Genomic DNA, 56,741 nt, shown 5'->3' on the forward strand with positions numbered 1-56,741 from the left:
TGAAGCCGTGGTCTTCCCACCAGTTTCCAGGGCCGACGTCCTCGGTCCGCCGCCCCTTGCGCATCGGCACATGCGTCAGCGGCACCTCCTCCTTGGCAGGCTCCTCGTCGGAATGGCGTGAGCGCTCGCGCTGGCGCTCCCGGCTCATATAGGCGCGCATATCCGTTCCCTCAGCGCTTCATCCAAGGATCGTGGCCCGACCACGCATCGCGCCGTGGCACGCGGTCGAGTGCGCCGCAACGCGGCGTGCGCGGGCATGCAAACGCATCGCCGCCCGCCTGTGGAGCACGTAAGGCCGCCGCATTCACCTCGAAGGCTAGGCGCGTGCCCGCACCACCGATATCCGAAACGCGAAAGGGTCTCGATCGATTCCCGACGGCGCTAACGATCTCGAAGACACGCGCCCTACGCCGCACATGATTTCTTGGCATGCTGAGACCGTGACCTGATCAGCGGCCCGGCCGTGTGTGGACACCCTCGCGCAAAGCGCATATCAGCCGCCGCTGATCACCCGACGATGCGCCTCCGTGCTGCCGCCGGCCGCAGGCCGATCGACGACGCACGATCCTCGACCACCCCGTCGCGCTTCGTTCGGCGAGCCGAACCGCGTGAACCTCTTGCTGGAGCTTTCCATGCCTCTGCCCTTCGCCCTGCTCGGCATGCTCGTCAGTCTCGCGTTGCTGATCGGCTTCGCCTATCGCGGCTGGACCGTGCTGATCCTCGCGCCCGTCGCGGCCATGCTCGCCGCGGCCTTCAGCGGCGAACCCGTGCTCGCGCATTGGACGCAGACCTTCATGCTGGCGGCAGCGCGCTTCGTCGCGCAGTTTTTCCCGATCTTCGTGCTCGGCGCCTTGTTCGGCAAACTCATGGAAGACAGCGGATCGGTCCAGGCCGTCGCGCGCTTCATGATGGACACGCTCGGCGCACGACGCGCGCTGCTTGCCGTCGTGCTCGGCGGCGCGCTCATCACCTACGGCGGCGTGAGCCTGTTCGTCTCGTTCTTCGTCATCGCCCCGATGGCGCGCGCGCTCTTCGAAAGCGCCGATATTCCGCGACGCCTGATGCCCGCCGCGATCGCACTCGGCACCTCGACGTTTACGATGTCCGCTCTGCCCGGCACGCCCGCGATCCAGAACGCGATCCCGATGCCGTTCTTCGGCACGACGCCGTTCGCCGCACCCGGCCTCGGTCTGATCGCGAGCGTCATCATGGCGTCCTTCGGACTCTGGTGGCTCGGCCGCCAAGCGAAGCGCGCGCGCAGCCGCGGAGAGCGCTTTCGCGACACGGCGCCGCCGCAAGCGGCCGACGACGCACTCGTACGCGAACGCGCCACCGTCGCGCAAGCGTTCGATCCCGCCGAAATCGACGCGGGCGATCTGAGCCCCGATCTGCCGCCGATCGCCGTTGCGGTGCTACCGCTCGTGCTGGTTGTTGCGACGAATCTCGTCATGAGCGCCGTGGTCTTGCCGCGCATCGACGCGCCCTGGCTCGAACACGCGCGCTGGGGTGGCACGTCGCTGTCGGCGGTCAGCGGCGTCTGGGGCGTATGCGTGGCGCTCGCCCTCGCGATCGTCGTGCTCGCGATCTTGAACCGAAATCGTTTACGCGCACTGCGCGAGAGCGTCGATGCGGGGGCCAACGCGTCGGTGCTGCCCGTCATGAGCGTCGCGAGCCTCGTCGGCTACGGCGCGGTCATCGCGGCGCTGCCCGCATTCGAGCCGGTGCGCGATGCGGTGCTCGGCATCGGCGGCGGCCCGCTCGTCTCGCTCGCGGTCGCGACCAATCTGCTCGCCGGACTCACGGGTTCCGCGTCGGGCGGACTCACGATCGCACTCGATGCACTCGGCAACACGTTCATGACCTTGAGCGCGAGCCACCATATCGACCCCGCGCTCATGCATCGGATCGCCGTCATGTCCTCGGGCACGCTCGACAGCCTGCCGCATAACGGCGCCGTCGTGACGCTGCTCGCCGTCTGCGGCTGCACGCACCGCGACAGCTACCTCGATATCGTCATGGTCGGCATCGTCGGCGCGCTGATCGCCCTCGTGGCCGTCATCGTGCTCGGCACCTTCTTCGGCGCGTTTTGATTCGATCTCCGATGCGGATCCGCACTCCGGTAGAGAGCAGCTCACCTCGGGAGACGCAATATCGCCCTCGCCGATCTGATCGATCACGGAAGACAGAGGATTCCTCAGGTTTAATGGAATACGGATTCGTGCCGATAAAGCAATGAATGTCGACGTCGGCACGCATCGCGCCTCCTATAGGGACGCGCATCGTGTGCTGCTCGACGCACCGCGATGCCCATCACCCCCGGGGTCGACCCCGTTCGACCCGCGCAGCCGTGCGCCGTCCCCACGCGCGCTCAAGGAACGATATGAAACTCTCGCTCAAGCTGCCCCTCGCGTTCGCCGTCGCCCTGCTGCTCATGTTCGTCGGCGCGCTCTACGGCATCCGCTCGCTCAATGGCGCGATCGATCAATACAACACGACGGTGCGCGACAACGTGGCAGACGAACGGCTCGTCTCGGCGATGCTCACGACGTTCAAGCTCCAGGTTCAGGAGTGGAAGGACACCTTGCTGCGCGGCAAGGACCCCGCCAAGCGCGCGACCTATTGGTCCGCGTTCGCCGAGCGCGAAAAAACCGTCGACCAGCAGGCCGGCGAACTGCTCGCGCGTCTGCCGGAAGGCACGAGCCGCAGCCTCGTCGAGCAGTTCGCGAAGGCGCACACGGACATGGGCGCCGGCTACCGCAAGGGGTTCGACGCCTTCACGGCGGCCGGCTTCGATTCGGCAGCAGGCGACAGCGCCGTGGCCGGCGTCGATCGCGAACCCTCGCGCCTGCTCGAACAAGCCGCGCACGAAATCGCCGCGCAAAGCGCGGCCGTCTCGACGCAAGCCGAACAGAACGCGCGGCGCGCATCGACGATCAGCATCGTGCTGATGCTCGTCGCCTGCGGTGCGGGTCTCGTCGGCGCCTGGCGATTCAGCCGCTCGATCACACTGCCGCTCGATCATGCCGTGACGGTCGCGCGCACGATCGCGTCGGGCGATCTGCGCATGACGATCGCGGGCGGCGGAAACGATGAAATCGCGTTACTGCTCGACGCGCTCAAACACATGCAGTCGAGCCTCGCGCAAATCGTCGGCGATGTCCGGCACTACGCGATTGCCGTCTCGTCGGCCAGCGAACAGATCGCCGCGGGCAATCTGAGCCTGTCGGCGCGAACCGAGCAGCAGGCCGCGTCGCTCGAACAGACGGCCGCGAGCATGGAGGAATTGACGGCCACCGTGCGGCACAACTCCGAGAACGCGCAATCGGCCAAAACACTGGCGTCGCAGGCCTCCGATACCGCCTCGCGCGGCGGACAGGTGATGGGCCGCGTCGTCGAGACGATGAGCGGCATCGCGAAAGGCTCGTCTCAGGTCTCCGATATTCTCGGCGTCATCGACGGCATCGCGTTCCAGACGAACATCCTCGCCTTGAACGCCGCCGTCGAGGCCGCGCGCGCCGGCGAACAGGGCCGCGGATTCGCCGTCGTCGCGAGCGAAGTCCGCGCGCTCGCGCAACGCAGCGCGGCGGCCGCCAAGGAAATCAAGGGATTGATCATCGAGTCGAACGCGCGTATCGACGCGGGTACCGAATTCGTCACGGGCGCGGGCCAGATCATCGGCGAGATCGTCGAATCGGTCGGCCGTGTGACCGAGATCGTCCACGAGATTTCGACCGCGTCGATCGAGCAGACGACGGGAATCGAGCAAGTCAACACGGCCGTCACGCAGATGGACGAGGTCACGCAGCACAATGCGGCGCTCGTCGAACAAGCCTCGGCGGCCGCGCAGTCGCTCGCCGAGCAGGCCGCGTCGCTGCGCGACACGGTCGCGGTCTTTGCGATCGATTAGGCCGGACGGCACGGCGGGTCGCGCTCGCGCCGTGCGCGACCCGGCGCATTTGAGCCCGGCCAATCGTCGCCGGCGCAACGCACGCCAATCGAGCGAGCTTCGGTCTGCGTGACCCGATCGACGCAAGCGATTGTTTCAATCGTCCTCGGGCTTCGACGTCGTCTCGACGCGGACTTCGCCTGTCGCGGGATCGCTCTCGAAGCGATACGGATACACATTGATCACGTTGCCGCCCAGCGGGCGCACGCCAAGCTGAAGCGTGAGCGCCTCGCATGCATCGTCGGTCCAGGTCGGTTGCGGCACCGCACCGCCCCAGATCAGCACCCCGTTGCGCAAGGGATCGTCGCACCGCGCGTCGAGCGACATCTCGATCGACATGCCTGAATCGAATTCGACCCGGATCGCGTGCGCGTGAAGCGGGATGCGCGCGCCGTCGGCGTCGATGAGATAGGCCTTGAGGGGTGAAGTCATTTCCATGGCGTGCCTCTGCGAAAAGTCCGTTGGACGAGTCGCAGCATCATGCACGCCACACGCGCCGCCGCCATGCGCGAGCACTCACGCGAAGATATCGTCCGATCCGAGTTCCGATCGGTCTGACGAATGTTTGGCGAATGACGATAGGCTCGGCGCGGGATCAGAGATCGATCACGAGCTCCGGCGTGCACGCGCGCGAACAGCATGGCAGGAACTGATCGTTCGCCTCGCGCTCCTCATCGGTCAGATACATGTCCCGGTGATCGGGCCGGCCGGCGATCACGCGCGTCAGACACGTGCCGCACACGCCCTGCTCGCACGAAGTCGGTACGACGACGCCCGCCGCCGCGAGCGATTCGACGACGGTCTGATGCGCGCCGACCTCGACGATCTGCCCCGTGCTCGCGAGCTTGACGCGGAACGCGCCGCCGTCGAGCGCGGGCGGCGTCGCCGCGGCGAAGTACTCCTTGTGCAGATGCGATTCGGCCCAGCCGAGTGCTCGCGCGGTCGACAGCACCGCGTCGATAAAGCCCGCGGGACCGCAGACGTAGAGATGCCGGGCCGTCTCGGGCGTGCCGATGATCGCGCGCAGGTCGGCGCGCGCTTCGGCCGGCGCCGAGTCGAAGTAGAGACGCGCGTGCGCAGCCAGCGGACCGTCCTCGATGCGCTCGCGAAACGCCGCGCGCGCGGGCTCGCGCACGCAGTAGTGGAGTTCGAAGCGCTGCGCATCGGCGGCGAGCTGTTCGGCCATGCCGAGCAACGGCGTGATGCCGATACCGCCCGCGAGCAACAGGCTCACGTCGGCCCCTTGCACGAGCGCGAAGTGATTGCGCGGCTCGGCGATCGTCAGCCGATCGCCCTCGCCGAGCGCATGGACCGCGACGGAACCGCCGCGCGACGCGGGCTCCTTGAGCACGCCGATCACGTAACGATGCGTTTCCTTCGGATCGTTGCACAGCGAATACTGACGCACGAGCCCGCCGGGCAGATGCACATCGATATGCGCGCCTGCCGTAAAGGCCGGCAACGCCGCGCCGTCGACCGGCACGAGTTCCAATGCGGCGATATCCGTGGCGACAAGCGACTTGCGCGCGACGCGAACCTCGATCAAACGGCCTTCAACCATGTTTCCCCTGCTCTGCGATTCGACAGGTCCGCGAGGACCCGCCGTGAAAATGGCCGTGTCGCGCGATGCGGTGTGACCGACGAACGGCCTCGATCGCGCGACATGGTGGGCGGGGCGTCACGCGCCCGCCCGATCTTCCTGATGCGCTATGCGATGCGTGCGATGCTTGCGGCGCGTCACGCGGGCCGAATCTCGATCGCCGGCCGGCTCGCGTTCCCCGCCGCTGCCGCACCTGCCGCAGCCGGCGCCGCCGCGCGCGACGCCACGAGATCCGCGCGTTGCCGCGCCTCCTGTTCGAGCAGACGCTCGATGACCTTGCGCGACTGCACGCCGCCCGCGTCGATATTGAGCTTGAGCAAACGCCGCTCGGGCTGCGCGAGCAAATTACGCTGCTGCGCTTCGAGCATCTCAAGGTCTTCCGAGAAGATCTTGCCCTGGCCCGTGCGAATCGTATCGGTCAGCGCGGCGTCGTCGGGCTTGAAGTTGCGCGCCATGCCCCAGAAATACCAGATCGAGGTCTCGGTCTCCGGCGTGATGAAGTCGACGACGATCGAGCCGGCCTTGTGTTGCGCGTCGGCCTCGTAGCCGCCGTGCCCCGCATGCGCGACGCCGACTTCGATCAGCACATGGCTCGGCGGCGTGAAACGGCAGATTTGCCAGCGATCGCACGGCACGTCGTCCGCGAGTCCGTTGCCGCGCAACGCGGCCTTCCAGAACGGCGGCGCTTCGATGTTCTCCATGAAGCGGCTCGTGACGACCTCGTCGCCTTCGACGCGCGTCGCGGGCGCGGCTTCCTCGATTTCGGGCTGGCCGATGCTCGACGCATGCACATAGGTCTCGTGCGTGAGATCCATGAGGTTGTCGATCATGAGCCGGTAGTCGCAGGCGATGTGGTAGAGCCCGCCGCCATATGCCCATTGCGGATTCTCGGCCCACTCGAGGTGATGAATCGTCGCCGGGTCGGCCAGCTCGGCATCGCCCGTCCAGACCCAGACGAAGCCGTGCCGCTCGACGACCGGAAAACGCCGGATCGCCGGAATCCCGCCGACGCGTTGACCGGGCATGCTCACGCACTTGCCGTCGACGCCCATCGTCAGCCCGTGGTAACCGCAGACCAGATGCCCGTCACGCATGAATCCGAGCGACAGCGGCGCGCCGCGATGCGGACAGAAATCCTCGACGGCCGCGACCTGGCCGTCCGGGCCTCGAAAAAACACGATCGGTTCGCCGCAAATCCGCCGGCCGAGCGGCTTGCCTTCGATTTCGTCCGGCGTGCACGCGACATACCACGTGTTCTTCAAATACATGTCGTTCTCCGCGGGCGTGGGGCCGCCCTCTTCCTTATGGATGTCATGAGCGCGCGCCGGATTCGTGTCGAATGGGTATCGGACCCGTGCCGGACCCGGTCGCGCCAGTCTTGCTGCTTGCTAAACCGTGTCGCGGCGAATCAGATTGCCGCCGAGCAGGCGCGCGAGCGCCTTTTGATTCTGGAGCGCGAGCCGCAGGTTCCGATGCGCGATGCGCGCGTGCTCGCGCATCAGGGCTTCGGCCCGCGCGCCTTCGCGATTCTCGATCGCCTCGACGACCGCGCGATGCTGCGACTGCGCGATCAACAGCATTTCGCGCGCGCCGTCCTCGATCGACTGGACCATCACGAACGCGCTCGCCGACGCGAACGGCGCATTCATCACGCGCTCGATCTGCTGCTCGGCGACACGGCTGCGCGCGGCCGACGCGAGCAGCTTGTGGAAGCGCGCGTTCATCTCGACATAGATCGAAAACTTCTCTTGCGTGAGATCGCCTTCAAGCGCGACATCGATGTGATCGACGCATTCGCGCAACGCATCGAGCATCTCGGGCGCGACGCCCCGTTCGGCCGCGAGGCGCGCCGCGAACCCTTCGAGCGTGCCGCGCAGCTCGATCGAATCGCCGATTTCGGTTTCGCTGAAGGTGCGGACCGCGAATCCGCCCGACGTGATCGGTTCGAGTAAGCCCTCTTCCTGCAAACGGATCAGCGCGGCGCGCACGGGCGTGCGGGACACGCCGAGCCGGTCGACGACCCAGAGTTCGGATATCCGGCTACCGGGCGTGAGTTCGCCGCCGAGAATCAGTTCGCGAATGCCGAGCAACGCGCGCACGGTCTGCGAGGCCGAGCCGTTGCGGGCGTCCGGGCTTGCTGCGTCTTTGAGATCCATATCGGTCGGGTCCTGGGGAATCCATGGACTCGACTGTATACAGCAAGACTTAAAATTGCATCATTGAATCGTGTTTTTAAGGGTAAACACGAGGCATCAAAAGCACGTGAAATCGACTTCCAGTGTCCTGTATTTTTGTTTAAAAACAGATGGATAAATCGGAATTCAAGGCCAAAAGGTGAACGAATTCAGATATTCCTTGATGCCTGTGCCGTTCGTGTATCGATCGATTTCTCCGCTGACCTGTATACAGCGTATCCAATGATCGAGGCGCCCGACTCCGAATCCGCCCTCACGGCGCGACCGTTTCCGCCTCGGCGCGCGCCGGATCGACCGCGGGTACGTCGGCCGCCTCGGCCGATACGCGCGGCTGCAACAGCAAAGCGACGAGGCCCGTCCAGCCCGTCTGGTGCGATGCGCCGACGCCGCGTCCGTTATCGCCGTGGAAGTACTCGTGAAACAGGATCAGATCGCGGGCGCGCGGATCGGCCTCGAGCAGCGGATAGGCCGCCATCACGGGGCGGCGGCCGGTCTCGTCGAGCAGGAACAATCGCGTGAGCCGGTCGCCGATCGCCTGCGCGATCCCATCGAGCGAACGCGTCTCGCCCGAGTGCGTCGGATATTCGACCTGGAACTCGTCGCCGTAATAGCGATGGAACTCGTAGAGCGACTCGATCAGCAGATAGTTGACCGGCATCCAGATCGGCCCGCGCCAGTTCGAATTGCCGCCGAACACGCGCGAATCCGATTCGGCCGGCAAATATCGAATCCCGAATCGGTTGCCGTTGTGGCGATATTCGAACGGGTTGTCGTGATGCACGCGCGAGAGCGCGCGCACGCCGAACTTCGACAAGAATTCGCTTTCATCGAGCATCCGGCGCAGCAGCGCCTTCATCCGGTGACCACGCAGCAGCGAGAGCAGCATCTGGTCGGCCCGCCCGCCGCCGGGCTCGTACCAGCGCGAGACGAGCTTCGCGAGATCGGGCCGGTGATTGAGGAACCACGACAAGCGCTCGCGCAGATACGGCAAATGACCGTAGAGCTTCTGCGAAAGCGTATGCACGGCGAACATCGGGATCAGCCCGACGATCGAGCGGATGCGCATCGGCACGGTCGTGCCGTCGGGAAGCCGGAGCACGTCATAGAAGAACTGATCGTCTTCGTCCCAGAGTCCGGTCTCGCACGTGTCGCTGCGCCCGACCGCCTCGGCGATGTAAAGGAAATGCTCGAAGAACTTGACGCCGATATCGACAAAGACCGGATCCTCCGACGCGAGCTCGAGCGCGATCCGCATGAGGTCGAGCGCATACGCCGCCATCCAGGCCGTGCCGTCGGCCTGGTCGATCCGTCCGCCCGTCGGCAGCGGCGAGGACCGGTCGAAGATGCCGACGTTGTCGAGCCCGAGAAAGCCGCCCTGGAAGAGGTTGTGCCCGTCGGCGTCCTTGCGGTTGACCCACCACGAGAAATTGAGAAGCAGCTTGTGGAAGATGCGTTCGAGAAAATCGCGATCGCCCTTGCCCGTCAGCACCTTGTCCATTTCGTACACGCGCCATGCGGCCCACGCATGCACGGGCGGATTCGCATCGCCGAAGGCCCATTCATAGGCGGGAATCTGACCGTTCGGATGCAGGTAGCGGTCCTTGACGAGCAGCAATAATTGCTTCTTCGCGAAATCGGGGTCGATCAGCGCGAAGGCGACCGCATGAAACGCGAGGTCCCACGACGCGTACCACGGGTACTCCCATTTGTCGGGCATCGATACGATGTCGCAGTTCGACAGGTGCCGCCAGTCCCGATTGCGGCCGCGCTTGCGTTCGCGCGGCGGTTTGGGTTGCGCCTCGTCGCCGTCGAGCCACATCGCGACGTCGAAGTGGTAGTACTGCTTGGACCAGAGCATGCCCGCGAGCGCCTGCCGCTGGACGAGCCGCGCGTCGTCGCTTGCGAGCTGGAACTGGATGGCCGCGTAGAACTCGTCGGCCTCGGCGCGCCGACGGCGAATGACGGCGTCGTAGTCAAGCGTGGCCGGCCAGCGCGGACCGTCGGCGCGCATGCGCAAATAGACGGTCTGCGTCGCGTGGCCCGCGAGTTCGAGATGCACGCGGGCCGCCACGCGCGTGCCCTGGTCGCGCCGGATCGCATCCTCGCGATGTTCGACGAGATAGTCGTTGAAGCCATCCTTGAACGGCCCCGCGCCGTCCATGCCGAACAGGCGCCGCACGTTCGTCTCGTTCTCGCAGAAGATCCAGTCGATCGGCTGCTCCGCGTGCGCCGTCACGACGAACGGCGGCTGCGACGGATGCCGCGCATAGATGCGCGTCTCGCCGTCGACGTCGGCCCGATGCATCGCGGGTTTCGGCGTCTTGGTATCCCACGACCAGGTATTGCGGGCCCAGACCTGGGGCAGCAGATCGAGCACGGCCGACTCGTCGCTGCGATTTTCGACGCTCACGCGCATGACGATGTCGTCGGTCCCGTGCTTCGCGTATTCGACCATCACGTCGAAGAAGCGCTCGTCGTCGAACACGCCCGTATCGAGAATTTCGTATTCGGGCCGGTCGGGGCCGCGCCGCGCGTTTTCCTGAACGAGGTCCGCATACGGATACGCCGCATGCGGATACTTGTAGAGCATGCGCATATACGAATGCGTCGGCGTGCCGTCGAGGTAGAAATACAGTTCCTTGACGTCCTCGCCGTGGTTGCCCTCGGCGTTCGTGAGCCCGAACAGCCGTTCCTTGAGGATCGGGTCGTGCTGATTCCAGAGCGCGAGCGAGATGCACCAGTCGAGCTTGTCGTCGCCGAAGCCCGCGATGCCGTCCTCGCCCCAGCGATACGCGCGGCTGCGCGCATGATCATGCGGAAACGAATCCCAAGCCGTGCCGTCGGCGCTGTAGTCTTCGCGCACGGTCCCCCATTGCCGCTCGCTCAGGTATGGCCCCCATTGCCGCCAATGGGTGAGGTCGGGGCCGTGCAGACGTTGGCCTTCGACGGTCGCAAGCAACTTCGCGGGACAGAGCGGCGGCATGACATTCCTCGCAGACGAGAGAAAACGAACGCAGACGAGGACTCTAGCGCATCGTGCGCGCAGCGTCTGCGCGCACCGTCAGGCCCAGCGATCGTCGCCCTCGTGCGTGGGCGCCGCGTCGCGCAGCCATTGCTCGATGCGGATCAGCTCGCCGAGCGACCAGGCCTGGAACGGCGCGCCGCGCGGCGTATGCGGCGCATCGCCGTCGGCGATCTCGGACACGTGACCGAGACCCGCGGTCCGCAGATGCGCGCGAAGCGGCGCGAGAAACCGCTCGCGGGCCTCGACGCGCGTCGCGCCCGTCGAACCGTGCACACGCAGCCACGCATCGACGAACGGCCCCATGAGCCACGGCCAGACCGTCCCCTGGTGATACGCGCCGTCGCGCTCGTGCGGCCCGCCTTCGTATCGGCCCCGATAGGCGCGCTCGCGCGGCGATAAGGTGCGCAAGCCCATCGGCGTCAACAGTTCGTCCTCGACCTGCGCGACGACGCGTTGCGCCTCGTCGCGGCCCAGCACGCCGTACGGGAGGCCGCCGACCGCGAAAATCTGGTTCGGACGGATCTTGCGATCGAGCTTGCCGGGCGTGTGGTCTTCGTCGACGACGTCGAACAGTCCGCCTTGCACGGGATCGACGAAGCGCTGATGAAACGATGCGTACGCGCGGTGTTCGAGCGCACGCCATGCATCGGTCCACGCGCCGGCGATCCGCAATGCGTTGATCCAGAGCGCCTGCACTTCGACCGGCTTGCCGATGCGCGGCGTCACGACCCACGCGTCGACCTTTGCGTCCATCCACGTCAGTTGCACGCCCGATGTGCCCGCGCGAATCAGCCCGTCCGCGTCGGCGCCGATCCGGAAGCGCGTGCCGCGCGCGTAGCCGTCGAGAATCGCGTCGACCGCGCGCCGCAGCGTCGCGATCGTCGCCGCGCGCGCATGCCGCGTCAGCAGATAGTCGTGCACGGCGATCACGAACCAGAGCGACGCGTCGACCGCGTTGTACTCGGGCGCGCCGCCGTCGTCGGGAAACCGGTTCGGCATCATGCCCTCGGACACCGCGCCGGCCCAGCTCACGAGGATCGCCTCGGCTTCGTCGAGCCGTCCCGTCGCGATCATGAGTCCGCGCATGGCGATAAACGTATCGCGTCCCCAGTCCGTGAACCATGGAAAGCCCGCGACGAGCGTCTTGCCCGCGGCGCGCCGTACGAGGTAGGCGTCGCTCGCGCGTTCGAGCGGCGCATCGAATGCCTCGCGCCGCGTACGCTCGAGGCGCGCGAGCGCGTTCGCGTGGGCCAGCGCATCGAGGTCGGCCGGCGCGCCCGCGCGCAGCACGACGACCGCGTCACGCGCATGCAGGTCGAACGTCAGGGTGCCCGGCGACGCGAGGTCTTCGCTCGCGTCGAGTCCGCGCTCGCGTTCGAAGCGGTAGAGGAAGTTCCGATACCACTCGGGCGCATGCGCGTACGTACCATTGCTCGCGACCGCGATTTCGGGCAAGCCGTTGTAGGGCCGCCAGCCGATATTGCCGCGGCCGGCCTCCTCGAAATCGAACACCGGGTTCTCGTGATGGAGACTGTGATAGTCGCGCCCCGACAGCAACAGGCGGACCGACAGCACGATCGGCGCGCGTGGCGTGCGCGATCCGTACATGCCCGCGGCCGGCTCGGCGCCCGCGTCGTCGTGCGCGGGCACGGCGCGCCAGCGCAGCACGGTTTCGCACGAAGCTTTCGCGACAAACAATTCGAACTCGACGTCGAGCGCGGCGTCGATCGCGTAGCGCCAGCTCGGCCAGGGCGTGTCGTCGAACCGAACCAGGTGCGCGGTGCCGTCGGGGTAGACGACGTCGGGCAGATAGCGCTGCGTCGACAGCGGGATGCGCTCGTGCTCGGTTTCGACCCAGACCTCGATGCCCTGGACGAGCGCATAACGGCCCGTGGGCGGCGTCGTCGCGCTCAGCAGCAACGCGTGGTAGCGCCGCGTGCGCTCCCCGCCGACCGTCCCCGACGCGAATCCGCCCTCGCCGTCGGGCTCAAGCCATTCCGCATCGAAATCGATCGTGTCGGTCATCGTGTCGCTCATCGAGGGGCTCGCACGTGAGGCGGGCCGCGCGCGGCCTCCGCCGATGCGTGATCTTACGCCGCACCCCGGCTCGACGCGCCGTTCGCCTATCGCACAGATGCAATGCCGCGATGCCGCACTGCGACGATGCCGGGCTGTGAAATGCCGCGCGGTTGCGCATAATCGTCGACAGCCCGCGCGCCGCATCGATCGGACAAGCCGACCCTTCGAGCCCCGATTCAAATTCAATAGCTTGCTACCGAATTAATTAACATCTAAAATGCCGCGATGCCAAATATCCATGACCTCAGACGATCCGTGACGGGCGGCCTCGTGCGCGTTTCGCGCCAGTGGCGGCGCGCGTCGGATCATGTGATTTCGGGTTACGGCGTCTCCGAAGCCTGTGCGACGCCGCTGCTGATGATCGGTCGGCTCGGCGAGGGCGTGCGTCAGGGCACGCTGGCCGAATACGTCGGCATCGAGGGACCGTCGCTCGTGCGGCTGCTCGACCAGCTTTGCGGCGCGAACCTCGCGCGGCGCGAAGAAGACCCGGCCGACGGTCGCGCGAAAACGATCTGGCTGACCGATGCGGGCCGTGCCGTCTGCGCGCAGATCGAAGACGCCCTCGTGCAGTTGCGTGCCGAGAAGTTCAAGGGCATCAGCGCGGCCGATCTCGCCGCGACGCTGCGCGTATTCAAGGCGATCGAACTCGCCGCGGCGTCCGACACGGCCGACGCCCCTTGATCGACGCCCCTTGAAAGACACCCCTTAACCGCACCGCCGCCTTCGTATGCCCCTGCCCTCATCCCGCGACTGGATCTTCTCGGTCAAGACGTTCGTCGCGTCGATGCTCGCGCTTTACCTCGCGCTCAAATTCGAATTGCCGCGCCCGTACTGGGCGATGGCGTCGGTCTATATCGCGTCGAATCCCTTCGTCGGCGCGACCACGTCCAAGGCCCTCTATCGCGCGCTCGGCACGATGCTCGGCGCGGCGGGCGCCGTCGCGCTCGTGCCGCCGCTCGTGCAAACGCCGATCCTGTTCAGCGCGGCGATCGCGGTCTGGATGGGCGTCATGCTCTATCTCGCGATCTCGGACCGGACCGCGAAGTCGTACGTCTTCCTGCTCGCGGGCTATACGCTGCCGCTGATCGCGCTGCCGACCGTCAACAATCCCGCGACCGTGTTCGACGTCGCGCTCGCGCGCTTCGAGGAAATCACGCTCGGCGTGGTCTGCGCCTCGCTCGTCAACGCATCGATCCTGCCGAGCAAGCTCGCGCCGGTCCTCGGCGAGCGCACGCTCGCGTGGTTCAGCGATGCCGCGTTCTACGCGTCCGAAGCGCTCGGCGGCCGCTCGGCCGGCAAGAAACTCGGCGATACGCGCCAACGCATGGCCGCGACGATCAACGCGCTCGAAATGCTGCTGAGCCAGTTGAGCCACGACGGCACGCGCCCCGATATCGTGCGCAAGGCGCGCGCGCTGCACGGCCGCATGAGTGTGCTGCTGCCGATCATCGGCGCGCTCGCGGATCCGCTGCGCGTGTTCCGCGCGAGCGGCCTGCCCGCCGAAGCCGCCGTGACGCGCGTCGTCGACGACGCGCTCGCATGGATCGAAGCGACGCGCCGGCATCCGGGCGAACACGACAGCGCGACGATTGCCGCCGGCGCCGCGCGGCTGCAGGACGCTTTCGCGACGCTCGACCCCGACGCCGACACACTCAGGACATGGGAAGGCGCGATCGTGTCGAGCGTGCTCTGGCGCTTGCGTCTGCTCGTCGAACTCTGGCAGGACTGCATCACGCTCCAGCACGCGATCTCCGGCGACCGGCGCGAAACGTGGGAACCCGCGTTCCGCCACTGGCGGCTCGGCGGCACGGAGCCGTTCTTCGACCGCGGCATCATGCTGTTCTCGACGTTGTCCGCGATCGGCGCGGTCTTCGTCGCGTGCCTGCTCTGGATCTCGACGGGCTGGCAGGACGGCGCGGGCGGCGTGTCGCTCGCGGCCGTCGCGTGCTGTTTCTTCGCGGCGCTCGACGACCCCGCGCCGTCGGTCTTCAAGTTCTTCACGTCGACCGCGGCGAGCGTCGTGCTCGCGGGCCTCTATATCTTCGTCGTGCTGCCTCAGGTCCATGATTTCCCGATGCTCGTGATCCTGTTCGCGGTGCCGTTCATCCTGGTCGGCACGCTGATTCCGCAGCCGCACTTCGCGCTTGCGACGATGCTCGTCGCGGTGAACACCGCGACGTTCATCAGCATTCAAACCGCGTATGACTCGAACTTCGAGATTTTCCTCAACAGCAATCTGTCGGGACTCGTCGGCTTGCTGTTCGCGTATCTGTGGACGCGCGTGACGCGGCCGTTCGGTTCCGAGCTTGCGGCGCGCCGGATCATCGAGTCGTCGTGGCAGGATCTGATCGACGCCGCCTCGCCGCACGAGATCGAAGCCCAGCGCAATATGGCCTCGCGCATGTTCGATCGCCTCATGCAATTGCTGCCGCGTCTGGGCACGTCGGACGCGCACGATCACCCGTCGATCGACAGCCTGCGCGATCTGCGCATCGGACTCAACACGCTCGATCTGCAATTCGAGCGCGCCAAGGTCCGGCCCGGTCTGCGCGCCGCGATCGATCTCGTGCTCCGCGAAGTGCGGCTGCACTTCGAGCGCTGTGTCGCGCGCGGCCGCCGGCTCGCCCCGTCGAGCGCGCTGCTCGCCGCCATCGACGCGGCGCTCGACGATTCGGTCAACGTGCCGCCCGACGCCGTCCAGCGCGACTCGATGCATGCGCTCGTGTCGATGCGGCTCGCCGCGTTTCCGAACACGCCGCCCCCTTTTCATTCCACCGGTTCGATACCATCGTGATCACCACGCCCTTGACCCGCACCGGAGGTAACCGATGATCGGCGAAGTCGATATTCTCGGTGTCTTTATCCCGGCCCTGCTCTGGCTGATGCTGATCGCGTACGCGATCAACCTCGCGATTCGAAAGGTCCTTTCGCATACGCGTTTCTATGAATATGTCTGGCACCGCTCGATTTTCGATCTTGGGCTGTACGTGATCATTCTGGGCGTTGTCGTGTCGCTGACGCGTCGTTGATGAACTGGCAAATAACGTGAAAAAACCTTTCCTTTCCGTCGCATTGATCGCACGGGTCGTCTTTACCCTCATCGTCGTCGCGATCGCCGCCTTCGTGCTCTGGCGGCTCGTCGGCTATTACATGTTCGCGCCATGGACGCGCGACGGCCGCGTCGGCAGCCACGTCATCGAAGTCGCGCCCGATGTGTCGGGTCTGATCGTCGACGTGCGCGTCGCGGACAACCAGGCCGTCGCGAAGGGCCAGGTGCTGTTCGTCATCGACAGCGCGCGTTTCGAACTCGCGCGGAACCAGGCGCAGGCGACGATCGCGCAACGCAAGGCGACGCTCGACGAAGCGCGTCGCGAATATGCGCGCAATCGCGGGCTGGGCGACCTCGTCGCGCGCGAAGTGCTCGAAGAAAGCCAGACGCGCGTCGATACGGCCGCGGCGGCGCTGCAGGACGCCCAGGTCGCACTCGGCGTCGCGCAGCTCAATCTCGAACGCGCGACGATCAAGAGCCCCGTCGACGGCTATCTGAGCGACCGCGCGCCGCGCGTCGGCGAATTCGCGGCGGCCGGCCGGCCGGTGCTCGCCGTCGTCGACGCCAATGCGTTCCACGTCGACGGCTACTTCGAGGAAACGAAGCTGCGCGGCATTCACGTCGGCCAGAAGGTGCTGATCAACGTCATGGGCGAGGACAAGCCGCTGCGCGGACACGTGCAGAGCATCGTCGCCGCGATCGAGGACCGCGACCGTGCGTCGAGCAGCAATCTGCTGCCGAACGTGAACCCCGCGTTCAGTTGGGTGCGTCTCGCTCAGCGGATTCCCGTGCGCGTGATGCTCGACGAAGTGCCGCCCGATTTCCGTCTGATCGCGGGACGCACCGCGACGGTCTCGATCGAAACGCCGCCGCCGACGCTGGGCTTGCATGCCCGGCAACCGGCGTCGGGCGCGTCAGGCGTGCCGGATGCGTCAAGCGCGTCGGCCCCGGCCGCGACATCGGATACGTCGGCCTCGACGCCGGCCGCCCAGCCTGCGAGTGGATCCACGAAATGAACGCCGTACTCCGCCATACCGCCGTCGGCGCGCTGCTGCTCTGCGCGGCGGCGTGCACGCTCGGGCCGAACTATGAAGTCCCCAAGGATGCCGCCGTGCGGAACCCGGCCGCCGCGGGATCGTTGACGACCGCAAGCGGCAAGGAAGTCAGCGATGCCGACGTGCCGTCCGACTGGTGGCATCTGTACGACGACCCGGCGCTCAATCAGCTCGTCGAGGACGCGCTGCGTTCGAACACGAATCTGCGCGTGGCCGCCGCAAACATCGCGCGCGCGAGTTTCGCGACCGAAGCCGCCGAGCAGGCCGGCGGCTTCTCGGGCAAGACCGACGCGGCGGTGCTGCGCGCGCAGGAATCCGGCGAAGCCTATCTGCTGACCGAGAAGGTGCCGGTCGTCAACGAAGGCGATTTCGGCATCGCGGTGTCGTATCAGCTCGATCTGTTCGGCCAGATCCGCCGCGGCGTCGAAGCCTCGGCCGCCGATCAGCAAGCCGCGCAAGCCGCGGCCGACGTCGCGCGCATCACCGTCGTGGCCGACGTCGTGCGGTCCTATGTCGAAAACTGCGCGGCCGGCGATGAACTCAACGTCGCGCAGCACTCGCTCGATCTCCAGAATCAGAGCCTCGCGCTGACCAAGCGGCTGCGCGATGCAGGCCGTGCCAACGAACCCGAAGTCACGCGCTCGCAGACGCAGACCGCCACGTTGAGCGCGGATATCCCGCGCTTCACGGCGCGCAAGCGTGTCGCGCTCTACCGGCTCGCGATGCTGACCGGACGCGCGCCGAACGAATTGCCGCCCGAGATCGGCACCTGCGACAAGCTGCCGCGCCTCAGGCAGGCGATCCCGGTCGGCGACGGCGCCGCGCTGCTGCGCCGCCGTCCCGACATCCGCGAATCGGAACGCAAGCTCGCCGCGGCAACCGCGCGGATCGGCGTCGCCACGGCCTCGCTCTATCCGAACATCAGCATCGGCGCGTCGGCCGGCTTCACGGGCGTGCTCGAGGACATTCCGCAAAGCGCGACCGCGCGCTGGAACTTCGGTCCCTTGATCTCGTGGAATTTCCCGATCAACGGGCAACGCGAACGCGTGCATGAAGCGGAAGCCTCGGCATCGGGCGCGCTCGCCTCGTTCGACGGCGTTGTGCTCAATGCGCTGCGCGAAACCGAAAGCGAGCTCGCGACGTATTCGAGCGATCTCGCGCGCGAGGACGCGCTCAAGACCGCGCGCGCATCGGCGTCGAAGACGGCCGATCAGACGCATCGGCTCTATCTGGCCGGCCGTCAATCGTCGCTGGCCGATCTCGATGCGATGCGCACGCTTGCGTCGGTCGATGGTCAAGTCGCCGGGGCCGAAGCCGCCGTCTCGATCGACCAGGTCGATCTGTTCCTCGCGCTCGGCGGCGGATGGGAACAGACCCCGCCCGCGACGGCGAGCAGCGAAGCGCCGCCGCAGCCGGCCTCGGCACCGGCGCCTTGATCGGGACGCCGGGCGTCGCGCGGACCGTTATCGCGGCGTTAGGCGATCATCAAGCGACCATGAAATGATCACTAAGCGACCGTTAAGTGACCGTTAAGCGGCTGACAAGCCACTCATAGGCCACTCATAAGCGCCCGGCACCCGATCGATACGGCCGCGTCATCGAATTCGAATCGTCGATTTCAGCCGCCGATCGTCGGGTTCGACGCGCTCTCGTCTTTGAGCGCGAGACCGGTCGCGCCGAGCGCACGCGCACGGCCGAGCAGGAACGCGAGTTTGCGCGCGGCGCTTGGATAATCGAGCCCTTCGGGCCGCACATTCGAAATGCAGTTGCGCTCGGCGTCCGTACGGCCGACGCGCGGCGCCCACGTGAGATAGAGGCCGAGACTGTCGGGCGAGCTCAAACCCGGCCGCTCGCCGATCAGCATGACCACGACGTCGGCGCCGAGCCGCTCCCCGATGCCGTCGCCGAGCGCGACCCGCGATTGCGTCGCGATCACGATCGGGCCCACATGCCAGTCGCGAAGCTGCGGCAGCACCTCGCCGAGCAACGGCAACGCATGACGCTGGGGCGCGAACGCGGACAAGCCGTCGGCGATCACGAAGACGATCGAGGGCGCGGCGACTCCGCCGCCGCCCGAGGCGACGGCGGCTTCCGCCGCGTGGCGGCGATACGTATCGAGCGTCGTGCCGCTGGCCGCATCGAGGCGTCGGCCGAGGTCAGGCCGCAATAGATATTGCGCGCGGTCGCGGGCTTCGCTCTTCACGGCAAGCGAACGCAGTCCGACGGCCGACAGCGCCGCATCGAGCGCCGCGACATCGAGCGGCTCGTGCACGGCGTCGCGCGCACGCGCATGCGCCAGCCCGAACTCGAGCACGGCGTCCGTCGGCAGACTGTCTCCGGCGCGTCCGAGCGCAATGCGCGCGCGCGTAAACGTCCGGAGTTCGCGCCATGGATTGGCGATCACGTCTTGGGTCATCGCACCCCCTCGTCGATTGCCGCACGCCCCATGCCTCGTCGAACCCGTCGCACGGTGCGTCTCGCGGCGCTGGATCGCCACCCTCAATTGCGTGCCTTATTGCGGCCTTTTGTTGAAGCTCTTCATTGAAGCCCGTTGTTGAAGCACCTTCTGGAAGCGCTTTATTCAAGCCCTTTATCGCGGGCCCGTCCGTGCGCCTCTCATCGCCGCTCATCAAGCAACGCGTGCGCCGCGGGCAACAAGCGCTGCGCCGACGGCACGCGTTCGAGATGCCCATCGGCATCCGTCACGCCCATCTTGACGAGCCATTGCTCGAACTCCGGCGCGCGCCCGAGCCCAAGCACGCGTCGCGCGTAGAGCGCGTCGTGAAACGAGGTGCTCTGGTAATTGAGCATGATGTCGTCCGCGCCGGGCACGCCCATGACGAAGTTGACGCCCGCGACGCACAGCAGCGTCAACAGCGTATCCATATCGTCCTGGTCCGCATCCGCGTGGTTCGTGTAGCAGATATCGCAGCCCATCGGCACGCCCAGCAGCTTGCCGCAGAAGTGATCTTCGAGCCCCGCGCGGATGATCTGCTTGCCGTTGTAGAGGTACTCGGGGCCGATGAAGCCGACCACCGTGTTGACGAGCAAAGGCCGAAACGCACGCGCGACCGCATACGCGCGCGCCTCGCACGTCTGCTGATCGACGCCGTGATGGGCATCGGCCGATAACGCGCTGCCCTGGCCCGTCTCGAAGTACATGACGTTCTCGCCGACCGTGCCGCGCGCGAGCGACAACGCGGCGTGATGCGCCTCGCGCAGCAGCGCGAGATCGATGCCGAACCCCGCGTTCGCGCGCTGCGTGCCCGCGATCGACTGGAACACGAGATCGACGGGCGCGCGCCGCTCGATCGCATCGATCGTCTGTGTGACATGCGTGAGCACGCATGATTGCGTCGGCACGTCGTACCGTTGCCGGAACGCGTCGATCATCTCGATCAGTTTGACGATCGCGGCAGGATCGTCGCTCGCGGGATTGATGCCGATGACGGCATCGCCGCACCCATAGAGCAGGCCATCGAGCATCGACGCGGCGATGCCCTTCGGATCGTCGGTCGGGTGATTCGGCTGCAGACGGACCGACAGGCGTCCGGGCAGCCCGATCGTATTACGAAAGCGCGTGACGACCCGGCATTTCTGCGCGACGAGGATCAGATCCTGGTTACGCATGAGCTTCGAGACCGCCGCGGCCATTTCAGGTGTCAGGCCCGGCGCGATGCGGGTCAGCGCAGCGGTATCGGCCGCATCGCCGAGCAGCCAGTCGCGCAAGCCGCCGACCGTCAGATGGGCGATTTCGGCGAAGGCGACCGGGTCATGCGTATCGACGATCAGACGCGTGACTTCGTCGTCCTCGTACGGGATCAGAACTTCATCGAGAAAACGCGCGAGCGGCACATCGGCGAGCACCGTGCGCGCGAGCATGCGCTCCTCTTCCGATTGCGCCGCGAGCCCCGCGAGTGCGTCGCCCGATCGAAACGGACTGGCCTTGGCCATGACCGTGCGCAGATCGCCGAACACATAGCCGCGGCCGTCGATGCGCGCGGTATAACGGCTCACACAAGGGCTCACATAAGGGCTTGCATGGGGGCTCGCATCGGGGCTCGGCGGTTTCGTCAGCTCGGGCATATCGGCTCCGCGACTCGGATCGAGCGGTTATACCGCGCCAATATTACGCGGCGGGCGGCGCCCCCGTCGATTCGCGGATCTTGAGTTCGGGCGCGATGATCAGCCGCTGAGGATCCGCCTCGACGGATTTCGTCACACGCTCGATCAGCGTCTGCGCGGCGCGCTCGCCGAGCATGACAATCGATTGCCCGACCGTCGTGAGCGCGGGATAAAAGTACCGCGAGAGTTCGATATCGTCGAAGCCGATGACCGACAGATCGCGCGGCACCGACAGGCCACGTTCGGCGGCCGCGCGGAGCACGCCGAGCGCCATCATGTCGTTGGTCGCGAAAATCGCCGAGGGCCGCCCGCCGCCGAGCAGCGCGACGGCCGCTTCATAGCCGCCATGACTCGTGTAGTCCGAGGCGATGACCTGATGCGCATCGACGGCGAGCCCCTGCTCCTCGAGCGCGCGGCGAAAGCCCCTGAAGCGCGCCTCGCTGACGACCATCTGCGCGGGCCCCGAGATACAGGCGATGCGCCGATGCCCGAGCTCGATCAGATGATGCGCGGCCATATACGCGCCTTGCTCGTGGTCGATCTGGACGAGATCCGCTTCGACGCCGGGCACCTCGCGATCGACGATCACGACCGGCAGGCTCGCTCGGCCGAGCGCGTCGGCGAGCGTGTTCTCGTCGCCGGCCGACGCGACGATCAGACCGTCGATCCGCCGTTCGAGCATGACCCGCAGGTATTTGCGCTGTTTTTCGGGCTCGTCGTCCGAATTGCCGAGAATCACGCAATAGCCGCGGCGCTCGCAATAGTTCTCGATGCCGCGCGACATCTCGGCGAAGTACGGATTCGTGTTGTTCGGGACAACGACGCCGATCGTCGATGTCGTGCGCGCCTTGAGCGAGCGCGCGACGGCGCTCGGTACGAAATTGAGTTCGCGAATGGCCGCCTCGACCTTCGTGCGAACCTCGCTGCTGACCGGCCGCGTATTGTTGACGACGTGGGAAACCGTGGTGAACGAGACGCCGGCTCGCGCGGCAACATCCTTGATCGTGGCCATGGGGGCTCGGAAAAAATTGCCTGCCGAGATTGTGGCCGCATTCGGGGCCAAGTCAACTGGCGCCGACGCGAATTGCACGACATCAAAAGTTCGAGAAGCTTTTAATTTCGGGATGAGGTAACGCGATACCGATCGCGCACGGCCGCGCCCCTGCTTAGCGAAGGCTGCGTCGGTCGAGTTGCGCGGACAGCACGTCGAGCAGCTCTTCGATATCGACGGGCTTCAGACGATAGTCGTCGAAGCCGGCCTGCCAGGCGCGCGCCACATCGTCGGCCGCGCCGAGGCCCGTGAGCGCGATCAGGATCGCATCGCGCGTCAGCGCATGGTCGCGCAGGCGCCGCGCGACCTCATAGCCGCTCATCCGCGGCATCGCGATATCGAGCAGCACGACGTGCGGGCGAAACCGCAGCGCCTTCTCGATCGCGAGCGGACCGTCGAACGCGATTTCGACCGCGTATCCGGCAAACTCGATGAGCATGGCCGTGCCTTCGCAGGCGTCGATATTGTCGTCGACGACCAGGACGCGATAGGCGTCGCGGCGCACGTCGACCGAGCGGGCGCTTGTGCCCGGATCGGGCGGCAGCCGAGGCTCGAAATCCTTGCGCGCGCCAGGCTCCCGTCCCGCGCAATCCGTCTCACGCGCGTACGCGGCGCACGCCGATACGTTGCCGGCCTTCACGTGCGCGCTCCGGCGCGAACACGCCTCGCCGGGCGTGCCGCCTCATGGTGCGTCGCCATCGATCCACGCGAACGCACACCGTCCCCGACCCATACGATCTTCATGCTTTCTCCCTACCCGGCTTGCTTGCGTCGACCGCCTGAAACGCGACCGCGCCGCGTTGTCGCGGGCCGCCGTGCATGTCATGACAGTCGAGACATGTCAGCCCGCAGAATAAGCAAAAGACGTACCGCCATAAGCGTGTCGCGGCAACGTGGCGGCAATGCCCGAGGTCCCGAGCGCGAGCCGGGCGCGCAGCCCCGCCGCACACGGCGCGACGCGCGAAACGTCAGGCCGCGGCTGGCCGGCGATGTCGGCCGACGCGTCCCGCGAGGACGCGCACACGTCGGTTATTTACACAAATCGCGCAAGAATTACGTAACGACACGCCGATGGGGGCGGTCCATTTCGCTTATCATGGCTTCGCGCGACATGACCCCGGTCGGCGCGCGGCGGGCCGAGCGGCCTCGCCGTGCCGCACGACGGTCCCCATCAGCCCACGCGGGCATGCCAGCGCGCGAGTTGCCAATACACGCACGGAGACAGCGATGGCGACGAAAGCGGCACAAGACGCGGCCGGCAAACGCCCCGGGCGCTGGTGGCGGCGTTGGATCATCACCTGCCTGGTCTGGGCGGTGCCGGTGGTCGCGCTCGGGCTCAAGGAAATGGTCGCCGAGATGCTCTACGACTCGGCGGATCTTCGCGTGAGCATCGGGCGATGGAACGTCACCGAGGCGCAACGCGCGATGCCCGGCGTCGCGCAATGCACGGGCACGCTCGACGCCGCGCGCGCGGCCGGCTGTCCGGCCGCGATCGTCGATGCCAATGCCGCGTCGCGCGACGCCGCCGTCAGCGAATTGCACGTGCGCCGCATCGCGCAAATCACGGGGTTCTTTCAGGCCGTGGTCGTCTATTGGGTGATTCCGTGTGTGTTCGTGCTGTGCGTCGGACTGGTCTGCGGTCTGATCCGGCGCGCGCTCCGACGCCCGGCGCCCGCGATCTCGGTCGGTCAGGCCGGCGCGTCGCGCGTCGACGGCCCGCGCCGCTGAGCGGCTCGCGGCGCCCGGGGTTCGAGCTCCCCAGGCAATTCATGCCGCACCGCACACACGTCACGCGCACGCCACGCACGCGACGTATGCTCGCCGCGCATTCATCGAGCGCGTTCATCACGTAAAGAATTCAATCGGTCGGCAGGATCGCCCTGCGCCGACGTGTGTTTCGGATATAAATTACGTCCCTATCGCGCGACATTCGTGAAAAGTGCCTACGGCACACAATGTGCTTTAGCTCGTTCACCGCAGATCGAACGCTCGATTTCAAGTGCGATATCGGCGACTGTGCCTCAAGTGTCGATGGTTCGATGTTGTCAAGCACTCAACCCAACGGAGGTCACCATGCAAAGACGTGAGTTTGTTTTGAGTTCGGGCGCGGCGTTCGCGGCCTTGGCTGCTACGCTGGCCGGCTGCACGGCGAACACGGGGGCGAATGATGACCCGGCTAGCCAGCGCCGCTCGATTAACTCGTCGGTCGACGAAACGCTCGGCAAGCTCTATACGCAGGTCAGCGGCTCGCGCGAGCTCGTTTCGAAAGCGCGCGGCGTGCTCATCTTCCCCGACGTCGTGAAGGCCGGCTTCATCGTCGGCGCCGCGTACGGCCGCGGCGCATTGCGCGTGGGCGGTACGACCACGGGCTACTACAGCACGACCGCGCTGTCGGTCGGCCTGCAGGCCGGCGCTCAATCGAAGGCGCTGATCTTCCTGTTCATGACGCAGGAAGCGCTCGACACGTTCCGCAATCGCGACGGGTGGTCGGCGGGCGGCGACGCGTCGGTCGCCGTGCTCAAGCTCGGCGCGAACGGCTCGATCGACACGACCACGGCGATGGCCCCGGTCGAGGCGCTCGTGTTGACGAATGCGGGATTGATGGCCGACCTGTCGGTGGACGGCACGAAGGTCTCGAGGCTGAGCATCTAGCCCAGCGTATCGGAGTATCAGGCGCCGGATGCCGTGTCGATCCGGCGCCTGATGTCCATCGGTGCGCAGGCACCGACGGCGCCGCGCGCTCAGGTGTTCGGCGCGCCGTCGACGACCTTGAAGCGCGCACGCTTCTGCGCGCGAATCACTGTGTTGTAGGCGTCGACATACTGCTCGGCCATCCGGCGCGACGTGAAACGCGCTTCGAATTGCTTGCGCACGCGCTCGCGCGGCAGCGTGTTGAGCCGGTTCACGGCCGCGACCGCGCCGATCTCGTCTTCGACGACGAAGCCCGAAATCCCTTCATCGATGACTTCCGGCACCGAACCGCGATTGAACGCGATCACGGGCGTGCCGCAGGCCATCGCCTCGATCATCACGAGACCGAACGGTTCCGGCCAGTCGATCGGGAACAGCAGCGCATGCGCGCCCGACAGAAACGCGGCCTTGTCCTGATCGGCGATCTCGCCGATGTATTCGACGTGCGGCAGCGAAAACAGCGGCTTGATCTCGTTCTCGAAGTACTCGCGATCGGCCGCATCGATCTTCGCGGCGATCCGGATCTTCATGCCGCATTTGCCCGCGATCCGAATGGCCGTATCGACGCGCTTCTCGGGCGAAATCCGACCCAGGAACGCGAGGTAGCCCTGCTCGACGGGCTGCGGCGTATAAAGTTTCTCGGGCAGGCCGTGGTAGACGGTCGTGAGCCATTTGGCCTGCGGCAGCGGATGGCGCTGGTTGTCGGAAATCGACACGACCGCCGCATTGTTGAACACGTCGAACACAGGCTGTTGCTCGGGCAAATCGAGCCGGCCGTGCAAAGTCGTGATGAACGGCGTTTCCTGACGGCCAAACAGCGAGAACGAGTAGTAATCCATATGGAAATGGATGACGTCGAACTGGTCGGCGACGCGCCGCACGCGCTCCATGAGCAGCATATGCGGCGCGATCCGGTCGCGAATGCCCGGATCCAGGCGCAGCGCGCGCGGCCAGACGGCCTCGAGCTTGCCGCTCGTTTTCGAATCCCCGCTCGCGAACAACGTGACGTCGTGTCCGAGGTCGACGAGCGCCTCGGTGATGTACGACACGACACGCTCCGTGCCGCCATAGAGCTTCGGGGGAACGGATTCCGTCAGCGGTGCGACCTGCGCGATTCTCAAAACCATTGCATTGTCTCCAGTCCTGCCGGCGGGCATCGATGGCCTGCCGATTTCAAAAGGTGCGCCATTATCCCGAAATTCACGCGCAACGACGCGAAAATGCGAGCCATGACAAACCTGCCATGGCTCGGTCGAGCGCACCACGGGTGACGTCCATGTCTGACATGAGGTCCAACGCGACGCGCATGCGCCGGGCTGAATGTCCCAAGCGCACAGCGAAATTCATTCCCGGCTGCGTATCACAGGCCGGTGGCCTGTGTACACGCGCCGCGTCGGCGATGGCGTCCGGTTACGGTTCCGAACGGCACGCGTAAGATGCGCCGAGCCCGAGCGCGACGACCGTGCTCGCGTTGTAGTCGAGCTTATCGGCGTTGCCCGCGGCCCATTTGCGCACGGCGGTCGTCATATCGTCGGGCGTCGTGCCCGCGGGCAGGCAGAAATACTGTCCGACGCGCGGCCCGGTCGTGCCGCCGATCGCCTCGATCGTGTTGTATGCGCCGTCGGCCGCCCCTTCGATATAGGCCTGGCACGCACTCTTGGACGGCACGTCGGTCCGGTTGCACAGCTTGACCAGATCCTTCCCGTTGAACGCGGCCGCCGTCAGGGGCAGGCCGAGCACAGTTGCGCAGAGCATGACGCGCAGCATGGTGTGTCCTTTCGTTATCGTCTTTCGCTTTGTATGGGCTCACGCCCTGTTATTTCGACGGCGTCGCCGCCGTGGCCGCCGAGCTCCCCGCCGCCGGCACGCCCTTCGACGCATCGATCTGCGCGAGCCGCTTGCTCAGGCCATCGGCGATGTCGGGCTGATTGTAACGTTTGGCCACGTCGATCGCATTGAGGCCCAACTGATTTTTGATCGAGAGATCCGCGCCCTCGTCGAGCAGCAGCTTGACCGTCGTGATGTGCCCGGCGGCGGCGGCCATCATGAGCGGCGTCGACCCGTTCGGCGAACCGGCGTCGATATAGGCCGAATGATCGAGCAGCAGCTTGACGATCGCGTCGTCGCCGCCGCTCGCCGCGTAGTGCAGCGGCGACCAGCCCTTCTTGTTGACCTCGGCGTCCTTCGCGAGCAGCGTCTGGACCATCGGCATGTCCTGATTGATCGCAGCCATCATCAGCGCGTTCTCGCCGACGGGATCGACGGCCTCGAGATCCGTATCCGGGTTGTCGGCGAGCACCTTGACGACCTCGTCGGCCTTGTAGCGCGCCGCATAGACGATCAGCGGCACACCATGCGATTCGACCGTATTCGGGCTCTCGCCGTCCTTGAGCAGCCCCTTGACCTTGTCGGCATAGTCGAGCTGCACGGCGCGGAACATCGAGGCGCTCATTTCGGGCGGCGTCGCGGCCGCGGGCGCCGACGCGGCAGACTGCGCCCATGCCGACGACATCGATACAGCGAGCGCGCATGCGGACACCAACGTGCGGATCAACTTCATGCAATACCTCTGAATGATCTGATAATTCTTTGATTATAAATAATAAACACAGAAATTCATGCCGATGTTTCCGGACTCAGACAGGCACCGCGGCCGCGAACAGGCGGAAAAAATTTTCCGTCGTCGCGTGACCCAGCGCCGCCTCGTCGATGCCGCGCAACGCGGCAATGAAGCGTCCGACATGGCTGACGTGCGCAGGTTCATTGGTTTTGCCGCGATACGGCACCGGCGCGAGATACGGCGAGTCCGTTTCGATGAGCAGGCGATCGAGCGGCACGCGCTGCGCGACGTCCTGTACATCGGTCGCGCTCTTGAACGTGACGATGCCCGACAGCGAGATATGGAAATTGAGTGCGAGCGCCTGTTGCGCGACGGGCCAGGCTTCCGTGAAGCAATGCATGACGCCGCCGACCGTGTCGGCGCCTTCCTCGCGCATCAGCCGGATCGTATCGTCGGACGCCGCGCGCGTATGGATGATCAGCGGTTTGCCCGTGCGCCGCGAGGCGCGGATATGGACGCGAAACCGCTCGCGCTGCCACTCCATGTCGGCGACCGAACGCCCTTCGAGCCGGTAATAGTCGAGCCCGGTCTCGCCGATCGCGACGATCTTCGGATGCGCGGCGAGTTCGACGAGTTCGGCGACGCTCGGCTCCTTCGCGTGTTCGTGGTCGGGATGCACACCGACCGACGCGTAGAGGTTCGGATGCGCTTCGGCGAGCTTGAGCACGTCGGGAAACGTTTCGAGATCGACGCTCGCGAGCAGCGCGTGGCTCACGTGTTGTTCGCGCATGTGTTCGAGCAGCTCGGGCAGGCGCTCGACGAGGCCTTCGAAATAGATATGGCAGTGTGAGTCGACAAACATGTCAGTCCTTGAGTCGCAGGCCGAGGATCACGAGGTCCCGCTCGATCCCGTCGAGGTTCGCGACGCACGGCAGCACGCCCCAATCGGCGAATCCGAAGCGGCGGAACAGCCGCAGGCTCGGTTCATTGTGGCCGAAGATAAAACCGAGCGCGCGCTTGATGCCGAGCGTCGGCGCGACCTCGAGCGCGTGCGCGAGCATGCGCGTGCCGTAGCCGTGACCGCGCGCGCGCTCGTCGAGATAGATGCTGATCTCGGACGTCGCGTTGTAGGCCGGCCGGCCGTAGAAGTCCGAAAAACTCAACCAGCCGACGATGCGGCCCGCGTCCTCGACCATCCAGAGCGGCCTGCGCGCCGCCGAATGCGCGTCGAACCACGCGTGACGGCTTTCGACCGACACGGGTTCGAGATCGGCCGTCACGAGACGCGACGCAATCGTCGAGTTGTAGATCTCGACGATCTTCGGCAGGTCGTCACGGGTCGCATCGCGAAATGTCAGATTCGTCAGATTCATCGGCAACTCACTCGGCTTCGAACAACGCCCGGTAATGGGCGAACAGCGACTCGAACACGAGCCGGGTATTGAGCGGATGCTGCTCGATCGCGCGCTGACTCACGACCGTGCGCCAGAACGCGGCCAGCGCGACGGGATCGACGGCGCCCGCGCAGCGTTCGAGCGCCTTGCCCGCGTCGGGAAAATAGCGCGCGCGGCCCGCGCCCTGGAGCGCGATGACGTCGTAGAGCCACCGTTGGATCCAGCCGAGCACAAGCGGCACGGGCGCCTTCTGGAGCGTCTCGCCGCAGGCGAACGCATCGCACCCCACGCCGGCCGCGAGCTGCGTGAGCGTGAAGCGCCGCAAGGCCGCGTGCTCGGGGTCGCGCAGGATCGACAGCGCGAGCAGCGGCGCGCCGCCCGCCTCGGCCAGCGCCTGCGCGGCCGATTTGGCCGCGTCGGCGCCGCCGGTTCCGGCCTGGGCGATCTGGTCGGCCAGCCAGGCGCTCGCGCTCGGCGCATCGGGCGTCGTCAGCGGCCATTGCCGGCATCGGCTGATGACGGTCGGCAGCAGCCGATCGATGCGCTGGGTCACGAGCAGAAAACAGACGCCCGGCGCGGGTTCTTCGAGCGTCTTGAGCAAGGCGTTCGCCGCGGCCACGTTGAGCGCCTCGGCCGGATGCAGCAGCACGACGCGCAGCCCGCCGCGATGCGAGCCGAGGCTACAGAAATCGAGCAGCGAACGGATCTGCTCGATCTTGATCTCCTTGCTGAGCGTCTTGGTCTTTTTGCCGTCCTTATCACCGCCCGCGCCGCCGGCATCGCCCGCGTCCGACGCGCCCTCACCCGACCCGCCGCTGCCCGGCGCACCGGGATTCTCGGCGGCGAGCGCTTCGGGACACACGACACGAAAATCCGGGTGATTGCCTTGCGCGAGCCACGCACATGCCGCGCAGTGTCCGCACGGTTGTCCGTCGGTCAACGGCGCCTCGCAGAGCAGACCGTTCGCCAGATGCCGCGCGAAATCGACCTTGCCTGTGCCCGCCAGCCCGTGGAACAGCAGCGCGTGCGGCCAGTTCGCCCGCAGCGCCTGAACACGGTTCCAGTCATCGGATTGCCACGGATAAATCATGGTTTGGATTGAAGAGTCAACGGGCTCAAGAAGATGGATATTATTTAAATTCAAATAATTGAAATCACTTCTTCAAGTTTCACGCGAATTTCATCGATCGTCTGCGTCGCGTCGATGATCGCGAATCGGGCCGGCGCCTGAGCCGCGCGACGCAGGTATTCGGCGCGCGTGCGTTCGAAAAAGCCGCTCGATTCGCGCTCGAATTTGTCGGGATCGCGCGCCGCGCCGCGACGGTCGCTCGCGGTCTGTGTCGGCACGTCGAACAGCACCGTCAGGTCGGGCTGCAAGCCTTGCTGGACCCAATCCTCGAGCACCGCCAGTTTCTCGATCGACAGACCGCGTCCGCCGCCCTGGTAGGCGAACGTCGCGTCGGTGAAACGATCGCAGAGCACCCAGTCCCCGCGCGCGAGCGCGGGCTCGATGACCGTCGCGATGTGCTCGCGGCGCGCGGCGAACATGAGCAGCGCCTCGGTTTCGAGATGCATCGGTTCATGCAGCAGGATCTCGCGCAGCGACTCGCCCAGCGGCGTGCCGCCGGGTTCGCGCGTCACGCACACGATATGTCCGGGCGGCACGCGCGACGCGAGCCGCTCGCGGAACCCGTCGAGATGCGTCGTCTTGCCCGCGCCGTCGATGCCTTCGAACGTGATGAACTTCCCGCGCACAGCGGTCATGGCTTACCCCGGATGTATTTGTCGACGGCGCGATTGTGTTCGCCCAGATTCTCGGAAAACTCACTATGCCCGTCGCCGCGCGAAACGAAATACAGCGCATTGCTTTGCGCCGGATTCACCGCGGCGAGCAGCGACGCCATACCGGGCAAGGCGATCGGCGTCGGCGGAAGCCCGGGGTGCAGATAGGTGTTGAATGGCGTATCGGTCAGCAGATCGTGCTTGTGCAGATGACCGTCATAGGCCGCGCCGAGCCCGTAGATCACGCTCGGATCCGTCTGAAGCGGCATGCCTTTCTTGAGCCGGTTCGAGAAGACGGCCGATACGAGTCCGCGATCGGCTTGCACGCCCGTTTCCTTCTCGACGAGCGACGCCATGACCAGCGCTTCGTACGGCGTCTGGAATGCGAGATCGGGCGCCCGTGCGGCCCACGCCTGCGTGAGCCTGTCGCGCGCCTCACGGTACGCGCGCTTGAACACCGACAGATCGCTCGTGCCCTTGTCGAACAAGTACGTATCCGGGAAGAACAATCCTTCGGCCTGCGTCTCGGGCGCGCCGATCGCCTTGAGCAGATCGGCGTCCGACATGCTGGCCGAATCGTGTTCGAGCTGCGGACTGTTGTTGAGTTCGGCGCGCATATGCGCGAACGTCCAGCCTTCGACGATCGTCACGGCGAACTGATTGACGTCGCCGCGTGCAATCTTGAGCAATACGTCGTACGGCGTCACGCCGTTTTCGAACTCGTAGTTGCCCGATTTGAGCGCGGTCGTCATGCGCAGTCCGCGCGCAAGCAACTCGAACAGCCAGTGATTGATCGGCACGCCGCCCGCCTCGAGCTGCTCCGAGACGCTGCGCGTCGAGCTATGCGGATGGATCGTCACATCGAGCGGGCTCGTCGCGAAGGTCAGCGGCTGCTTGGCCCAATAGTAGAGCGCGCCCCCCGCCGCAGCGACGATCACGAGCGCGGCGAACAGCAGATTTCTGAGAAAGGACATGAAGCTGAAGGGGTTTCCGAACGGCCCATATAATACTTGCTTGCCCCCAATAGATCATCGTCGCGTGCTTATGACCGCCGCTCCTCATCTGTCGTCCCCGTCCGATTCCACCGCGCCCCTGTCCACACCCTTGCCCGCGCCCCCGTCCGCCGTCGCTGAGCCGACGGCCGCCGACTTCGATCACGCGATACAAGGCGCGGCGTTCGCCGTGCTCGACCAGTTCGCGATCGTCGATGCGACGGGCGCCGACGCGGCTTCGTTCCTGCATAGCCAACTGACGAACGACATCGAGTCGCTCGCGAGCGGCGCCGCGCGTCTGGCCGGCTACTGCACGCCGAAAGGCCGGCTGCTCGCGAGCCTGCTCGTCTGGCGCACGGGCGAGACGATCCGCATGCTCGCGTCGGCCGATCTCGCCGCGGGATTTGTCAAACGGCTGTCGATGTTCGTGCTGCGCGCGAAGGCGAAGCTCGCCGACGTCACGGCGTCGCACGTGGCCGTGGGCATCGTCGGCGACGCGACGCAGGCGCTGTCGGCGATCTTCCCGGCCCTGCCCGATACGGTTCACGGCGTCGTCACGGGCGAGGCCGGCGATCTGATCCGCGTGCCCGACGCCGTGGGCGGACGCGCGCGGTTCGTCTGGATCGCCGCGCGCGCGCAATTCGACGCGCATGCCCCCGTGCTGGCCGGCGCTGTCGCGCAGGTCCCGGCCGCGATCTGGGACTGGCTCGACATTCATGCCGGCGAGCCGCGGATCACCGCGCCGACGCTCGAACAGTTCGTGCCGCAGATGATCAATTTCGAAGTGCTCGGCGGCGTCAATTTCAAGAAGGGATGCTATCCGGGCCAGGAAATCGTCGCGCGCAGCCAGTATCGCAGCACGATCAAGCGGCGCGCCATGCTCGTTCATGTGAACGCCCCGGCGCGCGCGGGCGAAGAGATCTTCGACGCGAGCGAGCCCGAGCAGCCGTGCGGCATGGTCGTCAATGCGGCGCCGGCGCGCGACGGCGGCGCCGATTGTCTCGTCGAGATCAAGCTCGCGTCGATCGACAGCCCGTCGATTCATCTGGGCAGCGCGAACGGTCCGGCGCTCGCGTTCCTCGCGCAGCCCTATACCTTGCCGACCGAGCAGTGATCGAAGGCGCGCGCGTTCAGAACGCGCGCACCATCTCGATGTGCGGGATGCCTGCCTCTTCGAACGGCTCCCCGACCACCTGAAATCCGCAGGCTTCGTATAACGGCACCGCATACGTCTGCGAATAGAGGCGCGCCGCGTCGTCGCCGCGATGCCGCGCGACCTCGACGAGCGCCTCGACGACGCGTCGGCCGAGCCCGCCGCGGCGCGCCGGCTTGATCACCGCGACGCGGCCGATCCATCCCCCCGCGAGCAGACGCGCCGTCGCGACAGGTTCGCGCTCGGGCGTCGTCCGATACGCGACGACGTGGACGCATCGCGCATCCTCCTCATCCCATTCGAGATCGGCGGGAATCCCCTGCTCGCGTACGAACACCGCATCGCGAATGCGCGCGGCATCGAGCCCGAGCTGGGTCCATGCGCCGGTGATGATGTCAATCGAAGGCGTGTCGTGCATGCGTGTCTCGTCTATTCAGTCTGTGTCGAATGCCTGGCGTAGCGCCGCGCATGCATCGGCATGCGCGTGCGCGACCTCGGGAATGAAACGGCCCATCTTGAAGAATTCGTGAACCATCCCTTCGTAGATCCGCACCGTGACGGCGTTGCCCGCGTCCCGAAGCTTGGCGGCGTACGCGAGGTCCTCGTCGAACAGCGGGTCGTACTCGGCGGCGGCGATCCAGGCGGGCGCGAGCCCCGCGAAGCTCGCCGGCGCGTTGCGCGTGCCGTCGAGCGGCGCAAATCGCCAGTCGTCACGCTCGGCCCGATTGTGCACGTACTGCGAGAACATCCAGTCGATCGTTTTCCCGGACAGGAAATAGCCGTCGGCGTAGGCCGCATGGGACGGCGTCGACGCATGCGCGCCGACGCCCGGATAGATCAGCAGTTGCAGGACGAGCCGCAGCCCCGCATCGCGCGCCATGACCGCGGCGACGGTCGCGAGCGTGCCGCCCGCGCTGTCGCCGCCGATCGCGATCCGCTTCGCGTCGATGCCGTAGGTCAATGCGTTCGCGTTGAGCCACTGAAGCGCATCGAAGGCATCGTGGACCGCCGTCGGAAATTTGTGCTCGGGCGCGAGCCGGTAGTCGACCGACACGACCATGCATTGGGCGTCGCGCGCAAAGATGCGGCACAGCGCGTCGTGCGTCTCGAGGTTGCCGACGACGAATCCGCCGCCGTGCAGGAACAGCAAGGCGGGCGCGGGTCGCGTCCAGTCCGGTTCGAACGGTTGGTAAAGCCGCACGCGAATCGACGCGCCGTCGCGCACGCGGATCTCGATATCCTCGACATGCGCAAGCGGCGCGGGCGGCAGATCGAGAATCGGCGCGCTGCGCAGATACGACGCACGCGCCGCGTCGGGAGCCAGGGTATGAAGCGGCGCGAATTTCGAGCGCGCAATGGAGTCGAGCAGTTGGGCAACCTTGGGGTTCAACGGCATGGAGCGGTCGGAAAATCGGTTCGGAGATCGGGTTGAATTCGGGTTGAATTCGGATTGGAATCGGGCTGAAAGCGAGTCGGGACATGATGCGTCCATGGACACACGCATGAAAACGAAAGCACTTCGAAAGACTTACATGTGGTAATTCAGTCGTAAAACATGCCGTTGCGCACCGCGATATATTTTGACCATGTACTTTAAGTGCACTGCAAACAGAACAGTCTCTTGCAGTTTTAAGGGTTAATACCGAGTCGGCTCGAGCATAGACTGTCGCAACCGATGGCGTTTGGATGCCACCGCCGATTTTTCGCCGGAGATGCACACCATGATGAAGTCCGTCGTTGAATTTGCCGCGATTGCGGTCGCTGTCGCGATTTACTTCCTTCCGTCGATTCTCGCGGATCGCCGCCGCCGGCCCGATACGCTGATCATCGCGCTGTTCAACGCATGTCTCGGCTGGACGGTCGTCGGCTGGGTCGTTGCGCTGCTCTGGTCGTTGACGCGCTTCGAAGCGCGCTCGCCGCGCGCGATCACGCTGATGAAGCGCGATGCGCAGACCGCCACGGTCATGGCCGCGATCGTGACGCGCGCTCAACACCGCGACCGCCACGGCGACCGGTACTGATCGATCCGAGCGGGAGCCGAGCGCTCCCGCGCAGTACGGCCGCCGCGCAGGCCGTGTTTTGCATCGAACCCCTCATTCCCATTTGCGCCGCGCTCACGTACATTCGGGCCGATGAGGCTCTCCCCCGTCACCCGTCTGCGCCTCGGCGCGCGTGCCCTGCTCAGGCAGGTCACCGATCCCTACCGCCGATACCGGAACGCCGGCGTCATCCATGCGATTCGCGTCGCGACGAGCATTCTCGCCTCGATCGCGCTGACGACCGGGATCGACCTGCCGCACGGCGAATGGGCATCGATCACCGTGCTCGTCGTCATCGGCGGTCTCCAGCATCTCGGCAATATCCGCAAGAAAGCGGCCGAGCGCGCGCTCGGCACGCTGATCGGCGCGTCGGGCGGTCTGCTGCTGATTCTCGTGCAATCGACTTTCCACGTGCCCGGCCTGACCTACCTGCTGATGGCGGTCGGATGCGGGGTCGGCGGCTATTACGCCATCGGCAAGGCCGGCTATGTCGCCTTGCTGGGCGCGATCACGCTCGTCATCGTCGCGGGGCACGGCGACGCCGCGATCAGCGACGGCCTCTGGCGGACCGCCGACGTGCTGATCGGCATCGTCATTGCACTGGTGTTTTCGTTCGCGCTGCCGCTCTATGCGACGTATTCGTGGCGCTATAAGCTCGCGGACGGCTTGCGCGATTGCGCGCGTCTCTATTCGCGGATCGTCGGCGGCCATGCCGTCGGGGATGACGAACACCGGCAGATCCTCGCGCGCCAGGGCACGATGCTCGTCCAGTTGCGCGGACTCATGCCGTCGGTCGCCAAGGAGATCGATGTGCCTGGCGTCGAACTCGAATCGATCCAGAGCACGCTGCGCAGCATCGTCGGCGCGCTCGAAATGCTCACGGCGCTGCATCTCGCGACGGACGATGCCGGCACGCGCACGCGGATCGTCGATGCGCTGCGCGGAGAAGACCGCAAGATCCGCGAGGCGTTGATCGGCATCGCGCGTGCGCTCAAGTACGGCACGGTCGCGCGTTTGCGCGCACCGAAAGCCTCACGCCCGATCGACGTGAGCGCGTTTGATGCGCCGATCGAACTCGAACGCTATATCTGGCTCCACGCGGAACTCCGCGACCAGATCGACGCGCTGCGAGCGAAGCTCGCCGAGCTTGCGACGCACTGGAATATTTGAAGACGGCGGGCGGCGCAAGGCCGCGCGCGGCGTCGCCGAATCACGCAGCCACGGGGTCGCTGCCCGCGCTGCCCAAGACACGCTGGAGCACCGCATCCTCAAGCGCCGCGAACGCGACGCTGCCGCGCGCACGGGGCCGCGCCAAATCGACGCGCTGATCGAGCGCGATCTGCCCACGCTCGATCAGCACGACTCGATCGCCGAGCGCGACCGCCTCGTGCACGTCATGCGTAACGAGCAAGGCCGTGAAGCCGCGCTCGCGCCACAGCCGTTCGATCAGCGCGTGCATTTCGATGCGCGTCAGCGCGTCGAGCGCGCCGAGCGGCTCGTCGAGCAACAGCAGCTCGGGTTGATGCACGAGCGCGCGCGCCAGCGCGACACGCTGTCGTTGTCCGCCCGACAATTCGGCGGGCCAGTCGTCGGCGCGGTCGGCCAGGCCGACGTCGGCGAGCACGGCACGCGCCGCTTCGCGCGCCTGTTTCGGCATGCCCAGCATCACGTTCTGAAGCACCGTCTTCCACGGCAATAGCCGGGCATCCTGAAACATGATTCGCGTTTCGAGACGCACGCCGTCGTCGCGACGCGCGTCGAGCACGCCGTCGTCGATCGTTTCGAGTCCGGCGACGAGCCGCAGCAAGGTCGATTTCCCGCATCCGCTGCGCCCGACGATCGAGACGAAGCTGCCGCGCTCGATCTGAAAATCGATGTCGTTGAGGACCGTGCGCGTGCCGTAGCGCTTCGAGACGCGCGCGAGCGACACGGCGACCTCGCGTCCCGCGCGGTCGCCGGCCGCCGGCGTGCGGCCATCGGATGTCGGCGCGAAGCGCAACGGCGCGTTCGACGACCGGGCGGCGTCGCCGAACAGCGGCGATCGATCGGCGTCGGCACGCAGGTCCGCTTCGATGTCGATGCCCGTCACGGTCGCAAACGGGGATTGAATCAGGCTGGCGGTGCTGCTCATCGCGGAGTCTCCACAAAATCCATTGAGGCGGTCAATCAGGCCGCGCGCCGTGTTTTACGGTAGGCGGGATTCCAGCGAAGCAGCCGGCGTTCGAGCAGCGTCGCGAGCGCGTCGCCGAGCTTGCCGAGCAAGGCGTACAGCAAGATCCCGACGAGCACGACGTCGGTCTGCAGGAATTCGCGCGCATTCATCGTCATATAGCCGATGCCCGATTGCGCCGAGACCGTCTCCGCCACGATCAGCGTGACCCACATGAGGCCCAGCGCGAATCGCACGCCGACGAGAATCGACGGCAGCGCGCCCGGCAGGATCACATCGCGGTAGAGCGGCCAACCCGACAAGCCGTAGCTCTTCGCCATCTCGATCAGATTGCGATCGACAGCGCGGATCCCGTGATAGGTATTCAGGTAGATCGGAAAGAACACGCCGAGCGCGACAAGAAACAGCTTCGCCTGCTCGCCGATCCCGAACCAGAGGATCACGAGCGGAATCATCGCGAGCGCGGGGATCGTGCGGATCATTTGCAACGTCGAGTCGAGCACGAGCGCGACGCGCTCCGAGGTGCCCGTCGCGAGGCCGATCAGCAGCCCCAGCGAACCGCCGACAGCAAACCCCGCGACCGCGCGCAGCGCGCTGACCTTGACGTTCGCCCACATCGAGCCGTCGAGCGCGAGGCTCCACGCCGACTGGACCACCGCGAGCGGTTCGGGCAGCACGCGCGTCGAGATCCAGGCCATGCGCGTGCCGGCTTCCCAGACCACAAGGATCAGCAGCGGCAACAACCAGGGCACGATCGACCGGAACGCATGCGCGCGCGATCGCGCCGACCGCTCGCGCCGCAACGGCTCGGCGGCGCGCTCGGCCGCGTCGGCATGACGAGAATTCGAAACTAGCGGCGTACCCATCCCACTCTCCAGGCAAATGCCATGCATGCGCCACCGCGCACGCACGGCGGATGACACGATCAGCTTTGCGACGCGCGCGGCAAATACTGGTTGCCGACGACCTCGCCGAACGGACCCGACAACGGACCGGCGATCTGTTCGCGTTGCTTGCGCGGCAACAACGGGAACACGAGTTCGGCGAACCGGTACGATTCTTCGAGATGCGGGTAGCCCGACAGGATGAACGTCTCGATGCCGAGTTCGGCGTATTCCTTCATGCGCGCGGCGACTTGCTCCGGATCGCCGACGAGCGCCGTCCCCGCGCCGCCGCGCACGAGCCCGACGCCCGCCCACAGGTTCGGTGCGATTTCGAGCTTGTCGCGCTTGCCGCCGTGCAGGGCGGCCATGCGGCGCTGGCCTTCGGAGTCCATCTTCGCGAACGCCGTCTGCGCGCGCGCGATCGTGTCGTCGTCGAGCTTGCTGATCAGCTTGTCGGCGGCGGCCCATGCCTCGGCCGCCGTCTCGCGCACGATCACGTGCAGGCGGATGCCGAACTTGATCGTGCGTCCCTGATCGGCCGCGCGGCGCCGGATGTCGGCGATCTTCTTCTCGACGGCTTCGAGCGGTTCGCCCCAGGTCAGATACGTGTCGATATGCGTGGTCGCAATCGCATGCGCCGCGGGCGACGAGCCGCCGAACCACAGCGGCGGATACGGCCGCTGGACCGGCGGATAAAGCGAACGGCCGCCCTTGCTGGTCAGCAGCTTGCCTTCGAAATCGATCGATTCGTCGCGATGCGACGCTTCGAGAATCTGACGCCAGATATGCAGGAATTCGTCCGTGACCGCGTAGCGTTCGTCGTGGCTCGAAAACACGCCGTCGCCTTCGAGTTCGGCTTGATCGCCGCCCGTCACGACGTTGATCAGCAAACGGCCGCCCGACAGCCGGTCGAATGTGGCCGCCATGCGCGCGGCGAGTGCGGGCGTCGTGAGACCGGGCCGGATCGCGACGAGAAACTTGAGCTGCTTGGTCGCGCTGATCAGGCTCGACGCCACGACCCATGCGTCTTCGCACGAGCGTCCCGTCGGCAGCAGCACCCCTTCGTATCCGAGCGTGTCCGCCGCGACGGCGACCTGCCGGAAATAGTCGAAGGTCGCGGCGCGCGCGCCGTCCGTCGTGCCGAGGTAGCGGCTGTCGCCGTGAGTCGGGATAAACCAGAAGACATTCATTGGAACCGTTCCTTGTTCGCGGTGAGGCGTCACGTGTGTCGAGATTCAGATCAGGTTTGGAGTCGGGGGCGGCCGGCCAGGTGCGGCCGGCTAGGTGCGGCCGGCTAGGCTGGCCGGCGACGTGCGACGACGCCGGCCGCGAGCCGCGTCCATCGCGCGCTGCCGAACCGGCTGCGTCGATCGGCAGCGCGCGGCGCGCGCGCCGAAGCGGGTCATGCCTTCCACCGCACTTGCTTGACGTCGAGCTTGCGCGGGATCAACTTGAGCTCGGTGAACGTGTCGGCGATGTTCTGCTGGTAGGCGACGATCTCGTCGCTGATCGGCTGCACGCCGAACGAATAGCGTCCGACCGCGAGATCGACGACCGGTTGATCGAGGCCCGTGTTCGGCGCGAGCACGCGCGTGACCTCCGACGGATGGGCCTTGCCCCACGCATCGGTATCGCGGAGTTCGTCGATCACGGCGTGCACGAGTTCGGGCGCGCGCTCGGTGAACGCACGGGCCGCGACATAGAACTGCAGATTGCGCACGAGTCCGGTGCCGTCGACGAGCACCTTCGCGCCCGCGTGCTGGATCGACGCGAAATACGGATCCCAAATGGCCCAGGCATCGACGTTGTTCTGTTCGAACGCCGCGCGCGCATCGGCGGGCGCCAGATAGACGGGCTGGATGTCTTCGTAACGCAGCTTGGCCGACGCGAGCGCGCGCACGAGCAGGTAGTGCACGTTCGAGCCGCGATTGAGCGCAACCTTCTTGCCGCGCAGATCGGCGACCGAACGGATCGACGAATTCTTCGGAATCACGATCGCCTCGGCAGCCGGAGCCGGCGGCTCGTTGCCGACGTAGACGAAATCGACGCCGCCCGCCTGCGCGAAGATCGGCGGCGTCTCGCCGACCGTGCCGATATCGACCGCGCCCGCGTTGAGGCCTTCGAGCAGTTGCGGGCCCGCCGGAAACTCGAGCCATTGCACCGTCGCGCCGATTGCCGCGAGGCGCTTCTCGAGCGTGCCGCGCGATTTGACGATGACGAGCGTGCCGTACTTCTGATAGCCGATGCGGACCACCTTGCTGCCTTGGGCCGCGGCCTTGAGCGGGCCGCCGAAGCCGAGCGTCGCGCCGAGCGCGGCCGCCGCCGATGCGCGCAGCAGCGCGCGTTTGCTTGTATTGATCGGGTTGCGAGGGTCAGTCATGTTCGTCGTGAATTCCAATGAGTCGGCGGCCTGCCTGGCGTGGGCGGATCGGATATCGGTGCGAAGCCCGGTTCGACGCGCGCGGTCGCGCGATCAACAGAAACAGCCCGCACCGGATCGACCGGCGCAGGCAAACGAACATTCGATGCTTACGCCTAAGCCCCAGGCTTTGCCGCCATCAACAAGAAAGTGAGAGCGTGCAAATCCAACCGACCGCCCTGACCCGCCGCCGTGCAGATATCACGCGCGGATCCGGACGGTCCGTTCAAGGCTTAGTACTGACATCGCGCCGACACCGGCGCGTGGACTTGTGCGGTATCGCCCGCGCCGACCGTGGCCGGCGCGCGCAGCGCATCGACACGGCGCGTGCGCTCGCGATGCTCGCGCAACTCGGCCTCGTCGAACCAGACGCGTCCGAAGGCATCGATCGATTGCGTGAGCCGCTCGGCGACGCACGCGGCCGTCTGATAACCGGATTCGCCCGACGGGACTTCGGCATCGGTAGCAAACACGTTGGCGAGCACATGACGCGCGCCGAGCGCCGACAGCACGGGTTTGAGCGCGTAGTCGAGCGCGAGCAGATGCGCGAGGCTGCCGCCCGTCGCGATCGGCTGCACGAGCTTCCCCGTCAGACCGGTCTGCGGCAGCAGATCGAGAAACGTCTTGAGCAAACCGCTATACGCGACCTTGTAGACCGGCGTCGCGATGACGACCGCCTTGGCGTGTTCGACGAGTTCGAGCGCTTCGCGGATCGCCGGATGCGCGACGTCCGCGTGAAGCAGCGCCTCGGCCGGCAGATCGCGCGGTTCGATGCGACGCGTTGCGATGCCGCGCGCATGCAGCAACGTTTCCGCGGCGCTCAGCAAATGCGTGCTGCGCGAGCGTGCTGACGGACTTCCGGAAATCGTGACGACATATGACATCGGGCAAGCATCCTTGACTTCGTTGAGCGTCGGACGTGACCGGTTCGAACCGCCTGAACCGGTCACGTCATGCGTTGAAATGCAGTCTAAGGACACCAAGAATCTTTTAGAACGAACGAATTTCGATTAGGTTGTGCGAATTCGTGCTTTACCGATGCGCACACGCCCGGCTGTCCGCGCACGGCCCGCCTATAATGGCGCCCTGGTTCACGGCCGTCGGCGTGCGACGCCGCTCCCCACACGAGTCTCATGCAACGAATCATCCTGCCTTATATCGCGGGCTTTCTCGCGGTCATCTTTTTCCAGCAGCCGACGATCGAGCTGCTTCATCTGGCGGGCGTGACCGCCAATACGGCTTATCCACTCGTTGCGATAGCGCCGCTCGGCGTGCCCGCGTTCGTCATGTCGGCGCTCGTCGACGGCGTGGTCGCGATCGTCATGGCGTGGCTGCTGCGCGTCTCGCCCGCGCGTCCCGCGCCATGGATCGGGTCGTTCGTGTTCGGCGGGATCGCGCTGACGGCGCTATCGATCTTCGTGCTGGGGCCGTTGCGCGGCGAATGGCCGAGCGGCAACATCCTGCCGCGCGTGGCATTCGAATTCGTGACCGATGCGATGTGGGGATGGGGCGCGCTCGTGTTTATGCGCGCGTTCATGGGAACGGACGCCGACTAGGCGTCCCGGGACGTCACGGCGCGTCGCTCGGCGTCAGTCAACGCCGGTGTCCGACTCGCCGAGCGCGGGGAGATCCGACCGTGGGGCGCCGCTACCGTCGCGCAAGTTCGACACGGCCGACGCGATCGCGATCGCAATGCCCGCGGCCGTGAGGCCCGCGGCGGTCGCGAAGAAGAAGTAGGAATTCAAGTCGCCCATCGCGGGCCCCCGTAGGATCTTGTAGTTGATTGCCTTTGCTCTAGCAAGCACTGTGCCGCTGCTTGCCGTTCCCAATAAACAAAGGGTTGGCGCGCTTCCGATCCGATTGTCGGCAACGCGTTTGTAACTTTGACGGCGCTTTCAACGACAAACTTGCTCAATACGACGATCGGCGCATCGGTGCGGAATCCACACCACGCTTAGCGCGCGCGACAGACGCCCGACGCGGCGACGACCCCGATATTCAGGCGGGCCGTGCATGGACCGATCGCGCGCGGAAGACCGTCGTCACGGGGCCCGGGGGAAAATGACCGCTCTTCAGTAGGATGGACGCGGCGTTCGAGAGCATCAGGTGCTGCCGCGCAGCCGCTTCGATCGCGATTCGGCCGCGGTCGAACGCATGCAACCAGGCGCGCGCATCGGCGACCTCGGTCGCATCCGCAACATCAGCGCCGAAGTGATCCTCGAGCGCTTCGACGGTAATCGCGCACGCGACCCGTCTGCCGTCGACATGCGCAACGAACGATACCGTCAGATTGTCCGAGCGGTACGCCGGCCGGCTATCCGGAAATTCGATCTGCATCGTCTTCCTCCGCGGAAGCGTCATGCGGCCTTGTATTGTAGCCAAGGTCGGACAGCGTGCGGGGGACGTCGATCACGAAAAGCGAGCGTGTCACCGGACCGTCATAGGAAAAGCGCAGCGACTGCGCCTGCGCACGCAAGGCGGCGTGGATGCGATCGCGTCCGCGCGTATCGAGCGCGCTCAGGCGATCGAGCGCCTGCGCGGTAAAGCGGAACAGTACGCCCCAGTTCAGATTGCCCGCGCAATCGCGCGATCCGTCCGTTCTCCAGTTGAAAAACAGGCCCGGCCCCGCCTCGGAGCCGACCTGCCAAACCTCGGCCGTTTGCGGAAACAGATCGGCCAGCGTGTCGACGAGCTCGCGCAGCGCCGGATGTTCAATCAAGACATTCTGGTTCGAGTGCATAAATGAAATCGAAACGTCAATGTCCTTGACCGCGCAGCGGGTGTGCCCAACCCGCTCCGATGCAGCATTTTCGAACGATTGTTGCTCGCGCTTACATCCTCCGCGCCCGGTCCGCGCGCCGGCGTCGGTCTCGCGGATCGCCCCTCCGGATATACGGCACGCGGATTGCTCGCCCTCGATGTCGTTGACGCCGCATAAGGAAAGACGATGACGCGCAGACGGAAGCTTCGGGAACACCATGCCCACGCAGACTCGCGCGCGGCTCGCGCAATGCGTGCGATGAATGCAATGCGCGCCGCATTCATCGAGCGCGGACGGCTACGCGTTCGGATTGGAACGATTGCGACGCCATCGATCGTCGCGCTGGCCTTCTGCGCGAGCGCCTGCAGCACGAGCTCGAAGGACGTCGTCCACCTGCCCGACGGCCAATCGGGATTCGCGGTCAATTGCAGCGGCGCGGGCTCAGGTTCGAGCTGGGCCGAATGCTATCAACTCGCAGGCGACGCGTGCGGTGCGAACGGATACGACATCGTATCGAAGGACAACGATGACGGCGCCGCGGCCGGCGGCGGCGTCAGCAATCTGGCGACGGCGAATGTCAAAAGCCGATCCATGATTATTCGATGCAAGTAAATCGAAATCGTCGGATTTAATCGATCGCTTATTTAATTTCGAAAACATTGCGCGTTTGAATTGATGGCTTATTTTGATGTATCCATCATTTGCCATGCGCGCGACGCCACGAATCAAGCGTTGCCGATCCGCGCGATACAGGGACGACGCGATATATCAGCGCTTCGAGCGATATCGATGACAGCCAATACCTTGGCCGGTAAAAAATAATCGAATAATCGGGCGTCATCTGAATTTTTTGATTTTCCGACCGATAACTGAGTTGTGTCATTACTCTCCAGGTCGCCATGAATCTTCATTCACCCGCGGGCGAGCATGCGTCTGCCTTCGTGTCGCGCCGCTCGTCGGCTTCACGTGCGCTTGACGCGGTCGCGCGTCAGGGCGACTTCACGATGTACCTGACGCTCGTGTGTTCGCTGATCGCAGCACTGCTCGTCGGTTACCACTACGACGCCTTGATGCTCGCGTTCCTTGTATCGTGCGCGTTGCTTGTCGCGGGCAGCCTCGGATTCTTCGCGCTGCGCGGTACTCGCACCTCATGCGTGCTGCTGACCGTCAGCAATGCCGCAGCTGTCGCATTACATATCCAGCTTGCGGGCGGCACGACCGAATTCCACTTCGGCGCGTTCGTGCTGCTCGGACTCTTGCTCGTCTATCGGGACTGGCGCCCGGTCGTGCTGGGCGCTGGCGTATTCGCCGTGCATCACTTTCTGTTCGATCGCCTGCAGGCGATGGGCTTCCCCGTGTTCTGCACCGTGCATGCAAACTTTCCGCTCGTTGTGCTGCACGCGACCTATGTCGTGCTGCAAACCGCGATCGAGATCTTTCTGGCGATGCAATTGCATCGCGCGGCCGTCGAAGCCGCGGAACTCGCGTCGATCGTCCGGGCCGTGGACCACGGCGACCGCGTCTGCCTCGCCATCGAACACGTGCCGACGAGTGCGCCGACCGCGATCGTGCTCAAGAAGGCGATCGGCCGGATCCGCGTCGCGATGAGTCAGGTCAGCGAGAGCACCGAGACTGTCGAAGGCGCGGCGATGGGCATCGCCGACGGCAATTCGAGCCTGAGCCGTCGTACCGAGACGCAAGCCAGCAGCTTGCAGGAAACGGCCGCCTCGATGGAACAATTCACGGGGACCGTCAAACAGAACGCGGAGAACGCAACGCAGGCGAGTCAGCTCGCCGATACCGCGTCCGCGGTCGCGCGCGACGGCGGCGTGGTCGTGGAGCGCGTCGTCGAGACAATGGGATCGATCGACGCGGCCGCGAAGAAAATGGCGGACATCATCGCCGTCATCGAGGGCATCGCGTTCCAGACGAACATCCTCGCGTTGAATGCCGCGGTCGAAGCCGCGCGCGCGGGCGAACAGGGCCGCGGCTTCGCCGTCGTCGCGGGCGAAGTCCGCTCGCTTGCGCAGCGCTCGGCGACGGCCGCGAAAGAGATCAAGGCCTTGATCGTCGATTCGGTGACGAAGGTCGATGTCGGCGCCAAGCTCGTGGGCGAAGCCGGCGCCACGATGAGCAATGTGGTCACGAGCATCCGTCGCGTGGCGGACATCATGGGCGAGATCACGGCGGCGACGCAGGAGCAGGCGCAAGGCATCGAACAGGTCCATCAGGTCATCACGCAGATGGACAGCAAGACCCAGGAGGACGTCGCGCTCGTCGGACAAGCCGCCGAAGCATCGGCCTCGCTGCACGAGTCGGCGAGCAAGCTTCGCGAAATCGTCGGGGTGTTCGATTGGGCCGCCGGAACAGCCTGACGCGTGACGAGGCGAGGCGGGGCAATGGACGACGCGAGGCAAATGGCGGCGCGGGGCGAAATCGGCCCGCCGTCAAAGCGGATCGAAAGCGTCGCGCGTTGCCCAGAAAGCAAAAAAGCCCGATTTCCATAAGAAATCAGGCTTTCCGTGTCCTGCTGGTTGCGGGGGTAGGATTTGAACCTACGACCTTCGGGTTATGAGCCCGACGAGCTGCCAGACTGCTCCACCCCGCGCCCGTATGAAATCTTTCGAAGTCGTTGGCGTATCCGTGCGGCAACTGGCTTTGAAGTTCACGTGCACTGCAGAAACGAACGCGCAATCCGCGCACGCTGCATCACACGACAACTTCATGCGAGACGGACGCACACTGCACGCATCCGACATCGACATATTCTGGCTTTGGTTGCGGGGGTAGGATTTGAACCTACGACCTTCGGGTTATGAGCCCGACGAGCTGCCAGACTGCTCCACCCCGCGTCCGTCGAAAGAAAAGAGTATAAGGAACTAAGCGGCCGCATGCAAGCCCTTTCTTCGCTTGCTATCCATTCGCGCTGTGTCTTCGCGTATTCGCATGGGCATTCGCGCTGTGCGCGTGAACCGCATGACGTGTTCTACGCGCATTCGATGATGCATCGATGACGTCGCGCTATCGCGCATGCGATGCGGCGCAAAAGACGCGTGCAGCATGCGTCCCTCCTCCGCCGCTTCGCGTGCCAATGCTAAACTCGCTGCATTCCATTCCAGCGACCCACGCGCGGCTCTCATTGTCCTCAATGAAATTCTGTTCAGTTTGCGGCCACGCCGTCAGCTCGCGCATTCCTCCAGGCGATAATCGCGAGCGTTTCGTCTGCGACAACTGCGGCACGATCCACTATCAGAACCCGCGCAATGTCGTGGGTACGGTGCCGGTCTGGGAAGACAAGGTCCTGCTGTGCCGGCGTGCGATCGAACCGCGCTACGGATACTGGACGCTGCCCGCGGGCTTTATGGAACTCGGCGAGACCACCTCGAACGCGGCGGCGCGCGAAACGCTCGAAGAAGCCGGCGCGCGCGTCGAAGTCCAAAGCCTGTTTTCGCTGCTGAACGTGCCGCACGTGCATCAGGTGCATCTGTTCTATCTCGCGCGCTTGCTCGACATCGATGTCGAAGCCGGCGAAGAAAGCCTCGAAGTCCGGCTGTTCTCCGAAGACGAGATCCCCTGGCACGACATTGCATTTCCGACGGTCGGACAGACCTTGCGGTATTTCTTTTCAGATCGCGCAAGCGGCCATTTCGGCCTGCATACGGGCGATATCTTCCGTCCGCTGCGAGACGGCTGAGTCGGGGCGCGTACGATGGTCCCGTGGCTGCGTGCGGACGATCCGTTCCCACCTCTCGAACATGCGCTCGGCCCGTCGAGCGGCGCGGCCGGCCTGCTTGCCGCGACGGGCGAGCTCAGCGCGCATCGGCTGTTGCACGCCTATCGCAGCGGGATTTTTCCGTGGTACTCGAACGGTCAGCCTGTACTCTGGTGGAGCCCCGATCCGCGCATGGTGCTCGCGCCCGATCGCTTCCACGTGACGCGCTCGTTCGCGAAAACCTTGCGGCACGTGCTGCGCGACGATGCCTGGGACATTCGCGTCGACGACAATTTCACCGACGTCATGCGCGCGTGCGCGCGCGCCCCGCGCATGGGCCAGGACGGCACCTGGATCACGCCCGAGATCATCGCGGCGTATTCGACGCTGCACCGGCAAGGCTTCGCGCATAGCGTCGAAGCGTGGTACGAAGGACAACGCGTCGGCGGGCTCTATGGCGTCGCCCTTGGCACGATGTTTTTTGGCGAGTCAATGTTTGCCTCGCGAACCGATGCGTCGAAAATCGCGCTCGCCGCGCTTGTCGCGCATCTGCGCGGACACAAGGTGCAGATGATAGACTGCCAGCAAAACACGTCGCATCTGGCATCGCTGGGCGCATTCGAGATCGCGCGGCACGATTTCATCGCGCATCTTCGCAGCGCGATCGATGCGCCGCCGATCCCGTGGCGCTTCGACAAATCGGTGCTCGATGCCGTGCCGGGTTTCTGATCCGGTCGTGAGCCATACGGGTTCGCCCACCGTTTGAGGCAAGCAGCGTGACGCACCCCAACGAACTACCGCTCTCGCCGTTGTCCGCATTGCAGTTCTACGCGACGGCGCCCTATCCGTGCAGTTATCTGGACGGTCGTATCGCACGCTCGCAAGTCGCCACGCCGAGCCATCTGATCAATTCCGACGTCTATACCGAACTCGTGCGCGCGGGATTTCGCCGCTCGGGCGTGTTCACGTATCGTCCCTACTGCGACGGATGCCGTGCGTGCGTGCCGGTCCGTGTGCCGGTCGCGGCGTTTTCGCCGAACCGCACGCAGCGCCGCACGATCCGGCAGCACGGCGAGCTCGTCGCGACGGTGTCGCCGTTGCACTACGACGAGGAACATTACGCGCTCTATATGCGCTATCAATCGGTTCGGCATGCAGGCGGCGGCATGGATCGCGACAGCCGCGACCAATACGAGCAATTCCTGCTGCAAAGCCGAATCAATTCCCGGCTCGTCGAATTCCGCGAGCGCGTGCCGGCCGACACGATGCACAGCGCGCCGATATCTCGATCCGGCGACGCCAGGCATGAGGACAACGCCGGTGCCGCGTCCGCGCCGCCGCCCGCATCGCTCGTGCGCGACGTCATACGCCCTCCGCACGACGACACGAGCGCCACGCATGCGCACGGCGTCGATACGACGCGACGCGGCACGTTGCGCATGATCAGCATGATCGACATCCTCGGCGACGGGCTGTCGTCGGTCTACACGTTCTTCGATCCGGCGATCGAGCGCGCGAGCTTCGGCACCTACAACATCCTCTGGCAGATCGAGCAGGCGCGGCAATTGGGCCTGCCCTATGTCTATCTCGGCTATTGGATTCGCGAGAGCCGCAAGATGGCCTACAAGGCCAATTTCCAGCCGCTCGAGGGGCTGCTCGACGGACGCTGGCGCACGCTCGATCCCGCCCTGCTCGCGCTGGATCCCGTCGACGCCGTGATTCATGGACCGACCCCGCGCGGCGGCGGCTCGCGCAACGGCCAGCGCGGTTAAAATACGCGGTTTCCGTTCTCGCCCACCTCAAACCGTGTTCAGTTCCCTCTACCCGCTCGCGCGCGGGCCCCTGTTCCGTATGGACCCGGAAGATGCCCATCATCTGACATTGTCGATGTTGCGTGCGAGCGGTCGCACGGGCCTCGCGTCGCTCGTGATGCCGCGCCCCGTCGATGCGCCGCGTACCGTGATGGGCCTCGCGTTCCGCAATCCCGTGGGCCTGGCCGCGGGTCTCGACAAGGAAGGCTCGTGCATCGACGGCCTCGCGTCGCTCGGCTTCGGCTTTATCGAGGTCGGGACCGTGACGCCGCGCGCGCAACCCGGCAATCCGAAGCCGCGCATGTTCCGCCTGCCCGACGCGCACGCGCTGATCAATCGCCTCGGCTTCAATAACGGCGGCGTCGAACAATTCGTCGCGAATGTGCAGGCGGCGAACTACAAGGGCATTCTCGGCCTCAATATCGGCAAGAACGCCGACACCCCGATCGAACGCGCCGCCGACGACTATCTGTTTTGCCTTGAGCGCGTGTATCCGTTCGCGAGCTACGTCACGATCAATATCTCGTCGCCGAACACGAAGAATTTGCGCCAGTTGCAAGGCGCGGGCGAACTCGACGCATTGCTCGCGGCACTCAAGGACAAGCAGCAACGGCTCGATGATCTTCATGCGAAGCATGTGCCGCTCGTGCTCAAGATCGCCCCGGATCTCGACGACGCACAGATCGACGACATCGCGGCGACCGTGCTCCGTCACGGCATCGAAGGCGTCATCGCGACGAACACGACGTTGTCGCGTGCCGCTGTCGTGGGGCTCCCGCACGCGGAAGAATCGGGCGGGCTGTCGGGCCGCCCGGTGTTCGACGCGTCCAACGAAATCATTCGCAAGCTCTATCAGCGCTTCGGCCGCGATGTGCCGATCATCGGTGTCGGTGGCATTCTGTCGGGCGGCGACGCGCAACAGAAGATCGCGGCGGGCGCCGCGCTGGTCCAGCTCTATACCGGATTGATCTATCGCGGCCCGGCGCTCGTGCGCGAATGCGCGCGCGCACTGGCCTGAGGCGCGCATGGATTGAAATCGTGCCCGACACGTGTATCCAACTCATGTACCGAACGCAAGCCACGGACGCGATATGTCGCTTCGTAGAACACCCTGCGGCGGCGATTCGCGCGCGCAAGGCGTTATGACGAGACGGCATGTGATCATAAGCAATGCGTATTGAACCGCCGTGCACGGCCTCAGTATGATGTGCCACCCGCCCGGCGATCGCGCATCGCCGGGCCGACAACGAAGGGGCTCGACGATGCGCACGCGTGTCGCAGACATCGCGCAGTCGGCCCCGCCCCACACTGCATCAGGAGATCGAATGAAACTTCCCTTACTCGGCAAATTGCTCGCCGTGGCACTGACGGGCCTGCTGCTGTCGGCTGTCGCTCGCGCCGACGACCTCCTCGATTCGGTCAAGCAGCGCGGTACGCTCCAGATCGCGCTCGAAGGCACCTTCCCGCCGTTCGACTACAAGGCGCCCAATGGCGAGCTCGAAGGGTATGACGTCGACGTTGCGAAAGCCGTGGCGGCCAAGCTCGGCGTCAAACCCGTGTTTATCACGACCGAGTGGAGCGGCATCATCGCGGGTCTTCAGTCGAAGCGCTACGACGTGATCGTCAACCAGGTCTCGATCTCGGCCGAACGTCAGAAAGTGCTCGATTTCTCGCCGCCGTACACGTACTCGACGGCCCAGTTGATCCAACGCAAGGACGATACGCGCACGTTCAAATCGCTCGACGACCTCAAGGGTCACAAGCTCGGCGTCTCGCTCGGCAGCAACTACAACGACATGGCCAAGTCGGTGCCCGGCATCGACGTGAGGACCTATCCGGGCGCGCCCGAATATCTGCGCGATCTCGCGGCGGGCCGCATCGACGCGGCGCTCAACGACCGGCTCATGCTTGCCTATCTGATGAAGACGTCGAATCTGCCGCTGCGCCAAGGCGCGAACGTCGGCGACGCGCAAGACGAGATGGCGATTCCGTTCCGCAAGGGCAACCCGCAATTCGCGAAGGCGATCGGCGATGCGATCGACGCATTGAAGGCGGACGGCACCTTGACGAAGATTTCCGAGAAGTGGTTCGGCATCGACGTCTCGAAGCCGATCAAACCGTAAGCGATGAATCCTTCCGCGCTGCTGATCCAGTCGATGCCGGTCCTGCTGACCGGCACGCTGCTGACCATCAAATTCGCGTTGTTATCGATGGTGTTCGGCCTGGCCGCGGCCGTCGCGCTGGCCCTCATGGGCATCAGCGCGAATCGCTGGCTGGTCAGGGCGGCGCGCGTCTACGTCAGCGTGATGCGCGGCACCCCGCTGCTCGTCCAGATCTTCGTCGTCTACTACGGCCTGCCGAGTCTCGGGATTTCGCTCGAGCCCACGCCGGCCGGCGTGCTCGCGCTGTCCGCGAACGTCGCGGCCTATATGTCGGAAAGCATGCGCGGCGCGATTCTCGGCATCGCGCAGGGACAATGGCTCGCCTCGTACAGCCTCGGACTCACGCGCACGCAGACCTTGCGCTACGTCGTCGGCCCTCAGGCCTTGCGCCTCGCCGTGCCGAGCCTGTCGAACAGTCTGATCAGCCTGATCAAGGACACCTCGCTCGTCTCGGTCATCACGGTGACGGAGCTGCTGCGCAGCGCGCAGGAGGTCATCGCATCGACCTATCAGCCGCTGCCGCTGTATCTCGCCGCAGGTGCCGTCTATTGGGTGTTGTGTACCGTGCTCGAAGCCGTACAACGCGCCTACGAGCGCAAGCTCGCCCTGCCGCAGAAGCACTGAGGCCGGGCCTACGCGCGCCATCGGACGCCGGCGTCCCCGGCGCGATGTCGGGCCCGGGTGCGATCGTTTTCCGCGCTGCAAAATCGGCGCTCGCGCGATCGATCGTTCCACGATATGATATGCCGCACGTCCACTCGGAAGATTTCCGCTTCTCGCAGTCTATGAGCGACATTGAAACCGAAGGTAAAACGTCGATCCAGGTCATCGAGCGCATGATGCGTCTGCTCGACGCGCTCGCCGACCACAGCGATCCCGTGAGTCTCAAGGACCTCTCGAAGGGCACGGGCCTGCATCCGTCGACCGCGCACCGCATCCTCAACGATATGGTGATCTGCCGGCTCGTCGATCGGTCCGATCCCGGCACCTACCGGCTCGGCATGCGACTGCTCGAACTCGGCAATCTCGTCAAGGCGCGGCTCTCGGTGCGTGATGCCGCGCTCGCGCCGATGCGCGACCTGCATCGGCTGACCGGCCAAACCGTCAATCTGTCCGTGCGTCAGGGCGACGAGATCGTCTATATCGAACGCGCATACAGCGAGCGCTCGGGTATGCAAGTCGTCCGCGCAATCGGCGGCCGCGCGCCGCTGCATCTGACATCAGTCGGCAAGTTGTTTCTGGCCGCCGACGAGCCGCCTCGCGTACGCGCCTATGCGACGCGCACGGGCCTCTCGGGGCACACGCAGAACAGCATCACGGATCTCTCGAAGCTCGAACGCGAGTTGCATCTCGTGCGCCAGCAAGCGTGCGCGCGCGACAACGAAGAACTCGAGCTCGGCGTGCGCTGCATCGCGGCCGGCATCTACGACGATACCTCGCGGCTTGTCGCCGGCTTGTCGCTGTCTGCGCCGGCCGATCGCCTCCAGGACGCGTGGCTCACCCATCTGGCCGACACGGCGCTGCAGATCTCACGATCGCTCGGCTATCAGCCGAACGAAGACGGCGCCGCAGGTTGAAATAAAAAACCCCGCTACATCACTGCAGCGGGGTTTGTACGGGATACCGATCGGACGAACGCGATCAGGTGCCGTGCGTATCGTCGATGCTCGTCACGTGTTGCACACCGCCTGCATCGATCCATGTGCGGATCCGCTGCGCGTCGCCGAAGCGCGAATACTTGCCCGACGAATCGAGCAGCACGATATCGATCGGCCGGTTCTGAATCGTCGTTTGCATGACCATGCATTCGCCGGCTTCGTTGATGAAACCCGTCTTCTGCAAACCGATGTCCCACTTGCCGCCGCGCACGAGCGCGTTCGTCGTGCCGTAGTGAATCGTCTTGCGCCCCGTGTACACCTCATACGAGACGTCCGTCGAGTATTGACGGATCAGCGGGTATTGATACGCGGCATCGACCATCCGCACCAGATCGCGGCCCGTCGACACGTTCTCGCTCGACAGACCCGACGGGCTCAGGAAGTGCGTATCGGTCATGCCGAGCGACTCCGCCTTCTTGTTCATCGCCGCGATGAACGCGGGGCGACCGCCCGGGTAGTAACGCGACAGCGAGGCGGCGGCACGGTTCTCCGACGCCATCAGCGCGATATGCAGCATGTCGTCGCGCGAGAGCACCGAGCCCACCGACAAACGCGAGCCGGTGTTCTTGATCATGTCGCGATCTTCGTCGGTGACTTCGATCTGCTCGTTGAGCGGCGCCTTCGAGTCGAGCACGACCATCGCCATCATGAGCTTCGTGATCGAGGCGATCGGCATCACCGACTGCGAGTTCTTGTCGAACAGCACCTCGTGCGTGTTCTGATCGACGACATAAGCGACGCTCGACCGCAGCGCGAGTTCGTCGGGCGTGTCGTGCAGTCCGAATGTCTGACCGACCGATTGACGCGGCTCGAACGCCACCTTGCTCATGACGGCCGCATGACCGCCGACACGGTAGTGCACACGACGGCGCTCAGCGCGCGACATCACGGCGACTTTCTCGGGCTTGGCGGCGGGGGTGGCTTTGGTGTCGGCGGCCGCGGCCTTCTCGGCGCGGTGGACAGACTTGACGTGCTTGGATTTCTTGGCGGGCTTCGCCGAGGCGGCGGGATCGGCATTCGTCGCGGCGTAGGCGGCGGACGGTGCCGCGGCGACGACCAGGGCGGCACAGACGGAAACGGCGACGCTTGTCGACATCAAGCGCAGGGCCTTTCCGATAACAGATTCTTGGCTTCTCATGGGTAATTCTTTGGCAGCGACACGGTGGCTTTGCGCAGAGTGTAGTAAAGCCACGAAAAATTAGCAATATTAGGCACTTACCGACGTCATTTAAACCGACATCTCGCAGACGATTGCCTAATCGCAATCGAAAACCACATTCCGATAAAACTTCGCTTCGGATCGCGCCACCGGACCCGTCGAGAACCAACGAATCCGGTGCGCACAATAGCAGACATCGAGCATGTGCGCGCATCCGAGACCCGATACGTCAGGCTTGCAACGCGTCTGCTCTGCATAACGGCAGAACTTCAGAAAACCTTACCCGCGATCACCGGACAGCCGCAAAAACGCCCGTCGACACTTCGCCGGGCGGGCACGTTTTTTGGCGCAAACCTTTGCGATTCGCGATCCGGCGCGATTTTAATGTTTGCGCACCAAAAACAGGCATCGCAGGTCATCAGAATGACATTCTGGTCATCCAAGCTATTGATACTGTTGACTATTCGCACATGGTGCATTGCATCAAAAAGTGCTTGACAATGTTTCCCAAGCGCCTAGAATTCCTCCCATGCTGCGTCGCACAACGTTGAGAGCGCGGCATTTTGAACCCAATCCAACACGGCTTGATGCAAGCAGAAGGTTCGGTGATTCGCCGAACGATGCGTCGGGTCGAATTTCAGGAGCATGCAATGAGTCTGTTGACCCCCGAGCAAATCGCTGCAAATCAGAAGGCCGCACTCGAAACGCTGTTCGGCTTGACGAACAAGGCATTCGAAGGCGTCGAAAAGCTCGTCGAACTGAACCTTCAGGTCGTCAAGCAATCGCTGGCGGAAAGCCAAGACACCGCGCACAAGGTTTTGTCGGTCAAAGACGCACAAGAACTGCTCGCGTTCCAAGCGCAACTGACGCAGCCGGTCGCGGAAAAGGTGCTGTCGTACGGCCGTCACCTGTATGAAATCGCATCGGCCACGCAAGCCGAGTTCGCGAAGGTCGCGGAAGCGCAATACGAAGAGCAAAACAAGAAGGTGCAAGCGCTCGTTGAAAACGTCGCGAAGAACGCGCCGGCCGGTTCGGAAACCGCGGTCGCCGTCCTGAAGTCGGCGATCACGGCAGCGAACACGACGTACGAAACCGTGCACAAGGCAACGAAGCAAGCAGTTGAAATCGCCGAAAGCAACTTCAACGCTGCCGCGACGGCTGCGACGAAGGCGGCTCAGCAAGCCGCGGCTCAAGCTTCGCGCGCTGCGAAGAAGGCCTAAGCAGGACACGCTTGGGTGGGCGGTATCGGTGATCGATCGATTCAGGCCCACTTCTAAGACTTGTCCTACGCGGATTAGAGGCTCGTTCTGATGGGCCTTTTATACCGTCCGGCGTAATATCTCTTTGCCGACACATTCTGATGTGGAAGCGCTTCGTTTTCCAAGAACGAATCCAGCAGTTCAAAAAGGGCATGTCCGAAAGGATGTGCCCTTTTTTCATGGGCAAGCCCAATCGGACGCGCGCTCGCCGCCCTGGGACGCGACGCTAGCCTAAGCGTCGACACCGCAGTCGCCGCTATCATGCGGCGGCCCTGCCCGCCTATCTGTGCCTCTGTGCCTCTGTGCCTCTGTGCCTCTGTGCCTCTGTGCCTCTGTGCCTCTGTGCCTCTGTGCCTCTGTGCCTCTGTGCCTCTGTGCCTCTGTGTCTCTGTGTCTCTGCGTCTTCAAGCTGTCGTGCTGTCGTGCTGTCGTGCTGTCGTGCTGTCGTGCTGTCGTGCAGGTACGCAGGCATTCGGCGCGATACGGGCACACGCGCTCGGACACGCAAAAAAAAGCACATGCGGCAGCGATGAACACTGCCTGCATGTGCTGGATCGATCCGAACGCGAGCGTCGCGATCGATCGGGTGCCTTACCGCGTGACGCTTACTTCTTACGCGGCGGCGGCAGATCGGTACACACCCCTTCGAACAATTCCGCCGCCATACCGACCGATTCTCCGAGCGTCGGATGCGGGTGAATCGTCTTGCCGATATCCGTCGCGTCCGCGCCCATTTCGACCGCGAGACAGACTTCGCTGATGAGATCGCCCGCGCCGAGGCCGACGATGCCCCCGCCGATCACACGATGCGTTTCCTTGTCGAAAATCAGCTTCGTGAAACCCTCGTCCCGGCCGTTTGCGACGGCACGGCCCGATGCGGCCCACGGGAACACGGCCTTTTCATACGCCGTGCCTTCGGCCTTGAGCTGCTCTTCGGTCTTGCCCGCCCACGCCACTTCCGGATCCGTATAGGCCACCGAAGGAATCTGCAGCGCATCGAAATACGATTTCTCGCCGAACGCCGCCTCAGCCGCAACGTGCCCTTCGTGCACTGCCTTGTGCGCGAGCATCGGCTGGCCGACGATATCGCCGATCGCATAGATATGCGGCACATTCGTGCGCATCTGCTTGTCGACGTCGATAAAGCCGCGATCCGTCACCGCGACGCCCGCCTTGTCGGCGCCGATACGCTTGCCGTTCGGCGTACGTCCGACCGCGACAAGCACCAGATCGTAGCGCTGCGGCTCGGCCGGCGCCTTCTCGCCCTCGAAGCTCACATAGATGCCGTCGGCCTTTGCTTCGGCCTTCGTCGTCTTGGTCTTGAGCATCACATTCGCGAACCGCTTCGCGTTGTACTTCTCCCAGACCTTCACGAGATCGCGGTCCGCGCCCATCATCAGACCGTCGAGCATTTCGACGACGTCGATCTTCGTGCCGAGCGTCGAATAGACCGTCGCCATTTCAAGACCGATGATGCCGCCGCCGACGACGAGCATCCGCTCGGGAAGCGAACGCAGTTCGAGCGCGCCCGTCGAATCGACGACACGCGGATCTTCAGGCATGAACGGCAGCTTCACGGCCTGCGAGCCGGCCGCGATGATCGCCTTCGCAAACTTGACGATCTGCTTCGTCCCATCCTTCGCGACGACCTCGATGTGGTTCGCACCGACAAACGTGCCTACGCCCGTCAGCACATGGACCTTGCGCGCCTTGGCCATGCCCGCCAGACCGTTCGTCATCTTGCCGACCACGCCCGATTTGAACGCGCGCAGCTTGTCGAGATCGACGACGGGCTTGCCGAACGTGATGCCGTGCGCGCCCAGCGCTTCGACTTCATCGACGATCAACGCGGTGTGCAGCAACGCCTTCGACGGAATACAACCGACGTTCAGGCAGACGCCGCCGAGCGTGTCGTAGCGTTCGATCAACACCGTCTTCATGCCGAGATCGGCCGAGCGGAACGCGGCCGAATAGCCGCCGGGGCCCGCGCCGATCACGACCATGTCGCAC

General features: G+C 65.2%; 53 protein-coding genes and 2 tRNA genes (1 of these 55 running past the window's edge). 23 read left to right on the forward strand and 32 right to left on the reverse strand.

Annotated elements, in window-relative coordinates:
- The first annotated feature begins 632 nt into the window (after positions 1–632).
- The gene (locus D7S86_RS27745; RefSeq protein ID WP_121091414.1) at positions 633–2,090 is read left to right on the forward strand and encodes a GntP family permease; all 1,458 of its coding nucleotides are present in this window, start codon (positions 633–635) and stop codon (positions 2,088–2,090) included.
- A gap of 290 nt (positions 2,091–2,380) precedes the next feature.
- The gene (locus D7S86_RS27750; protein ID WP_121091370.1) at positions 2,381–3,907 is read left to right on the forward strand and encodes a methyl-accepting chemotaxis protein; all 1,527 of its coding nucleotides are present in this window, start codon (positions 2,381–2,383) and stop codon (positions 3,905–3,907) included.
- A gap of 135 nt (positions 3,908–4,042) precedes the next feature.
- Here D7S86_RS27750 and D7S86_RS27755 read toward each other — a convergent pair whose 3' ends face one another.
- The 6 genes from D7S86_RS27755 to D7S86_RS27780 all read right to left on the reverse strand — a co-directional run bounded on the left by D7S86_RS27755 (position 4,043) and on the right by D7S86_RS27780 (position 12,803).
- Positions 4,043–4,378: a hypothetical protein gene (locus tag D7S86_RS27755; RefSeq protein WP_147432512.1), complete on the reverse strand. Its 336-nt coding sequence runs from the start codon at positions 4,376–4,378 to the stop codon at positions 4,043–4,045.
- A gap of 163 nt (positions 4,379–4,541) precedes the next feature.
- Positions 4,542–5,507 (reverse strand): PDR/VanB family oxidoreductase, encoded by a 966-nt coding sequence (locus D7S86_RS27760; RefSeq protein ID WP_121091372.1) that lies wholly within the window; start codon positions 5,505–5,507, stop codon positions 4,542–4,544.
- A gap of 176 nt (positions 5,508–5,683) precedes the next feature.
- On the reverse strand, positions 5,684–6,814 hold the full coding sequence (locus tag D7S86_RS27765) for an aromatic ring-hydroxylating dioxygenase subunit alpha (RefSeq protein WP_121091373.1): 1,131 nt from the start codon (positions 6,812–6,814) through the stop codon (positions 5,684–5,686).
- Between the two features lie 120 nt (positions 6,815–6,934).
- Positions 6,935–7,702, reverse strand: coding sequence for a GntR family transcriptional regulator (locus D7S86_RS27770; RefSeq protein ID WP_121091374.1), 768 nt, complete (start codon positions 7,700–7,702; stop codon positions 6,935–6,937).
- Between the two features lie 292 nt (positions 7,703–7,994).
- Positions 7,995–10,724 carry an MGH1-like glycoside hydrolase domain-containing protein gene (locus D7S86_RS27775; protein ID WP_121091375.1) on the reverse strand — a complete coding sequence of 910 codons (2,730 nt, stop codon included), beginning with the start codon at positions 10,722–10,724 and terminating at the stop codon, positions 7,995–7,997.
- A 78-nt stretch (positions 10,725–10,802) separates the two neighbouring features.
- Complete coding sequence (locus tag D7S86_RS27780; RefSeq protein ID WP_121091376.1) at positions 10,803–12,803, reverse strand: amylo-alpha-1,6-glucosidase; 2,001 nt, start codon at positions 12,801–12,803, stop codon at positions 10,803–10,805.
- Between the two features lie 267 nt (positions 12,804–13,070).
- On the opposite strand from D7S86_RS27780, the gene D7S86_RS27785 reads away from it, so the two are divergent.
- From D7S86_RS27785 to D7S86_RS27805, 5 genes are read left to right on the forward strand one after another with little or no spacing between them, the layout of a single operon-like run.
- The gene (locus tag D7S86_RS27785; RefSeq protein WP_121091377.1) at positions 13,071–13,526 is read left to right on the forward strand and encodes a MarR family winged helix-turn-helix transcriptional regulator; all 456 of its coding nucleotides are present in this window, start codon (positions 13,071–13,073) and stop codon (positions 13,524–13,526) included.
- A gap of 46 nt (positions 13,527–13,572) precedes the next feature.
- On the forward strand, positions 13,573–15,639 hold the full coding sequence (locus D7S86_RS27790) for an FUSC family protein (protein ID WP_121091378.1): 2,067 nt from the start codon (positions 13,573–13,575) through the stop codon (positions 15,637–15,639).
- Positions 15,640–15,673: 34 nt separating this feature from the next.
- Positions 15,674–15,874, forward strand: coding sequence for a DUF1656 domain-containing protein (locus tag D7S86_RS27795; protein ID WP_121091379.1), 201 nt, complete (start codon positions 15,674–15,676; stop codon positions 15,872–15,874).
- A 16-nt stretch (positions 15,875–15,890) separates the two neighbouring features.
- Positions 15,891–16,910 (forward strand): efflux RND transporter periplasmic adaptor subunit, encoded by a 1,020-nt coding sequence (locus tag D7S86_RS27800; RefSeq protein WP_121091380.1) that lies wholly within the window; start codon positions 15,891–15,893, stop codon positions 16,908–16,910.
- Positions 16,907–18,385 carry an efflux transporter outer membrane subunit gene (locus D7S86_RS27805; RefSeq protein ID WP_121091381.1) on the forward strand — a complete coding sequence of 493 codons (1,479 nt, stop codon included), beginning with the start codon at positions 16,907–16,909 and terminating at the stop codon, positions 18,383–18,385. Before D7S86_RS27800 ends, D7S86_RS27805 begins: the two co-directional genes overlap by 4 nt.
- A gap of 182 nt (positions 18,386–18,567) precedes the next feature.
- Here the strand turns inward: D7S86_RS27805 and eutC are convergent, their stop codons facing one another.
- From eutC to D7S86_RS27825, 4 genes are all read right to left on the reverse strand, one after another.
- Positions 18,568–19,365, reverse strand: coding sequence for an ethanolamine ammonia-lyase subunit EutC (gene eutC, locus D7S86_RS27810; RefSeq protein WP_121091382.1), 798 nt, complete (start codon positions 19,363–19,365; stop codon positions 18,568–18,570).
- A 200-nt stretch (positions 19,366–19,565) separates the two neighbouring features.
- On the reverse strand, positions 19,566–21,035 hold the full coding sequence (locus tag D7S86_RS27815) for an ethanolamine ammonia-lyase subunit EutB (RefSeq protein WP_121091383.1): 1,470 nt from the start codon (positions 21,033–21,035) through the stop codon (positions 19,566–19,568).
- Positions 21,036–21,078: 43 nt separating this feature from the next.
- The gene (locus D7S86_RS27820; protein ID WP_121091384.1) at positions 21,079–22,086 is read right to left on the reverse strand and encodes a LacI family DNA-binding transcriptional regulator; all 1,008 of its coding nucleotides are present in this window, start codon (positions 22,084–22,086) and stop codon (positions 21,079–21,081) included.
- 154 nt (positions 22,087–22,240) lie between these two features.
- Positions 22,241–22,765, reverse strand: coding sequence for a response regulator (locus D7S86_RS27825; RefSeq protein WP_121091385.1), 525 nt, complete (start codon positions 22,763–22,765; stop codon positions 22,241–22,243).
- Between the two features lie 587 nt (positions 22,766–23,352).
- Here D7S86_RS27825 and D7S86_RS27830 point away from each other — a divergent pair.
- Positions 23,353–23,853: a hypothetical protein gene (locus tag D7S86_RS27830; RefSeq protein WP_121091386.1), complete on the forward strand. Its 501-nt coding sequence runs from the start codon at positions 23,353–23,355 to the stop codon at positions 23,851–23,853.
- A gap of 345 nt (positions 23,854–24,198) precedes the next feature.
- Positions 24,199–24,777 (forward strand): BPSL1445 family SYLF domain-containing lipoprotein, encoded by a 579-nt coding sequence (locus tag D7S86_RS27835; protein ID WP_121091387.1) that lies wholly within the window; start codon positions 24,199–24,201, stop codon positions 24,775–24,777.
- A gap of 89 nt (positions 24,778–24,866) precedes the next feature.
- Here the strand turns inward: D7S86_RS27835 and D7S86_RS27840 are convergent, their stop codons facing one another.
- From D7S86_RS27840 to mltG, 8 genes are all read right to left on the reverse strand, one after another.
- Positions 24,867–25,937 carry a glycosyltransferase family 4 protein gene (locus D7S86_RS27840; protein ID WP_121091415.1) on the reverse strand — a complete coding sequence of 357 codons (1,071 nt, stop codon included), beginning with the start codon at positions 25,935–25,937 and terminating at the stop codon, positions 24,867–24,869.
- Positions 25,938–26,226: 289 nt separating this feature from the next.
- Positions 26,227–26,583, reverse strand: a complete 357-nt coding sequence (locus D7S86_RS27845; RefSeq protein ID WP_121091388.1) for a Rap1a/Tai family immunity protein — start codon at positions 26,581–26,583, stop codon at positions 26,227–26,229.
- 49 nt (positions 26,584–26,632) lie between these two features.
- Positions 26,633–27,376, reverse strand: a complete 744-nt coding sequence (locus D7S86_RS27850; RefSeq protein WP_121091389.1) for an ankyrin repeat domain-containing protein — start codon at positions 27,374–27,376, stop codon at positions 26,633–26,635.
- Positions 27,377–27,452: 76 nt separating this feature from the next.
- Entirely contained in the window at positions 27,453–28,238 is a 786-nt protein-coding gene (locus D7S86_RS27855) for a TatD family hydrolase (RefSeq protein ID WP_121091390.1), read from the reverse strand.
- 1 nt (position 28,239) lies between these two features.
- Complete coding sequence (locus D7S86_RS27860; RefSeq protein WP_205962904.1) at positions 28,240–28,743, reverse strand: GNAT family N-acetyltransferase; 504 nt, start codon at positions 28,741–28,743, stop codon at positions 28,240–28,242.
- Positions 28,744–28,756: 13 nt separating this feature from the next.
- A complete protein-coding gene (locus D7S86_RS27865; protein WP_121091391.1) occupies positions 28,757–29,860 on the reverse strand; it encodes a DNA polymerase III subunit delta' in 1,104 nt (367 codons plus the stop codon).
- Between the two features lie 50 nt (positions 29,861–29,910).
- The gene (tmk, locus tag D7S86_RS27870) at positions 29,911–30,534 is read right to left on the reverse strand and encodes a dTMP kinase (protein ID WP_205962903.1); all 624 of its coding nucleotides are present in this window, start codon (positions 30,532–30,534) and stop codon (positions 29,911–29,913) included.
- A complete protein-coding gene (gene mltG / locus D7S86_RS27875; RefSeq protein WP_121091392.1) occupies positions 30,531–31,526 on the reverse strand; it encodes an endolytic transglycosylase MltG in 996 nt (331 codons plus the stop codon). Before mltG ends, tmk begins: the two co-directional genes overlap by 4 nt.
- Positions 31,527–31,614: 88 nt before the next feature.
- On the opposite strand from mltG, the gene ygfZ reads away from it, so the two are divergent.
- The gene (ygfZ, locus tag D7S86_RS27880) at positions 31,615–32,658 is read left to right on the forward strand and encodes a CAF17-like 4Fe-4S cluster assembly/insertion protein YgfZ (RefSeq protein WP_420813316.1); all 1,044 of its coding nucleotides are present in this window, start codon (positions 31,615–31,617) and stop codon (positions 32,656–32,658) included.
- A gap of 16 nt (positions 32,659–32,674) precedes the next feature.
- Here the strand turns inward: ygfZ and D7S86_RS27885 are convergent, their stop codons facing one another.
- Entirely contained in the window at positions 32,675–33,115 is a 441-nt protein-coding gene (locus D7S86_RS27885) for a GNAT family N-acetyltransferase (protein ID WP_121091394.1), read from the reverse strand.
- Between the two features lie 15 nt (positions 33,116–33,130).
- Positions 33,131–34,093: an alpha/beta hydrolase gene (locus D7S86_RS27890; protein WP_121091395.1), complete on the reverse strand. Its 963-nt coding sequence runs from the start codon at positions 34,091–34,093 to the stop codon at positions 33,131–33,133.
- A gap of 325 nt (positions 34,094–34,418) precedes the next feature.
- On the opposite strand from D7S86_RS27890, the gene D7S86_RS27895 reads away from it, so the two are divergent.
- Both D7S86_RS27895 and D7S86_RS27900 read left to right on the forward strand, forming a co-directional pair.
- Complete coding sequence (locus D7S86_RS27895) at positions 34,419–34,718, forward strand: superinfection immunity protein (protein ID WP_121091418.1); 300 nt, start codon at positions 34,419–34,421, stop codon at positions 34,716–34,718.
- 111 nt (positions 34,719–34,829) lie between these two features.
- Positions 34,830–35,906: an FUSC family protein gene (locus tag D7S86_RS27900; RefSeq protein WP_121091396.1), complete on the forward strand. Its 1,077-nt coding sequence runs from the start codon at positions 34,830–34,832 to the stop codon at positions 35,904–35,906.
- A gap of 40 nt (positions 35,907–35,946) precedes the next feature.
- Here the strand turns inward: D7S86_RS27900 and D7S86_RS27905 are convergent, their stop codons facing one another.
- The 5 genes from D7S86_RS27905 to ssuE form a co-directional block, all read right to left on the reverse strand.
- Positions 35,947–36,867: an ATP-binding cassette domain-containing protein gene (locus tag D7S86_RS27905; RefSeq protein ID WP_121091397.1), complete on the reverse strand. Its 921-nt coding sequence runs from the start codon at positions 36,865–36,867 to the stop codon at positions 35,947–35,949.
- 35 nt (positions 36,868–36,902) lie between these two features.
- Positions 36,903–37,772 carry an aliphatic sulfonate ABC transporter permease SsuC gene (gene ssuC, locus D7S86_RS27910; RefSeq protein WP_121091398.1) on the reverse strand — a complete coding sequence of 290 codons (870 nt, stop codon included), beginning with the start codon at positions 37,770–37,772 and terminating at the stop codon, positions 36,903–36,905.
- Between the two features lie 59 nt (positions 37,773–37,831).
- Positions 37,832–38,980 carry an FMNH2-dependent alkanesulfonate monooxygenase gene (gene ssuD / locus D7S86_RS27915; RefSeq protein WP_121091399.1) on the reverse strand — a complete coding sequence of 383 codons (1,149 nt, stop codon included), beginning with the start codon at positions 38,978–38,980 and terminating at the stop codon, positions 37,832–37,834.
- A 212-nt stretch (positions 38,981–39,192) separates the two neighbouring features.
- Positions 39,193–40,170 carry a sulfonate ABC transporter substrate-binding protein gene (locus D7S86_RS27920; protein ID WP_121091419.1) on the reverse strand — a complete coding sequence of 326 codons (978 nt, stop codon included), beginning with the start codon at positions 40,168–40,170 and terminating at the stop codon, positions 39,193–39,195.
- Between the two features lie 272 nt (positions 40,171–40,442).
- A complete protein-coding gene (gene ssuE / locus D7S86_RS27925) occupies positions 40,443–41,093 on the reverse strand; it encodes an NADPH-dependent FMN reductase (protein ID WP_121091400.1) in 651 nt (216 codons plus the stop codon).
- A 249-nt stretch (positions 41,094–41,342) separates the two neighbouring features.
- Here ssuE and D7S86_RS27930 point away from each other — a divergent pair, with 249 nt between their 5' ends.
- A complete protein-coding gene (locus D7S86_RS27930; protein ID WP_121091401.1) occupies positions 41,343–41,765 on the forward strand; it encodes a hypothetical protein in 423 nt (140 codons plus the stop codon).
- Positions 41,766–41,798: 33 nt separating this feature from the next.
- Here D7S86_RS27930 and D7S86_RS29700 read toward each other — a convergent pair whose 3' ends face one another.
- The 3 genes from D7S86_RS29700 to D7S86_RS29345 all read right to left on the reverse strand — a co-directional run bounded on the left by D7S86_RS29700 (position 41,799) and on the right by D7S86_RS29345 (position 43,195).
- Complete coding sequence (locus D7S86_RS29700; RefSeq protein WP_158602117.1) at positions 41,799–41,954, reverse strand: hypothetical protein; 156 nt, start codon at positions 41,952–41,954, stop codon at positions 41,799–41,801.
- Positions 41,955–42,207: 253 nt separating this feature from the next.
- Complete coding sequence (locus D7S86_RS27935) at positions 42,208–42,546, reverse strand: DUF1488 family protein (protein WP_121091402.1); 339 nt, start codon at positions 42,544–42,546, stop codon at positions 42,208–42,210.
- The gene (locus tag D7S86_RS29345) at positions 42,524–43,195 is read right to left on the reverse strand and encodes a hypothetical protein (RefSeq protein WP_147432513.1); all 672 of its coding nucleotides are present in this window, start codon (positions 43,193–43,195) and stop codon (positions 42,524–42,526) included. The genes D7S86_RS27935 and D7S86_RS29345 overlap by 23 nt, the downstream gene beginning before the upstream one ends.
- A gap of 42 nt (positions 43,196–43,237) precedes the next feature.
- Here D7S86_RS29345 and D7S86_RS27945 point away from each other — a divergent pair, with 42 nt between their 5' ends.
- Entirely contained in the window at positions 43,238–43,582 is a 345-nt protein-coding gene (locus tag D7S86_RS27945) for a hypothetical protein (RefSeq protein ID WP_121091420.1), read from the forward strand.
- Between the two features lie 287 nt (positions 43,583–43,869).
- Positions 43,870–45,345, forward strand: a complete 1,476-nt coding sequence (locus tag D7S86_RS30475) for a methyl-accepting chemotaxis protein (protein WP_121091404.1) — start codon at positions 43,870–43,872, stop codon at positions 45,343–45,345.
- Between the two features lie 156 nt (positions 45,346–45,501).
- Here D7S86_RS30475 and D7S86_RS27955 read toward each other — a convergent pair.
- Positions 45,502–45,578: transfer RNA gene (locus tag D7S86_RS27955), tRNA-Met, on the reverse strand.
- A 167-nt stretch (positions 45,579–45,745) separates the two neighbouring features.
- Positions 45,746–45,822, reverse strand: a tRNA-Met gene (locus D7S86_RS27965).
- Positions 45,823–46,118: 296 nt separating this feature from the next.
- Between D7S86_RS27965 and D7S86_RS27970 the strand changes: the two genes are divergently transcribed.
- From D7S86_RS27970 to D7S86_RS28000, 7 genes are all read left to right on the forward strand, one after another.
- Positions 46,119–46,664, forward strand: coding sequence for an NUDIX hydrolase (locus D7S86_RS27970; RefSeq protein ID WP_121091406.1), 546 nt, complete (start codon positions 46,119–46,121; stop codon positions 46,662–46,664).
- Between the two features lie 15 nt (positions 46,665–46,679).
- Positions 46,680–47,411: a leucyl/phenylalanyl-tRNA--protein transferase gene (aat, locus tag D7S86_RS27975; RefSeq protein ID WP_121091407.1), complete on the forward strand. Its 732-nt coding sequence runs from the start codon at positions 46,680–46,682 to the stop codon at positions 47,409–47,411.
- Positions 47,412–47,458: 47 nt separating this feature from the next.
- Positions 47,459–48,454, forward strand: coding sequence for an arginyl-transferase family protein (locus D7S86_RS30725; protein ID WP_121091408.1), 996 nt, complete (start codon positions 47,459–47,461; stop codon positions 48,452–48,454).
- A 34-nt stretch (positions 48,455–48,488) separates the two neighbouring features.
- Positions 48,489–49,511, forward strand: a complete 1,023-nt coding sequence (locus D7S86_RS27985) for a quinone-dependent dihydroorotate dehydrogenase (protein ID WP_121091409.1) — start codon at positions 48,489–48,491, stop codon at positions 49,509–49,511.
- A 307-nt stretch (positions 49,512–49,818) separates the two neighbouring features.
- On the forward strand, positions 49,819–50,616 hold the full coding sequence (locus tag D7S86_RS27990; protein ID WP_121091410.1) for a transporter substrate-binding domain-containing protein: 798 nt from the start codon (positions 49,819–49,821) through the stop codon (positions 50,614–50,616).
- 3 nt (positions 50,617–50,619) lie between these two features.
- Entirely contained in the window at positions 50,620–51,279 is a 660-nt protein-coding gene (locus D7S86_RS27995) for an amino acid ABC transporter permease (protein ID WP_121091411.1), read from the forward strand.
- A 161-nt stretch (positions 51,280–51,440) separates the two neighbouring features.
- A complete protein-coding gene (locus tag D7S86_RS28000; protein ID WP_121091421.1) occupies positions 51,441–52,232 on the forward strand; it encodes an IclR family transcriptional regulator in 792 nt (263 codons plus the stop codon).
- Positions 52,233–52,296: 64 nt separating this feature from the next.
- On the opposite strand, the gene pbpG is transcribed toward D7S86_RS28000, so the two are convergent.
- Positions 52,297–53,451, reverse strand: a complete 1,155-nt coding sequence (gene pbpG / locus D7S86_RS28005; RefSeq protein ID WP_121091412.1) for a D-alanyl-D-alanine endopeptidase — start codon at positions 53,449–53,451, stop codon at positions 52,297–52,299.
- 671 nt (positions 53,452–54,122) lie between these two features.
- Here pbpG and D7S86_RS28010 point away from each other — a divergent pair.
- On the forward strand, positions 54,123–54,692 hold the full coding sequence (locus D7S86_RS28010; RefSeq protein ID WP_121091422.1) for a phasin family protein: 570 nt from the start codon (positions 54,123–54,125) through the stop codon (positions 54,690–54,692).
- Between the two features lie 644 nt (positions 54,693–55,336).
- Here the strand turns inward: D7S86_RS28010 and lpdA are convergent.
- Positions 55,337–56,741: the 3' portion of a dihydrolipoyl dehydrogenase gene (gene lpdA, locus D7S86_RS28015; protein WP_121091413.1), read on the reverse strand. The gene runs 374 nt beyond the window's last position; only the last 1,405 of its 1,779 coding nucleotides appear in the window; the start codon falls outside the window, past its right edge; the stop codon is at positions 55,337–55,339.

The sequence above is a fragment of the Pararobbsia silviterrae genome, from assembly GCF_003628125.1.
Classification (GTDB): Bacteria; Pseudomonadota; Gammaproteobacteria; order Burkholderiales; family Burkholderiaceae; genus Pararobbsia; species Pararobbsia silviterrae.

Coding starts and splice junctions, on each gene's coding strand:
- D7S86_RS27745 (WP_121091414.1), top strand. CDS start 633: ATGCCTCTGCCCTTCGCCCTGCTCGGCATGCTCGTCAGTCTCGCGTTG.
- D7S86_RS27750 (WP_121091370.1), top strand. CDS start 2,381: ATGAAACTCTCGCTCAAGCTGCCCCTCGCGTTCGCCGTCGCCCTGCTG.
- D7S86_RS27755 (WP_147432512.1), bottom strand. CDS start 4,378: ATGACTTCACCCCTCAAGGCCTATCTCATCGACGCCGACGGCGCGCGC.
- D7S86_RS27760 (WP_121091372.1), bottom strand. CDS start 5,507: ATGGTTGAAGGCCGTTTGATCGAGGTTCGCGTCGCGCGCAAGTCGCTT.
- D7S86_RS27765 (WP_121091373.1), bottom strand. CDS start 6,814: ATGTATTTGAAGAACACGTGGTATGTCGCGTGCACGCCGGACGAAATC.
- D7S86_RS27770 (WP_121091374.1), bottom strand. CDS start 7,702: ATGGATCTCAAAGACGCAGCAAGCCCGGACGCCCGCAACGGCTCGGCC.
- D7S86_RS27775 (WP_121091375.1), bottom strand. CDS start 10,724: ATGCCGCCGCTCTGTCCCGCGAAGTTGCTTGCGACCGTCGAAGGCCAA.
- D7S86_RS27780 (WP_121091376.1), bottom strand. CDS start 12,803: ATGAGCGACACGATGACCGACACGATCGATTTCGATGCGGAATGGCTT.
- D7S86_RS27785 (WP_121091377.1), top strand. CDS start 13,071: ATGCCAAATATCCATGACCTCAGACGATCCGTGACGGGCGGCCTCGTG.
- D7S86_RS27790 (WP_121091378.1), top strand. CDS start 13,573: ATGCCCCTGCCCTCATCCCGCGACTGGATCTTCTCGGTCAAGACGTTC.
- D7S86_RS27795 (WP_121091379.1), top strand. CDS start 15,674: ATGATCGGCGAAGTCGATATTCTCGGTGTCTTTATCCCGGCCCTGCTC.
- D7S86_RS27805 (WP_121091381.1), top strand. CDS start 16,907: ATGAACGCCGTACTCCGCCATACCGCCGTCGGCGCGCTGCTGCTCTGC.
- eutC (WP_121091382.1), bottom strand. CDS start 19,365: ATGACCCAAGACGTGATCGCCAATCCATGGCGCGAACTCCGGACGTTT.
- D7S86_RS27815 (WP_121091383.1), bottom strand. CDS start 21,035: ATGCCCGAGCTGACGAAACCGCCGAGCCCCGATGCGAGCCCCCATGCA.
- D7S86_RS27820 (WP_121091384.1), bottom strand. CDS start 22,086: ATGGCCACGATCAAGGATGTTGCCGCGCGAGCCGGCGTCTCGTTCACC.
- D7S86_RS27830 (WP_121091386.1), top strand. CDS start 23,353: ATGGCGACGAAAGCGGCACAAGACGCGGCCGGCAAACGCCCCGGGCGC.
- D7S86_RS27835 (WP_121091387.1), top strand. CDS start 24,199: ATGCAAAGACGTGAGTTTGTTTTGAGTTCGGGCGCGGCGTTCGCGGCC.
- D7S86_RS27845 (WP_121091388.1), bottom strand. CDS start 26,583: ATGCTGCGCGTCATGCTCTGCGCAACTGTGCTCGGCCTGCCCCTGACG.
- D7S86_RS27850 (WP_121091389.1), bottom strand. CDS start 27,376: ATGAAGTTGATCCGCACGTTGGTGTCCGCATGCGCGCTCGCTGTATCG.
- D7S86_RS27855 (WP_121091390.1), bottom strand. CDS start 28,238: ATGTTTGTCGACTCACACTGCCATATCTATTTCGAAGGCCTCGTCGAG.
- D7S86_RS27865 (WP_121091391.1), bottom strand. CDS start 29,860: ATGATTTATCCGTGGCAATCCGATGACTGGAACCGTGTTCAGGCGCTG.
- tmk (WP_205962903.1), bottom strand. CDS start 30,534: ATGACCGCTGTGCGCGGGAAGTTCATCACGTTCGAAGGCATCGACGGC.
- mltG (WP_121091392.1), bottom strand. CDS start 31,526: ATGTCCTTTCTCAGAAATCTGCTGTTCGCCGCGCTCGTGATCGTCGCT.
- D7S86_RS27885 (WP_121091394.1), bottom strand. CDS start 33,115: ATGCACGACACGCCTTCGATTGACATCATCACCGGCGCATGGACCCAG.
- D7S86_RS27890 (WP_121091395.1), bottom strand. CDS start 34,093: ATGCCGTTGAACCCCAAGGTTGCCCAACTGCTCGACTCCATTGCGCGC.
- D7S86_RS27895 (WP_121091418.1), top strand. CDS start 34,419: ATGATGAAGTCCGTCGTTGAATTTGCCGCGATTGCGGTCGCTGTCGCG.
- D7S86_RS27900 (WP_121091396.1), top strand. CDS start 34,830: ATGAGGCTCTCCCCCGTCACCCGTCTGCGCCTCGGCGCGCGTGCCCTG.
- D7S86_RS27905 (WP_121091397.1), bottom strand. CDS start 36,867: ATGAGCAGCACCGCCAGCCTGATTCAATCCCCGTTTGCGACCGTGACG.
- ssuC (WP_121091398.1), bottom strand. CDS start 37,772: ATGGGTACGCCGCTAGTTTCGAATTCTCGTCATGCCGACGCGGCCGAG.
- ssuD (WP_121091399.1), bottom strand. CDS start 38,980: ATGAATGTCTTCTGGTTTATCCCGACTCACGGCGACAGCCGCTACCTC.
- D7S86_RS27920 (WP_121091419.1), bottom strand. CDS start 40,170: ATGACTGACCCTCGCAACCCGATCAATACAAGCAAACGCGCGCTGCTG.
- ssuE (WP_121091400.1), bottom strand. CDS start 41,093: ATGTCATATGTCGTCACGATTTCCGGAAGTCCGTCAGCACGCTCGCGC.
- D7S86_RS27930 (WP_121091401.1), top strand. CDS start 41,343: ATGCAACGAATCATCCTGCCTTATATCGCGGGCTTTCTCGCGGTCATC.
- D7S86_RS27935 (WP_121091402.1), bottom strand. CDS start 42,546: ATGCAGATCGAATTTCCGGATAGCCGGCCGGCGTACCGCTCGGACAAT.
- D7S86_RS27945 (WP_121091420.1), top strand. CDS start 43,238: ATGCGCGCCGCATTCATCGAGCGCGGACGGCTACGCGTTCGGATTGGA.
- D7S86_RS30475 (WP_121091404.1), top strand. CDS start 43,870: ATGAATCTTCATTCACCCGCGGGCGAGCATGCGTCTGCCTTCGTGTCG.
- D7S86_RS27970 (WP_121091406.1), top strand. CDS start 46,119: ATGAAATTCTGTTCAGTTTGCGGCCACGCCGTCAGCTCGCGCATTCCT.
- aat (WP_121091407.1), top strand. CDS start 46,680: ATGGTCCCGTGGCTGCGTGCGGACGATCCGTTCCCACCTCTCGAACAT.
- D7S86_RS27990 (WP_121091410.1), top strand. CDS start 49,819: ATGAAACTTCCCTTACTCGGCAAATTGCTCGCCGTGGCACTGACGGGC.
- D7S86_RS27995 (WP_121091411.1), top strand. CDS start 50,620: ATGAATCCTTCCGCGCTGCTGATCCAGTCGATGCCGGTCCTGCTGACC.
- D7S86_RS28000 (WP_121091421.1), top strand. CDS start 51,441: ATGAGCGACATTGAAACCGAAGGTAAAACGTCGATCCAGGTCATCGAG.
- pbpG (WP_121091412.1), bottom strand. CDS start 53,451: ATGAGAAGCCAAGAATCTGTTATCGGAAAGGCCCTGCGCTTGATGTCG.
- D7S86_RS28010 (WP_121091422.1), top strand. CDS start 54,123: ATGAGTCTGTTGACCCCCGAGCAAATCGCTGCAAATCAGAAGGCCGCA.